Annotated in this window: 53 protein-coding genes and 3 pseudogenes (1 of these 56 running past the window's edge); 36 read left to right on the plus strand and 20 right to left on the minus strand. The window is 58.8% G+C overall.

Annotated features, from left to right (window positions below):
• Positions 1-381: 381 nt before the first annotated feature.
• The 3 genes and pseudogenes from FHS02_RS26390 to FHS02_RS26400 all read right to left on the minus strand — a co-directional run.
• Positions 382-732 carry a DUF1840 domain-containing protein gene (locus FHS02_RS26390; RefSeq protein ID WP_137316026.1) on the minus strand — a complete coding sequence of 117 codons (351 nt, stop codon included), beginning with the start codon at positions 730-732 and terminating at the stop codon, positions 382-384.
• A gap of 78 nt (positions 733-810) precedes the next feature.
• Complete coding sequence (locus FHS02_RS26395; protein WP_137316027.1) at positions 811-1,314, minus strand: hypothetical protein; 504 nt, start codon at positions 1,312-1,314, stop codon at positions 811-813.
• Between the two features lie 59 nt (positions 1,315-1,373).
• A pseudogene (locus FHS02_RS26400) lies at positions 1,374-2,039 on the minus strand (ATP-binding protein); the annotation flags it as partial.
• Positions 2,040-2,141: 102 nt separating this feature from the next.
• Between FHS02_RS26400 and FHS02_RS26405 the strand changes: the two are divergent.
• The 9 genes from FHS02_RS26405 to FHS02_RS26445 all read left to right on the plus strand — a co-directional run bounded on the left by FHS02_RS26405 (position 2,142) and on the right by FHS02_RS26445 (position 11,818).
• On the plus strand, positions 2,142-2,822 hold the full coding sequence (locus FHS02_RS26405) for a TnsA endonuclease N-terminal domain-containing protein (protein WP_217496856.1): 681 nt from the start codon (positions 2,142-2,144) through the stop codon (positions 2,820-2,822).
• Entirely contained in the window at positions 2,819-4,747 is a 1,929-nt protein-coding gene (locus tag FHS02_RS26410) for a TnsB C-terminal domain-containing protein (RefSeq protein WP_137316029.1), read from the plus strand. The genes FHS02_RS26405 and FHS02_RS26410 overlap by 4 nt, the downstream gene beginning before the upstream one ends.
• A complete protein-coding gene (locus FHS02_RS26415; protein WP_137316030.1) occupies positions 4,744-5,634 on the plus strand; it encodes a TniB family NTP-binding protein in 891 nt (296 codons plus the stop codon). The genes FHS02_RS26410 and FHS02_RS26415 overlap by 4 nt, the downstream gene beginning before the upstream one ends.
• Positions 5,635-5,645: 11 nt before the next feature.
• Positions 5,646-6,710 carry a TniQ family protein gene (locus tag FHS02_RS32210; protein ID WP_137316031.1) on the plus strand — a complete coding sequence of 355 codons (1,065 nt, stop codon included), beginning with the start codon at positions 5,646-5,648 and terminating at the stop codon, positions 6,708-6,710.
• Between the two features lie 208 nt (positions 6,711-6,918).
• Positions 6,919-8,199 (plus strand): hypothetical protein, encoded by a 1,281-nt coding sequence (locus FHS02_RS26425; protein ID WP_137316032.1) that lies wholly within the window; start codon positions 6,919-6,921, stop codon positions 8,197-8,199.
• A 239-nt stretch (positions 8,200-8,438) separates the two neighbouring features.
• Positions 8,439-9,848, plus strand: coding sequence for an AAA family ATPase (locus FHS02_RS26430; RefSeq protein ID WP_137316033.1), 1,410 nt, complete (start codon positions 8,439-8,441; stop codon positions 9,846-9,848).
• A gap of 3 nt (positions 9,849-9,851) precedes the next feature.
• Positions 9,852-10,583 (plus strand): HNH endonuclease, encoded by a 732-nt coding sequence (locus FHS02_RS26435; protein WP_137316034.1) that lies wholly within the window; start codon positions 9,852-9,854, stop codon positions 10,581-10,583.
• 66 nt (positions 10,584-10,649) lie between these two features.
• On the plus strand, positions 10,650-11,225 hold the full coding sequence (locus FHS02_RS26440) for a 3'-5' exonuclease (RefSeq protein ID WP_137316035.1): 576 nt from the start codon (positions 10,650-10,652) through the stop codon (positions 11,223-11,225).
• A complete protein-coding gene (locus tag FHS02_RS26445) occupies positions 11,210-11,818 on the plus strand; it encodes an HAD family hydrolase (RefSeq protein ID WP_137316036.1) in 609 nt (202 codons plus the stop codon). The genes FHS02_RS26440 and FHS02_RS26445 overlap by 16 nt, the downstream gene beginning before the upstream one ends.
• 9 nt (positions 11,819-11,827) lie before the next feature.
• On the opposite strand, the gene FHS02_RS26450 is transcribed toward FHS02_RS26445, so the two are convergent.
• The 3 genes from FHS02_RS26450 to FHS02_RS26455 are packed head-to-tail and all read right to left on the minus strand — an operon-like array spanning position 11,828 to position 14,329.
• Positions 11,828-12,670 carry a hypothetical protein gene (locus tag FHS02_RS26450; RefSeq protein WP_175424908.1) on the minus strand — a complete coding sequence of 281 codons (843 nt, stop codon included), beginning with the start codon at positions 12,668-12,670 and terminating at the stop codon, positions 11,828-11,830.
• Complete coding sequence (locus FHS02_RS32215) at positions 12,597-13,082, minus strand: type II CBASS E2 protein (RefSeq protein ID WP_137316038.1); 486 nt, start codon at positions 13,080-13,082, stop codon at positions 12,597-12,599. The genes FHS02_RS26450 and FHS02_RS32215 overlap by 74 nt, the downstream gene beginning before the upstream one ends.
• Positions 13,082-14,329: a nucleotidyltransferase domain-containing protein gene (locus tag FHS02_RS26455; RefSeq protein WP_137316039.1), complete on the minus strand. Its 1,248-nt coding sequence runs from the start codon at positions 14,327-14,329 to the stop codon at positions 13,082-13,084. The genes FHS02_RS32215 and FHS02_RS26455 overlap by 1 nt, the downstream gene beginning before the upstream one ends.
• 407 nt (positions 14,330-14,736) lie before the next feature.
• On the opposite strand from FHS02_RS26455, the gene FHS02_RS26460 reads away from it, so the two are divergent.
• Positions 14,737-15,636: a three-Cys-motif partner protein TcmP gene (locus FHS02_RS26460; protein WP_137316040.1), complete on the plus strand. Its 900-nt coding sequence runs from the start codon at positions 14,737-14,739 to the stop codon at positions 15,634-15,636.
• Between the two features lie 3 nt (positions 15,637-15,639).
• Here the strand turns inward: FHS02_RS26460 and FHS02_RS26465 are convergent, their stop codons facing one another.
• The 5 genes from FHS02_RS26465 to FHS02_RS26480 all read right to left on the minus strand — a co-directional run bounded on the left by FHS02_RS26465 (position 15,640) and on the right by FHS02_RS26480 (position 20,436).
• Positions 15,640-15,864 carry a hypothetical protein gene (locus FHS02_RS26465; protein WP_137316041.1) on the minus strand — a complete coding sequence of 75 codons (225 nt, stop codon included), beginning with the start codon at positions 15,862-15,864 and terminating at the stop codon, positions 15,640-15,642.
• Positions 15,865-15,978: 114 nt separating this feature from the next.
• Positions 15,979-17,241, minus strand: a complete 1,263-nt coding sequence (locus FHS02_RS26470; protein WP_137316042.1) for a three-Cys-motif partner protein TcmP — start codon at positions 17,239-17,241, stop codon at positions 15,979-15,981.
• A gap of 9 nt (positions 17,242-17,250) precedes the next feature.
• Positions 17,251-17,988: a DUF5131 family protein gene (locus tag FHS02_RS26475; RefSeq protein WP_137316043.1), complete on the minus strand. Its 738-nt coding sequence runs from the start codon at positions 17,986-17,988 to the stop codon at positions 17,251-17,253.
• A complete protein-coding gene (locus FHS02_RS32220) occupies positions 17,975-18,238 on the minus strand; it encodes a RepB family protein (protein ID WP_503826465.1) in 264 nt (87 codons plus the stop codon). The genes FHS02_RS26475 and FHS02_RS32220 overlap by 14 nt, the downstream gene beginning before the upstream one ends.
• Positions 18,239-18,537: 299 nt before the next feature.
• Complete coding sequence (locus FHS02_RS26480; protein ID WP_137316044.1) at positions 18,538-20,436, minus strand: hypothetical protein; 1,899 nt, start codon at positions 20,434-20,436, stop codon at positions 18,538-18,540.
• A 601-nt stretch (positions 20,437-21,037) separates the two neighbouring features.
• On the opposite strand from FHS02_RS26480, the gene FHS02_RS26485 reads away from it, so the two are divergent.
• The 3 genes from FHS02_RS26485 (at position 21,038) to FHS02_RS26495 (ending at position 24,817) form a co-directional block, all read left to right on the plus strand.
• Complete coding sequence (locus tag FHS02_RS26485; protein WP_137316045.1) at positions 21,038-22,021, plus strand: hypothetical protein; 984 nt, start codon at positions 21,038-21,040, stop codon at positions 22,019-22,021.
• A 655-nt stretch (positions 22,022-22,676) separates the two neighbouring features.
• Positions 22,677-23,519, plus strand: a complete 843-nt coding sequence (locus tag FHS02_RS26490; RefSeq protein ID WP_137316046.1) for a hypothetical protein — start codon at positions 22,677-22,679, stop codon at positions 23,517-23,519.
• A 2-nt stretch (positions 23,520-23,521) separates the two neighbouring features.
• The gene (locus FHS02_RS26495; protein ID WP_137316047.1) at positions 23,522-24,817 is read left to right on the plus strand and encodes a hypothetical protein; all 1,296 of its coding nucleotides are present in this window, start codon (positions 23,522-23,524) and stop codon (positions 24,815-24,817) included.
• Between the two features lie 340 nt (positions 24,818-25,157).
• Here FHS02_RS26495 and FHS02_RS26500 read toward each other — a convergent pair.
• Positions 25,158-25,938: pseudogene (locus FHS02_RS26500) on the minus strand (transposase).
• A gap of 173 nt (positions 25,939-26,111) precedes the next feature.
• Here FHS02_RS26500 and FHS02_RS26505 point away from each other — a divergent pair.
• Positions 26,112-27,554, plus strand: coding sequence for an RES family NAD+ phosphorylase (locus tag FHS02_RS26505; protein WP_137316048.1), 1,443 nt, complete (start codon positions 26,112-26,114; stop codon positions 27,552-27,554).
• 176 nt (positions 27,555-27,730) lie between these two features.
• On the opposite strand, the pseudogene FHS02_RS26510 reads toward FHS02_RS26505, so the two are convergent.
• A pseudogene (locus FHS02_RS26510) lies at positions 27,731-28,588 on the minus strand (YifB family Mg chelatase-like AAA ATPase); the annotation flags it as partial.
• 83 nt (positions 28,589-28,671) lie between these two features.
• A complete protein-coding gene (locus FHS02_RS26515) occupies positions 28,672-28,926 on the minus strand; it encodes an accessory factor UbiK family protein (protein ID WP_137316050.1) in 255 nt (84 codons plus the stop codon).
• A gap of 205 nt (positions 28,927-29,131) precedes the next feature.
• On the opposite strand from FHS02_RS26515, the gene FHS02_RS26520 reads away from it, so the two are divergent.
• From FHS02_RS26520 to FHS02_RS26575, 12 genes are all read left to right on the plus strand, one after another.
• The gene (locus FHS02_RS26520) at positions 29,132-29,890 is read left to right on the plus strand and encodes a TorF family putative porin (protein ID WP_137316051.1); all 759 of its coding nucleotides are present in this window, start codon (positions 29,132-29,134) and stop codon (positions 29,888-29,890) included.
• 18 nt (positions 29,891-29,908) lie between these two features.
• The gene (locus FHS02_RS26525; protein ID WP_137316052.1) at positions 29,909-30,247 is read left to right on the plus strand and encodes a P-II family nitrogen regulator; all 339 of its coding nucleotides are present in this window, start codon (positions 29,909-29,911) and stop codon (positions 30,245-30,247) included.
• Between the two features lie 17 nt (positions 30,248-30,264).
• Positions 30,265-31,803, plus strand: a complete 1,539-nt coding sequence (amt, locus tag FHS02_RS26530) for an ammonium transporter (RefSeq protein ID WP_137316053.1) — start codon at positions 30,265-30,267, stop codon at positions 31,801-31,803.
• Positions 31,804-31,950: 147 nt separating this feature from the next.
• Complete coding sequence (gene gshA / locus FHS02_RS26535) at positions 31,951-33,249, plus strand: glutamate--cysteine ligase (RefSeq protein WP_137316054.1); 1,299 nt, start codon at positions 31,951-31,953, stop codon at positions 33,247-33,249.
• A gap of 242 nt (positions 33,250-33,491) precedes the next feature.
• Positions 33,492-34,433, plus strand: a complete 942-nt coding sequence (gene gshB / locus FHS02_RS26540; protein WP_137316055.1) for a glutathione synthase — start codon at positions 33,492-33,494, stop codon at positions 34,431-34,433.
• A gap of 11 nt (positions 34,434-34,444) precedes the next feature.
• Positions 34,445-34,846 (plus strand): PTS sugar transporter subunit IIA, encoded by a 402-nt coding sequence (locus FHS02_RS26545; protein WP_137316056.1) that lies wholly within the window; start codon positions 34,445-34,447, stop codon positions 34,844-34,846.
• Positions 34,847-34,930: 84 nt separating this feature from the next.
• A complete protein-coding gene (locus tag FHS02_RS26550) occupies positions 34,931-35,200 on the plus strand; it encodes an HPr family phosphocarrier protein (protein WP_137316057.1) in 270 nt (89 codons plus the stop codon).
• A gap of 24 nt (positions 35,201-35,224) precedes the next feature.
• Positions 35,225-36,970: a phosphoenolpyruvate--protein phosphotransferase gene (gene ptsP, locus FHS02_RS26555; protein ID WP_137316058.1), complete on the plus strand. Its 1,746-nt coding sequence runs from the start codon at positions 35,225-35,227 to the stop codon at positions 36,968-36,970.
• An 86-nt stretch (positions 36,971-37,056) separates the two neighbouring features.
• Positions 37,057-38,235 carry a homoserine O-succinyltransferase MetX gene (gene metX, locus FHS02_RS26560; RefSeq protein WP_137316059.1) on the plus strand — a complete coding sequence of 393 codons (1,179 nt, stop codon included), beginning with the start codon at positions 37,057-37,059 and terminating at the stop codon, positions 38,233-38,235.
• Positions 38,232-38,852, plus strand: a complete 621-nt coding sequence (gene metW, locus FHS02_RS26565) for a methionine biosynthesis protein MetW (RefSeq protein WP_137316060.1) — start codon at positions 38,232-38,234, stop codon at positions 38,850-38,852. Before metX ends, metW begins: the two co-directional genes overlap by 4 nt.
• 72 nt (positions 38,853-38,924) lie before the next feature.
• Complete coding sequence (locus FHS02_RS26570; protein WP_137316061.1) at positions 38,925-39,839, plus strand: M48 family metallopeptidase; 915 nt, start codon at positions 38,925-38,927, stop codon at positions 39,837-39,839.
• 21 nt (positions 39,840-39,860) lie between these two features.
• Entirely contained in the window at positions 39,861-40,769 is a 909-nt protein-coding gene (locus FHS02_RS26575; RefSeq protein ID WP_229422340.1) for a pseudouridine synthase, read from the plus strand.
• Between the two features lie 19 nt (positions 40,770-40,788).
• Here FHS02_RS26575 and FHS02_RS26580 read toward each other — a convergent pair whose 3' ends face one another.
• Positions 40,789-41,559 carry an exodeoxyribonuclease III gene (locus tag FHS02_RS26580; protein WP_137316062.1) on the minus strand — a complete coding sequence of 257 codons (771 nt, stop codon included), beginning with the start codon at positions 41,557-41,559 and terminating at the stop codon, positions 40,789-40,791.
• A gap of 38 nt (positions 41,560-41,597) precedes the next feature.
• Here FHS02_RS26580 and pyrE point away from each other — a divergent pair, with 38 nt between their 5' ends.
• The 4 genes from pyrE to FHS02_RS26600 all read left to right on the plus strand — a co-directional run bounded on the left by pyrE (position 41,598) and on the right by FHS02_RS26600 (position 44,173).
• Complete coding sequence (gene pyrE / locus FHS02_RS26585; RefSeq protein WP_137316063.1) at positions 41,598-42,257, plus strand: orotate phosphoribosyltransferase; 660 nt, start codon at positions 41,598-41,600, stop codon at positions 42,255-42,257.
• Between the two features lie 93 nt (positions 42,258-42,350).
• Entirely contained in the window at positions 42,351-42,716 is a 366-nt protein-coding gene (locus FHS02_RS26590) for a hypothetical protein (RefSeq protein ID WP_137316064.1), read from the plus strand.
• Entirely contained in the window at positions 42,716-43,585 is an 870-nt protein-coding gene (locus FHS02_RS26595) for an alpha/beta fold hydrolase (RefSeq protein WP_137316065.1), read from the plus strand. The genes FHS02_RS26590 and FHS02_RS26595 overlap by 1 nt, the downstream gene beginning before the upstream one ends.
• A 66-nt stretch (positions 43,586-43,651) precedes the next feature.
• Positions 43,652-44,173: a pyridoxamine 5'-phosphate oxidase family protein gene (locus FHS02_RS26600; protein ID WP_137316066.1), complete on the plus strand. Its 522-nt coding sequence runs from the start codon at positions 43,652-43,654 to the stop codon at positions 44,171-44,173.
• A 12-nt stretch (positions 44,174-44,185) separates the two neighbouring features.
• On the opposite strand, the gene FHS02_RS26605 is transcribed toward FHS02_RS26600, so the two are convergent.
• From FHS02_RS26605 to gatC, 4 genes are all read right to left on the minus strand, one after another.
• A complete protein-coding gene (locus FHS02_RS26605) occupies positions 44,186-45,214 on the minus strand; it encodes a DUF1176 domain-containing protein (protein ID WP_137316067.1) in 1,029 nt (342 codons plus the stop codon).
• Positions 45,215-45,393: 179 nt separating this feature from the next.
• Positions 45,394-46,872, minus strand: coding sequence for an Asp-tRNA(Asn)/Glu-tRNA(Gln) amidotransferase subunit GatB (gatB, locus tag FHS02_RS26610; RefSeq protein WP_371870593.1), 1,479 nt, complete (start codon positions 46,870-46,872; stop codon positions 45,394-45,396).
• Between the two features lie 13 nt (positions 46,873-46,885).
• Positions 46,886-48,370: an Asp-tRNA(Asn)/Glu-tRNA(Gln) amidotransferase subunit GatA gene (gatA, locus tag FHS02_RS26615; RefSeq protein WP_137317660.1), complete on the minus strand. Its 1,485-nt coding sequence runs from the start codon at positions 48,368-48,370 to the stop codon at positions 46,886-46,888.
• A gap of 62 nt (positions 48,371-48,432) precedes the next feature.
• On the minus strand, positions 48,433-48,732 hold the full coding sequence (gene gatC / locus FHS02_RS26620) for an Asp-tRNA(Asn)/Glu-tRNA(Gln) amidotransferase subunit GatC (protein ID WP_137316069.1): 300 nt from the start codon (positions 48,730-48,732) through the stop codon (positions 48,433-48,435).
• 334 nt (positions 48,733-49,066) lie between these two features.
• Between gatC and FHS02_RS26625 the strand changes: the two genes are divergently transcribed.
• The 6 genes from FHS02_RS26625 (at position 49,067) to FHS02_RS26650 (ending at position 56,335) form a co-directional block, all read left to right on the plus strand.
• Positions 49,067-50,110 carry a rod shape-determining protein gene (locus FHS02_RS26625; protein WP_050409489.1) on the plus strand — a complete coding sequence of 348 codons (1,044 nt, stop codon included), beginning with the start codon at positions 49,067-49,069 and terminating at the stop codon, positions 50,108-50,110.
• A gap of 113 nt (positions 50,111-50,223) precedes the next feature.
• Entirely contained in the window at positions 50,224-51,393 is a 1,170-nt protein-coding gene (gene mreC / locus FHS02_RS26630; RefSeq protein WP_137316070.1) for a rod shape-determining protein MreC, read from the plus strand.
• Entirely contained in the window at positions 51,390-51,902 is a 513-nt protein-coding gene (gene mreD, locus FHS02_RS26635) for a rod shape-determining protein MreD (RefSeq protein ID WP_137316071.1), read from the plus strand. The genes mreC and mreD overlap by 4 nt, the downstream gene beginning before the upstream one ends.
• 26 nt (positions 51,903-51,928) lie before the next feature.
• A complete protein-coding gene (mrdA, locus tag FHS02_RS26640; protein ID WP_137316072.1) occupies positions 51,929-54,172 on the plus strand; it encodes a penicillin-binding protein 2 in 2,244 nt (747 codons plus the stop codon).
• 1 nt (position 54,173) lies between these two features.
• Positions 54,174-55,289, plus strand: a complete 1,116-nt coding sequence (rodA, locus tag FHS02_RS26645) for a rod shape-determining protein RodA (RefSeq protein ID WP_137316073.1) — start codon at positions 54,174-54,176, stop codon at positions 55,287-55,289.
• Entirely contained in the window at positions 55,289-56,335 is a 1,047-nt protein-coding gene (locus FHS02_RS26650) for a septal ring lytic transglycosylase RlpA family protein (protein WP_229422341.1), read from the plus strand. Before rodA ends, FHS02_RS26650 begins: the two co-directional genes overlap by 1 nt.
• Before the next feature lie 211 nt (positions 56,336-56,546).
• Here the strand turns inward: FHS02_RS26650 and FHS02_RS26655 are convergent, their stop codons facing one another.
• Positions 56,547-56,621, minus strand: partial view of an SPOR domain-containing protein gene (locus FHS02_RS26655; protein WP_137316074.1) — the 3' portion only. It continues 609 nt past the right edge of the window; the window shows 75 of its 684 coding nt (coding positions 610-684); the start codon falls outside the window, past its right edge; the stop codon is at positions 56,547-56,549.

Here is a 56,621-nt window from a genome sequence, read left to right on the forward strand (position 1 = left end):
ATAGTGCTGCAACCAGTGTGAAAGTAGGTTATCGTCAGGCTGTTATATAGAAAAACCCCGCTAGCGTGTGCTGGCGGGGTTTTTTGCTTTGGAACGCATACTTAGCATTACGCCGGACTTGGCTCCAGTTCCCGGGTTTTAGTGCTCCGCCGGGCATTGCCCGACCTCGCTCTGGTTGTAATCGCTGCGGATTCGGACCGCAAAACCGGTGACAGGCACCAGTTTCTTGGAAATGTTTCAAAATAATAGGTGTCTGTCACCGGTTTTGAACTCATGCGTTGCATCCGGATGCACACTCGCTGAACCATTGAAAAAGCCCCTGTCCAGTGGCATGGCAGGGGCTTTTTGCTTGGTGTGCGGGAACGAAAGCGGTATGACGGCTCAGATTCCCCAGACGATGTTGTCGCCGCCATCCCGTGCCGCGCGCAGCATTTCCAGCAGCGGGTAGGCACGCTGCGCGAAGCCGATATGGTTTTTATCCGCCATTTCGGCTGTCTCATCCTCATCCTGGAGGTGATGCGCATGCGAATGGTTGGCATGTGCGGCATCCACTTCCGGATGCAGTTTGCTGAGGGCGACTTCCTGCTCGAGCAATTGCAACGCATGAGCAGCCTCGGCTGCCGTGATGACACCACGCGTGTGGTTCTTGTTCAGCACATCCAGGATCCGTTCGGCATGTTCCTGGTACATCGTGACCTCGGGCGAGGATTTGGATTTGAATGTGATTAACATGGCGCTTCCTGATATGTTGTTTTAGTGCTTCAACGATATCACGGTGTGCCAGGAGCCATCGGCGCGCACGCGATCGTTTCAGTCCAGCTTAAATGAACGGATGAAAGTGTCAATGTTCTCCGCCTCGACAGCATTGTCGGGCCCAACGACCACCACCTGATACGCCCGCTTCTCGCGCGCGACGAATCTGGCGTGCAACTGCATCGGCCGGCCGTTGTTCGCGCCATGCGCCTCGATGTCGACACCATCGTCCCGCGAGGCTTCCTTCGAAACACTACCGCCGATATTGCGCACCATGGACGTTTGCATCGCACGGGCGGCCTGCTCGGCTTGGGACGCATCCGCCAGCATGGCACTGCCGACGGCGAATACGGTACCGTCGACTTCGGCGGCCGTCATCGTCATCGATGTCTCGCGGCCGTCGAGCAAGACCTTGCGCGTATGGGTGGCTGGCTTGGCCGGGAACAGTACCGAATATCGTGCATCTGCCGCACGGTAATCGCGCCAGTTGAACTTCGGGCTGCAGGCGCTGACCGCCGTGGCGAGGGCCACTGCCAGCGGGATCGAAAGATGATGTCTCATGCACCGATGGTAGCAGTGTCGCGCGACCGGCGCCATCGCGGCGGTGCCTGGAACATGCGTCAGGAAGAGCGCAGGACGCGGCGGAACTGAACGGCCTCCAGAATGTGTTTGACCTGCACGGCGTCGGTACCGGCCAGGTCCGCAATCGTCCGCGCTACCCGCAGCACGCGGTGATAAGCACGGGCTGACCAGTGAAATTGCAGCATTGCTTTCTGCAACATCTCCTGTCCGCTGGGCTCCGGTTTGCAATAACGGTCGATCTCGCGTGAGCTCAGGTACCGGTTGCTCTTGCCCTGGCGGGCAAGTTGCCGCTGGAATGCTGCCTCCACCCTTGCCGCGATGACCTGTGAAGACTCGCCATCTTCGGCCGTGTGCAGGCTTTCCGTCGGTACCGGGCCGACATCGATCTGCATGTCGATGCGGTCCAGCAGCGGACCGGAAATACGCCCCTGGTAGCGGTCGATCGCATCTTGCGAGCATTTGCATTTGCCTGACTTTTGGCCGTGGTAGCCGCACGGGCACGGGTTCATCGCCGCCACGAGCTGGAAGCGCGCCGGAAACTCGGCCTGGCGGGCCGCGCGCGAAATCGTCACGCGGCCGGATTCGAGCGGTTCGCGCAGCACTTCGAGCACGCGGCGGTCGAACTCCGGCAATTCGTCGAGGAACAGTACACCGCAATGGGCCAGCGAGATCTCGCCCGGCCGGGGTACGCTGCCGCTGTCGATTCTATCTAAAAATGCGACTGTTACGCCTTGACGCTATAGCGGTTCGGGCGCACGATGAACACCTAACCACGCGACCGGCTCCACCTAATCAGACGACTGGCTATGGAAAAACAGGTAAATGCGAGACTGGATGAACTCAAGCCAGTGCGAAAAATTCGTTCGAACGGACGCTCCCTTACAGGGCGGCTAACTGTAGCTACCGGGCCAGGCGTAGCTTTCGAGTCGTCTCTGGAACGCGATTGGTTGATATGCCTCGACTTCAATCCGCAGGTGAAGCTCATCTTGGAGCAGCCCTTCACCGTCACCTATGAGACAGAGGGATGTACCCAGCGATATACGCCAGACGTCCTTGCGCAGTACGACGATGTCGATGGGCTTACACCAATCATCGTCTATGAAGTCAAGTTGCTCGAAGACTTGCGCAAGAGCTGGTCGAAGTACCGCAAGCGATTTTCAGCGGCCGTGTCATTCTGTCGCGAGCGTGATTGGCGGTTTAAGATCGTCACCGAAAAGCACATCCGTACCCCGTTCCTTGAAAACGCCAAGTTCCTGCGCACGTATAAGCGCAGTCCTGTCCAGCAGCTTTACAGAGACCAGTTGCTCTACAGCCTCAAGGCATTGGGACCGGCGACTCCACAGTCACTTCTGGCATTCTCGTATCTCCAATTCGAAAGCAAAATGGCGGCGTTACCGGAGCTTTGGCGCATGGTAGCTACCGGCGAGCTTGGGGCAGAGCTGTCGAAGCCGCTGACGATGTCGTCCCCGATTTGGATGCCGAAATGAGGAGTGATAATCGCATTCACAAAGCCTTTTATACGGCTGAACCAGGCCAGCTGGTGACTTCCGGAGGACGCCGGTATCGCATTACGCACCTCGTATCGGTCGACAGTGTTTTTGCTGTCGACTTGGAGACCAACGAGAGTACGCGACTGCGCATTGATACACTCGACTTCACGCCAGTCCTGGAAGATGCTGCGGCAAAGGCCGAGGTGCCGCGGAAAGACCTGGCGCAATACAGCGACGAGGAATGGGCGGAGGCTCAACGCCGGATGCAAGCCATCAAGCCGCTGCTCGATCGCCCAATGCGCCCTCGTTCCGAGACTGAGAAGATTGCTCAAGGTGTGGGTGTTCACGTTTCTACGCTGTACAAATGGCTCAAGGCGTACCAGCTGGCAGGCCACGTTTCTGCGCTCGTTCCCAGTAAGCCTGGACGTCGAACAGGGGTGCGATTGCTGACCGACGAGCAGGAAAAACTGATCGAGTCCGTCATCGCGGACGACTTTCTGACCAAACAGCGCAACAAACCCCAGCACATCGTCGACGAAGTCAATCGCCGGGCCCGGCTAGCAAAGATACCTGCTCCGCATGCCAATACGGTGCGTAATCGTCTCAAGTCGCTGCCAGCACGCCAGACGCTTCGCGAGCGAGGACGCCGCGATCTCGCTCGGGGGTTGTATGAACCCATCAAGGGAGAATTCCCAGGAGCAGACTTCCCGCTGGCCATCGTTCAGATCGACCATACCCCTGCAGACATCATCGTTGTCGATGAGGCTCACAGGCGGCCAATCGGGCGGCCCTGGCTGACGCTGGCGATCGACACCTATAGCCGAATGATTGTCGGCTTGTACCTGACGTTTGAAAAGCCCAGTTCCACGTCCGTTGCGATGTGCCTGGCCAATGCTATATGTCCGAAGCGAGAATATCTCGCGACGCTTGGCGTCGCCGGTGAGTGGCCTGTCTGGGGTGTGATGAATGTGCTGCACCTCGACAACGCCAAGGAATTTCATGGCGCTGTCCTAGAGCGCGGCTGTGAAGAGTACAACATTGATTTGCAGTGGCGGCGACCAGGGGTCCCCGAGGATGGTGGGACAATCGAGCGCATGATGGGAACGGTGGCCAATCAGGTACACAAGTGGCCGGGTACAACCTTCTCCAATCCGCAAAAGCGAAAGGGGTACGACTCGGAGGCTGAAGCTGCACTGACCTTGGCTGAGTTCGAGCGCAACCTGGTTGACTTCATCGTGAATGTGTACCACCAGCGTCGTCACGCCCAACTCGGAATGGCACCAATCAAGAAATGGGCTGATGGCGTGGCAGGCGACGCGACGCGACCTGGCAAAGGCATTCCGGCTGTACCAGCCGATCCCATGCGACTGCGGCTGGACTTCATGCCCATCTTCTACCGGTCGGTCCAGCAGTACGGCATCCAGATTGATCTCATCAATTACTATGACAAGGTCCTCAACCCTTATATCAACTCGACTGATCCAAATGACGAGAAGAAGCGCCGGCAGTTTCTAATTCGACGCGATCCGCGGGACATCAGCAAAATCTACTTCTTCGATCCACTGAGCGAAGGCTACGTGCAAATTCCGTATCGCGACATTGGACATCCTCCGATGAGCGCCTGGGAATTGAAGGATATTCAGCGCGAGCTTCGGGAGAAGGGCCGACGTGACATCGACGAAAATGCGATTTTCGAGGCGCTCGGACGCATGCGCGCGATGGTGGAAAGCGCCGTTCACAAGACCAAATCGGCGCGTCGGCAGGCGACCAGAAATCCAGCCAAGATGAAACACAGCCAGGATGGGCAGAAGCCGATCGAAGTTATCCTTGAGACCGAGCAGAAGCACAAGCAACCGGTGCTCGATGACGATCCCTTCGCGCAGCCAGTCGTTCCCTTTGACGATATATCGGTGTATCGATGACGACAGTCCTATCTCACCTTGCGCCTGATGCTATGGCCGCTCTTGAGCTGCCATCCGACGAACGGGATGACTTTTGCAAAAAAGACCGGTGGATCGGCTATGAAAGAGCGACGCAGATCATGCAACAACTCGATGAGGTGCTGCTCTACCCTCGTACACTACGCATGCCAAATGTGCTCATTGTTGGACAAAGTGGCAATGGCAAGAGCGCAATCCTCAAGCAGTTCTGTGACCGGCACCCTGTCCAGATCACCGCGGCAGGCGACCCCGTTGCGCCCGTGCTGCCAATCTCCATGCCTGAAACGCCAGACGAAGCAGAAATTTGGTCCGAGATACTTTGGGCCTTGGGCGTCTCCCACGGGGAGCGCGATTCCACCAAGGTCCCGAAGTCCAACGCAAAGTCCGTCATGAAGTATGCGAACATTCGTGTGCTGGCGATCGATGAGTTCAACAACCTGGTATACGCCGGCCGTCGTGCTGCTGACATCCTGGCATTGATCAAAGGGATCAGTAACGATCTCAAGATTTCCATTGTCGCAGCTGGCACCCAGGCAGCGATCAACGCGCTCAATTCCGAGCCGCAGATGAAGTCCCGCTTCGAGCCGGCAGCACTTGATCGGTGGCGTCTGGACACAACGTATCTTCGCTTCCTGGCCAGCTTCGAGCGCACCTTGCCCCTGGCTGAGCCATCGAACTTGGCCTCACGGGAACTGGCCCCGCTCATTTACGGTATCGGCGGCGAAACGATTGGTGGGACGGTGAAGCTTCTCAAGGCAGCGGCATGCAAGGCCATCGAGCTACAGCGCGAGTGTATCGACGCCGATGTGCTCAAGAAGGCCAACATTGTTCGGCGCGACGGCTGGGACGATGTGATGCGCCGGATATGACGAGATGATCGGTGCGCATTCACGTCGAACCATTTTCTGATGAGCTGCTAAGTGCATATCTGGTTCGGTGCGCGCATGTGCTTGGCATCAGTCCTTACCGCTTCATCAAGGCTAGCGTGCCTGGCTGGCCTGCCTGGACAAGAGATATCGATCGCATTTGCGAAGACGCCAAGTTGAGCGCCCTTGCAACCTGTATCGATGTAAGTCCATCGCGGCTGCGCGAGATGACGCTGTACCACGTGCAAAAGTGCCTTGCTGAGGCCCCTCGTGAGAGCCCTTTCGCTGTGACGACCCTGATCAACGCAATCGGCGCAAGAAGCCGCGAGCGTCGGTACGCTGGTTTGCAGTTCTGCCCGCTTTGCCTTCTTGAGAAGCCTACCTTTGTGCGGTCATGGCGTCTTTCGTTCATGACGATTTGCGATCAGCATATCTGCTGCCTATCGGACAGATGCTCTCGATGCGGATCGCAAGTCATCCCGTTCCAGTGCAGACAATCGCTCACCCGATGCTATCGCTGTGGAGGCATGCTATCGAGGATGGTCGACGTCAGCGTGGGGCGGGCACTGCTGTATGCGTTGCAGGCCCAGATGATGCTGTCCCAGGCGTTTGTTGAAAGTGTCCCGCTTGCTGGACGCCCGGTCTCACCGCCTGATTTTCTACGCGGTTGTGCAGTATTGCTGCATGCGATCAAGGCCTGCTTGCGCACGAAGCAGCTGACGGGGCCATGGGGAGAAGTCTCGGGTGAAGGACCGCGGTTAGAGTACCTTTCTGTGCAGCGCCGGGTGCAGTTGTTTGCGTTGCTGGGATGGCTCCTCGAAAATTGGCCAGAGCGGTGCATGGCGATTGCAAACCAGATCGGGCTACGTCAGATTCATTTCGAGCCTTGCGCGAACCGGCCGGCGTGGATCGTCGAGATTGTCGAACAGCTGACGCCACGCAGCCGGCCGCCTCGCAAGAGATGGACGGCGACACTGACGAAAGGGGTTCGCACGATAGAATCCAATGGCGGTGCATCCTGCCGGAGCGAACGCGCCGCAGTTCTTTTACGCGCTGTACGGGACTACCATGGGAACTGATCCAAAGTTTGGCCGCTTTTGCGACGAGTGCGGTAGCCTGTTCAAGAAAGCGCATCGCATCCACAAGTCGCGTGAATATTGCTCGACGTGTTATCGCAGGGTCTTTATCCGCGTTCCATGTGCCAAGTGCAATGCGACCGTTCGCGCTCACAAGAATGCGCAGGGTGCTCCCCTATGTCATGCGTGCGTAGCAGCAGAACGTGTGTGTATGCGCTGCACCAAGCCGGTCCCGAAAGCGGGTCGGCTCGTTGGAGAGCAGGCGGTCTGCCCATCCTGTGTACCGTACTTCAAGGACAAGGAGCATTGTGCCCAATGTGGCGCCGAGAGCAGCCGCCTGTCGACGATGCCGTCGGCAGGCATTGATGTCAAAATCTGTGAGAGTTGCCGAAACCAATACACCCATAAAACCTGTTCGGTTTGCCGGAAGTACCGAAAGGTCTCAGCGATCATTGACGGCAGGGCATACTGCAACGGGTGCCATGTCGATCCAGGCGTCAGCCATGCATGTCCGACGTGCGCCAGCCTAGTGTTTGGTGCGGGTCAGTCGCGTTGCCGCGCCTGTACAAACGAGGAAGCGATACAGCGTGAAGTCGCGCTGTCCCAGCACGTATTTGAGCATGCCTGGGCGGGCGACGTTTGGAATGCATTCGGGACCTGGTTGTATCAACGCGATCCTGGCAAGCCGCGCCTGCTGCACGTCCTTCGATCACATCAGCCGTTCTTCGAAAGAGTCGATGCAAACTTCCAATCGAGCGCTGAGCTGACTGGCGTTGCCCTGTTGCGCCTGTTCGGGACGGCGCAGTGCCGGAAGCATCTGCTTCCAATTCAGTTTTTACAGCAATCTCACGGCGTAGTCCTTGCAACCCAAGAGAAGACCCAATCAGCAGAGTCCGATCGCATTGCGTCCATCTTGGTGCAGGCACGTCGTGAACCGTGGGTTGGCGTGCTCGATGCTTACAGCGAGCATCTGGCCGCGGCCGGCCTTGCAACACGTACGTCGCGCATGTACCTCGCCGCTGCGGCCTCAGTGCTAAGAGAACTAGGCGTGATCGACCAGCCTTGGCCGCATAGCACGTTGGAAGGGTATCTTGCAAAGCATCCGGGAGCGAAAAACAACGTGAGCCGATTCGTGACCTTTTGCCGCGAGGTCCTCAGGTGGGACGTGCGGCTTGCAGAACCTGCGCCACTGGTTCGTCCGCTTGACGACCCTGCCAGATCGGTGAGCAAGTTAGCCAAGTCGCTGCGCAAAGCCGAAGCGGTTGGCGTCGCGAAGGCAAGCAAGAGACTCGTCGTGACCGTCCTGGTCACGGCGCTTGGGGTATCGGAAAAACGGTTCCAGTCCTTGAATGCATCTAACTTCGAACGACAGGCTGGAGCGATCACACTTCGTCTTGACGCTGAGCAGATCCTCTTGCCGCCTGAACTGGTGCCTTACGCTGAAAGACTCATGGTATTGAACGAGGGCACGCACGACACAGAGCCTGTCTAACTCAGTGATGCGCCGAGGCTACCGTCGTCTGGCCATGCGTGTCGTTCCACGGCAAGTCACTACTCCGTCTAGGCCAATTAGCGGATAATGCCATAGAGATTTCTATATTTTTGTGTGTCTATGTGAGGAACAATCTCAAAATATCGATGTACTGATATTTTTGGCGTGCTCTATCGATGTACTGATATCTAGCGACCTCATCTATTGTTTCAAATTAGCAAGATACTTAGGGTAGCGTAATGAGGCTTGAGTCACTCCGACTGAAAAATTTTCGAAGCTATGAAGATCGTGAATTCCTACTGCATCCACAGTTCAACCTGATCGTTGGCGAGAACGGAGCTGGCAAAACGTCAGTGCTTGAGGCTGCGTCTGTCGCAATCGGGTCATGGTTCCTGGGCATCAGGGGGTACGACTCGCGCAACATCCGTCCACGCGATGTCAGAATCGAGCGCGCCATGATTGAAGGCAGGTATCGAGAGCTAAAGCAGTATCCGGTCAGAGTAAGCGCTACGGCAGTTTTTCATCTTTGGGAAGCACACAGAGATGCGCAAAGCAATCTTGTCGAGGTCGTCCGAGCCGACGACTGCAAGTTGCGTTGGACGCGCTCAGTGGAGGGCGAGAACGGGCGAACTACACAGCAAGAAGCAAAGGAGATTCGGAAGCTCGCGGAGGATATGGCCAAGCGTGTTTATGGTAGGACTCCGCGCATCTTGCCACTGATCCGATACTTTGGCGCAGGACGTCTGTGGGAGTCGGTACGCGATACAGAAAAGAGTAAAGCGCAGCGTGCAGCAAAGTTACCTCAGGAGCTGGAAAATATTGATGACGTTCGAAAGGCCCAGGCCGAGCATGCTGAGCTATCCAAACCGTTTTATGGATACAAGTTTAGTGTCGACAAGCGATGCAGCGCCGATGAGATCATCAAGTGGATCGAGTTCGAGCGTCGTAATGAGTTAGACGATGAGGAGCCGTCCCAAGCCCTTGCATTGGTCTACAAAGCCATACTGTCCATGCTGCCGGATGCAAGGAGCGTGCGGTATCAGCTAAAACAAAAGTCCTTACTGATCGAGCTCAAAGACTGGCGCATGCTTCGCTTCGACGAGTTAAGTGATGGGTACCGAAACGTCCTGGCCTTAGCAGCAGACCTTGCGATCAAGGCCGCTATGCTCAATCCGCAATTGGCAGATCGTGCGCTCGAACTGACACCAGGTGTAGTGTTGATCGATGAGTTGGACTTGCACCTGCACCCCAAGTGGCAGCGACAGATCGTAGAGGCATTTCGCGAAACGTTCCCAATGCTTCAGTTCATCTGCACGACACACTCGCCATTTCTCATCCAGTCTCTTCGGTCTGGAGAGGAGCTGATCGTGCTCGATGGTCAGCCTGTAGCGCAGGTCAACAACATGGATATCGATGAGATTGCTGAGGGGCTGATGAATGTCCCTGAGACTGACGTCAGCCCGCGCTATGCTCAAATGAAGGACACCGCTCGGGACTATCTTGAAGCTCTTGAGCGAGCACCTATAGACGACCGTGCCAAGCTTGAGGCGTTCAAGGACCGCCTGGCCGAGGCGATAAGCCCCTACGCGGACAACCCTGCGTATCAGGCGCTCTTGGAGATGAAGCGCGTTGCCAAGCTTGGAGGGTAACGCATGCGACCGGTAAGACGTAATGTGTCGCCGGCAGGTGACTATAATCCCTATGCCAGTGCTCGGCCTGATCTCATTTCCCGTATAGGCAAGTATTGCAGCTACTGTGAACGGCCCATGCTGGCGAATCTCGCCGTCGAGCATATTCAACCGAAAGGGCTGCCAGCGTACGCTGCGCTGGAGTACACGTGGCACAATTTTCTACTCGGCTGCATCAATTGCAACTCGACAAAGAAGGATAAGGACGTGGTCTTGTCCGCCCACCTACTGCCGGACAGGGACAACACAGCGTACGCTTATGACTACACCCCCGATGGGAAGGTCGCACCGTCTGCTCAAGCTACGGCACTGGGCCTCTATAACAAAGCATTTCGGACGCTTAGGCTGACAGGGCTCCACAAGAGAATTTGCAAAGCGCTCGATGAGAACGGTAAGCAGGTGGCTGTAGACCGCGTCTCTCAGCGGATTGAAATCTGGGGACAAGCTGAGGAAGCCAAGGCTGACCTAGCGAACAATGACACCGACATACTGCGTAAATACATTGCAAAGCTCGCGCGCGAATCAGGCTTTTTCAGTATTTGGATGACGGTTTTTGCCAACGATATCGACATGCGACAGCGTTTGATTGATAGCTTCCCAGGCACGAGGGAGAGCGGCTGCTTTGACCCAGTCACCACGCAGCCGGTGACGCCGTCGCCGAACCACGACAAGCTAGCAGATGGCGGTAAGCTCTAGTCAATGGGCTGACAGGTCGACCAATCACGAGAGGCTGAGCGGTCGTCAATTTCTAAGGAAGAGCAAATGTTCCTTGTAATCGACTTGGAGGCGACGTGCAGCGATGATGGGACAATCGGCCCTGAGACTATGGAAATCATCGAGATCGGCGCATGCTGGGCTGACGAAACAGGAAGGGTTGCGAGCAGCTTCCAGAGCTTCGTCAGGCCCGATCGACATCCGGTACTTACCACGTTTTGCACTGGGCTCACTGGCATCGAGCAGTACCAGGTCGATACTGCACCACTGTTCCCTGACGCGGCCCAGTCATTGCGCGGCTTTGTGGCGCAGTTTGAGGCCACATCTATCTGGATGAGTTGGGGCGCTTTCGATCGAAAACAGCTTGATCGGCAGAGTGCCCATTACGGGCTGACATCTCCCGTTTCCATTCCCCATATCAATGCGAAAAAGCAGTTCGCCAAGCTTCAAAAAATCGGCAAGGAGATCGGCATGGCCCGTGCACTTGCTCTATGCGGGCTGACGTTCCTTGGCACACACCATCGCGCCGAAGATGACGCGCTCAATATCGCCCGTATGCTGCCGTGGGTCTTGGGACATCGACTGCTGCGCGATGAAAGACCGTCGATATGGCAAGCGAGCTGAATCACATCAAGGCCGTCGTATGCGACGTCTACGGTACTCTTGCAGAGATTCCTAACCGCAGCGCACCGTTCAGACAGTTGCTCCGCTATGCCAGGGAGCAAGGTTGTGTGCATGATCAGGCGGCGACAATGATCATGACCCATCCAGGCTCAGTGCGCGAGCACGCAACGAGACTTGGAATATGCCTCCCCGAGTCGGTCCTGACGCGTTTGGAAACAGCGCTTTCTATTGAGCTCGCAAGTGTTGCGGTATATCGCGATGTCAACCCGACTTTTAGCGAATTACGGAAGCATGGATATGCAATTGGCCTTTGCTCGAATCTGGCGGAACCATATGCCAAACCCATCACGGAGCAGATTGATATTCCCCTTCAATGCATTGCATGGAGCTTCGAGGTGGGTGCTATCAAACCTGATCCAGCCATTTATGCCTGGGTCGCGGAGCAGTTAGCCTGCCCTCTTGGAGAGATTATTTTCGTGGGCGACTCACAGGCGGCAGATGTAAGCGGCCCCGTTGAGGCCGGAATGAAAGCCCGTCGCATTCAGCGGCAGCAGGGCCAGTGTCTTGCCGATGTCTTGGCTGGACTACTTTGACTGGCGCGCTTATCTAATCCTAAGGTGAGTTTTTATTTGTTCCCACTCAATGCACAGGGCTTGTCGTTCCTTCAGGAAAATCTTCTCGGACAACGTGATAGCAGCCTGGGCCTTAGTTGCTTCATACTGGGTGATGTGCACAGCGGCAAGTATCCTAAACGATTCGTCGGGTGTTTGGAGGGCAAAAAGTTGTTCGAGCTGTTGATAGATTCGGTCACAGCGCCACTTGAACCAGACGAGGCGCACTCCACGCAAAATTATTTGTTCGGCCAGGACTAGCTGTACGATCATTATGACAAGCGACATAGTAGTCGCGCGGCTTGCCACGATGATAACAAGTACTGTAATGAACAAGACTGCGAATGGTATAAAGCGATTGATCATTTTTCCCAAGACGGCCCTTGTACATAATGAACTTTCGAGTGTTTGAGCGGCAGCGCGCTTAAGGGCATCTATCTCGTTATTATTGTAATAGCCAGCAGTTGATTCCGTGGTAAGTGGGCGATCGTAAGCTTTTCCCCAAAAATCGCTCAATCTGGCATCCAAAGCCCTCGGGTTTAGAATAAATCTCGATAAAACGTCCAGCAGGAACATGAACACAACAAATACGACGAAAGCAATCTGTACCCAATCAGCTACCCTAGGATAGCTAGTAGCATCGATAAAGGCGGTACCGAGCGAACAAGCTGTACTCAACCAGAAAAGCAAGCCACCATATCCTTCAGCCTTTTCGATAATCGAAAAGTAACGATCGCGGATAGGGTCGTGTCTAGCAGGGTTAGTCATCAGAATTCCGATCTCGTTTGCTCTTCGAAACGCCGTACCGTCGGCGGCGATCTTGAGGATGTTCACCCCCACCTTCCCAAACATCAGTGGCAAGCCAAACTTCGAAATACCACAGCCATTCCAGGGTCCACGGTACGAAGGTTTCGCTCAGCCTCATCTCCGGCTGCCACTCGTTAAGCCGTGGCAGATACAAGCAAAGCCGTGTTCCTTGGCGATCGGTAGGATAAATGTGTGGTATAGCCCGACCTTCTGCCAGTTCTTGCAGATCGGGCGATATGACATGCATCTCAGGACGTCGTCGTGGCCACACCAGCAGCTCACACGTATAGATTCGCGAAGCAGGCGATGGTGAAAGCGGCAGCCGATACATCACCGCTCGCCCTGACAAGAAGCGTCGCTCTGCACCGGGCAAGTTGATGTTCTCCACATCTATTGCCCGCATTGCCAGGTTCGCAAATTGTCGAGGTGGCTTTGCCATTACCGGCCAAAGAACGTATGCGACCGTGATGTCATCGGAACAATGATGCCTGACGTCGAGACAGCCTGCACTTGTCCACGTTGTCGCTGAGCCTGCTGCGCCCGTAGTTGGCCATCGATAGCAGCTTTGCTGGCCCTGTCTCCGAACGCACTCTTGACGAGCTTGCTAACCTGGTCAATGCCTTGCCGATCATCGATTGCATCGACAACAGCAGAGATATCGCTAACGAGTCTCGCATGCCACTGTCTGAAAACCGATTGACGAGTGCTGGACTCATTCATGGCACTGGCGAGATTGTCACCGGGGGCGGTTGGGTTATCAATGGTCCAGTATTCGCGATCTCCAACCGTTGTACGACGAATGTAATTTGGCATCGTCTTGACAATGTCCAGGAGCAGATCGAGTTCGTCTAGATGGGGTATCCGGGCCCGGTTCCGATATCCTTCACATGCAAGGGCAGTCAAGAAGATCGATGACGGCTTGTCATCTTTCGGTGAATCGACAGAGGCGAATGCTGCATCCCGGTGAAGCTTGATGAGCTGTATCAGACGGCATAACAGTCGACCGAACACCTCCTTTGCATCGGCCAAAGGTGCTACATCTGCCCGCTTGTAGTCCTCCGCTACCATATCCAAAACTACCCGCCCGCGGGTAAAGACGGCCTCGATCGATGCAACGTCATTGAACAGGCGAGTGAAGCCTTTAGGGTTTGTCGGGTTCAGCGTTTTCAAGTCACGGTCGGGTATGAGCCCATGAGATTCCCCATATATGGCAGTGAGCGAAGGGTGATCAATCACTGGCGCAATGTCAGCACACATCCCATCTGCGTACGTCAATGTTACGCAACGTGGCCAACGTTGTAACTCAAGCTTATGGCGTTCAGCATAGCGTTTTGTCGCGGAATACAATTTGTCGATGAGCACGCCTGGCTGGTTTGCCGCGTACCTACCGTACGAGCTGCTTGCAAAGCGGGCAACCAGATCAATGTCAAAGCCGTCGCCACTACGCATCGGCCGCACCAGCGTTCCGATCTCGCGTGAACCTTGCGGATGCACCTCGATGAGCAGTGACTCAAATTCTTCACATTCGACAAGGAAGTCGCTCGTGCTTGTGTATGAACGCTCCAGAGCTTGCAGCTGCGTAGCGGTCGGTTCCAGAGCCCGGCCGATGTGCTCGACCATCTGGAGAAAGTGGGACGTGGCGTTATTTGAATACTCGCGCGACCGCTCTACAAGGACTGCCGACATAGCTTCACCATGGACGTGGATTATGGAACTGGACTACCTATAACCGATAGTCAATTATACGTCTGGGAAACCTGTTTGGCTTCGCGGCATCACGTTCTGGTTCGGATTTTGTGCATTTGTCGGACCATAGCCGCGCGATTCCATGATGGGGTTGGTCAAGACCGCATTCAGGCTACGTATAGATCATTGCAATCTGTCAACGAGTGCATGTAGGATGAGCCATTTGTAACGGTCGCACAATGTTGTCTACTTGGGCGACGTGTTTTTCGCGTAGTCGGTGGCAGAGAAATGCGGATGAAGGAGGAGCAAAGTCGGAACACTTCTCTATGAATGCGTTATCCTGCCAGCTGTGACTTGAGCGCCGGCATCAGACGGGGAACCTACTTACCTACCCAGGAACGTGCATCATGACAAAACACGCCTTTGGCGGGCCATGGACCTTCGTCAAGCTCGAACTGCTCAAGCGCTACCTCAACTTCTACACCACTGCACTCCAGCGGCAGCCGTTCAAACGGGTGTACATCGATGCATTCGCCGGTACCGGAGAATGTGAGATCAAACTGCCCGACGGCAGCGTCTCGACGATCGAGGGCTCAGCGAAGATTGCTCTCGAAGTGACGCCTGCCTTCGATCACGTTCATCTGATCGACCTGAAGGCCAAACACGCGGCAGCGCTTCAGGTACTTGCTAACGCCGAGGATGCGGGCCGAGTGACTGTGCACAGGCAGGATGCGAACGCTGCGTTGCAATCGATCCTGTCGAGAACGAACTGGCAGTCGACAAGAGGGGTGCTGTTCCTGGACCCGTATGGCATGCATGTCCAGTGGAGCACCCTGGAGTCGATCGCGCGCACCAAAGCGCTGGACGTCTGGTACCTGTTTCCCTTGAGCGCGGTATATCGCCAGGCTGCCAAGGACATGAACAAGGTCGACGAGGCCAAAGCTGCCGCGCTGGACAGCGTTCTGGGAACCACGCAGTGGCGGGAAGAGTTTTACGCCGACACCAAACAAGAAAGTATGCTTGATGATAGTGGTTCGCGTCACAAGCGCACTGCTGGGACGGCCGACATCGCCAGCTTCGTGCACGCACGGCTGGGCAGTATTTTCAAGGGATGGGTGAGCGAGCCTGTCTTGTTGCCGGAAAACGGTCCGCCAATGTTCGCGTTGTTTTTCGCCGTGGCAAACCCTTCAGAAACGGCAGTCAACCTGTCGAACAAAGGGGCTCAGTACCTCTTCGGTATGCACAAGGCAAAGAAAATAGGACGGACAGCCGAGTCTGCGATAGGCCAGGACTCTCTCTTTGGCTGAGCATTAATGCCGCCAGTCAGAGAAAGGCCGTGATCGACAGAAGTCATCATTGTCTGGTCGCTCCCAGGAGTAGCCATCGTTCTCCCAAGAATACCTTGGATCGTATTGCGTTTTGCGCTGCTTGTTCTCGGTTGCGCCGGCAAACAGTGCCAGAAGCTCGATAATGATCCGTACAGCTCCCAGGGCAAGCAGCAGCGCAATCTGGACAAGGCTGGCAATCGAACGCATGGCACCTCTCCCGACAAGTTTCTTAACGATCTCAGGATACGACGATTCGAACGTTTGTAAAGTGTGGCACAACAACGAGACAGGTGTTGCTGCAGCCGCGTCGTGGGCTACTCGTCAGAAGAACAAGCGGCTCTGTGTCGGGGCGATGATCTGATCTGATGCTCTGATCTGCTTGGCGGCGCGTCGTTTCGTACCGTCCTCTCCGACGATCTCGACAATGCCCGAGGCTGCCAGGCGCTCGAGTGCCTCCTGGTAAATCTCGGCTGACGCAGGCGAGTTGTTGCATGTAGTGGCATACAGCACGCCATAGCTGAGGCCTTCTTCGTGGGCATATACCAAGTTGGGGATTTGCTCGCTGAGCGCTCGAATACTGGCCTCGCGTGCCAGCGGATCGAACTCGAACCCCAGCTCGGTTTGCCCGCGGTGCAACGAATCGAATTTGGGATCATAACCGAGCATGTTGAACATGTTCAGGCCTGCGCCGCCATAGTGAATGAAGTAATTCTGGTTTTTCCAATGGACATCGGTCATCACGTCACGGGCGCGATGATGTTGCGAGAGATGGATCAGCCAGTAGTCGCCATGGCCCTGCGTGTTACGGATGAAAAATGGCGTGTAGTGCTTGGCACCGCATTGCTGCACCAGACTGGCATACAGCGTCGATTGGATGAACAGCCGCCAGTCTTTCTCGGACTGCTTGATCTCCCGCAGCGTGCGTCCCGCCAGCAGGTCTGGCAGTTGAAGCTGCTGTAGCCTGGCCGCGAATGTTTCCTCATTGGCGTAATTGAGCAACGAATCGACCGCGAAGGTTAGGATGATTTCGGCACCAGGCAGTGTGTCGAGAATTCGCTTGATCAGTGATGTCGGCACCGCCCGGTAGCCGAACTGATCAAGGGCGAAGATGGAGCGGCCGTTGCGCGGGCTCTTCTTCTTGATGTAGTCGATGATACTGTTGGCCTGAAGCTCGAACTTGCCATGCCGAAGATGGATATCGGTGCCGAGCCTGCTGCCGTAGCCGGCCTCCCGTAGCACTTTTTCCAGATGCTTGTAGGCATCGCGGCCCGCCTCGACGAAGAAGTGGCTGATATCGAGTCGCACCGGTTTGGTCCGACCCTGGTTGATGTAGAAATCGGCTTCCTTAGACGCGCGCAGAAAGATAAACGGCGATCCTTCAACGATCTCGCGGGTGTCTTCGTGGTAGTAGAGACCCCCACCGGCAAAACCATCGACGAGTGTAAGTTTGAATTCGTCCCGCGGCTGACCGCCAACGAGTGTTTGAAAATAGGCTGCAAGGTAAGACTGCAAAATCCGATGCTTCGCAATACTATGTTGCGGTATCAACTCCGGGCCATTTTTCCATGTGAATTGACTTAGCATCCGATAGTCTCAAGCGAGCGCAGGCATCTCATCATAAGTCCTGCCGTTTATTTCCCGCCCATTGTACTTTTTCGCACGCTTTTTGCCATCGGCACCCCAGCCGCCCCACTGCTTGAAGAAAAACGCGGCACCTTGCTCTTCACACTGCGCTTGTATCGACGTCACCCATTCGGGCTTCATCGGGCGCGCTTTGGGACCCGACTCACCTCCGACGATGACCCAATGGATGTCACTCAGATCAACCGTGCCCAAGTCTTCCAGTAGAGGTTCGACAGACAGGAACCGAACCGTGGCGTCGATATTACGCAACAGGTCGATCCTGGGGAGCCCATACTTGACGTCTTCTACCGAGACCCCAATCCACGCGTTGCGTGGTGCACTTTTGTGCGCAAAATACTGAGCCAGTCGGTCAGCACGCTTGGTAAGAATCTGGAACGTATGCCAATGGGCTTTCGCTATGGTGTTGAAAACGCGATCGACATACTCAAACGGTACCGCTTCATGGAAAAGGTCTGACATCGAGTTCACGAAGTAGACCGTCGGCTTCTTGCGCGTGAGCGGATCGCCTACCCGGTTTTCCAGCAGAGTGAGGGTAAAGCCATTTTCATAGCCAGGTGTGCCCATCGCCTGAAGCCTTTCGGCCATCTTCTCTGCATAGCAGTGCTTGCAACCAGGTGAGACCTTCGTACACCCGACAGTCGGGTTCCAGGTCATCTCTGTCCATTCGATCTTGCTACCGGTCGTCATGTTTGCTCCCTACGCTTTTGATTTTTCCCAAGTCTGCCGTGTCGATCAGTCGCACCAGTGCCTCCCGTTTGCTCAAGCCAGTTGCGTCACAGAGGTACTTCAACCGCTCGCTGGTCGCTTCTGGCAGCCACTCCTGGAGCCGCTGGTAGCCGGCGTCTTTTAGACGCTCGCGATAGTGGTTCTGCGCCTGCGAAATCTGATGCGCTCGACCGACACTCCCATTCTGCATTGCTGATGAATTTTTCGGCATAGTGATCAGTCCTGATTACAGTGTAATCATAGCAAATATGTTGAGAAAAACAATGTATTTCAAATCGCATTTCTAAGGAGAATTGCCAGGCTGAGACTGAGGCATGAAACATGCGTGCTGCCAAAAACAGCCTTTAATAAATAGCCGAACTCGGCCAAGGGAAAGAGCGCATGCTAATGCGACGACCAAACCGCTTGATGCGATATGAAATGGCGTCACTGAAGGAGCAAGGAAATGCTAACAATAACGCATGCAGTCCTGTTGCGCTGCCGCTGCTGTGGAAAGATGGAGTGGGGGGCTCACAACGGCTGCAAAAAATTGGCGGAACTAAGTTCTTGCAAGAATCGTTTCACTGATGATGGCGTCATGGCGGTTTTTTCAGCGTTATAGCCGTGTCGTCTGGTTGCAAAACGCACAGTATGTCTATCGAATGCGTTATAAAAGGCGGCTTCTATGTTTGAACCTTTGCGCTGCGCAATAATTTCAACCGCTTTCTCTAAGCAAGTGTAGGCATCTTCAATAATGTTCCACATGACCACCGATTTGAATCCGGTTTCTGTGGGTCGGTGTTCGATCTCGATCCAATAAAACATGATGCCACAATATGAAAAATTGACTATGAGTGCACTGCGGTACGTATTGCTTACTCTGTGCTTACCTTTTTCTAAAATTCGCCAGCTTGGCCTAGTTCTCGCGCGGTATATCGTTTCGGGAGGTTCCACGAACGACCACACTGATAAATCATTCCGCCATTGCCGTAATCTTGATAGGCGCGGCCCAAACGCACTGCAATCAGAAAGTAAGCCGTCTTTGCTAAGCTGTAGAAATACATCATAGACATGCGAGAAATGAAGATTCGGCAGTCGGATTTCTTGGTTGATATCGGACTTCGGATAGTTTCCCTGTTCATACGTCGGATGGCCAGTTGAAGTCATGTTGCTCTCGTTATCGACCGTGACCCTCTTTCCACCATAACGCTTGCTGTACTCTTTCTTCATCTCCAAAGTCGTCGGAGCGTTTTCCCATTGCCAGTCAATACCTTGAAAGTGATTTGTGTGCGACTGTTCCTGCGCATCAAGCGCCGCGCTTATCACGGTATCTTCCAAACCGACCTGATCGGTGGTTTCCTGGGCAAAGGGTTTTGGTTCGTCAGTGAACTCTACAGTATCACCATCCCTGTTATTGTTCGTTCGGCCAAGCACGATGGTTGGATAATGGCTGGGCCAATTCGACTTGGTAATGCTCGTCACTAGGAGTTTTGTGCCCTTATCCAGGTATCCAGCGGCTTTAATACGAAGACAGCGGAAAGTCAGTGATAAGGGCTCCTGTTTGGCCTGATATGGAATCCGTGCATTGGCGAACCATACGGATGACTCGCTTGCTCTGCGCTCTTGCAAGCTCCGCGAATAGATGAGATTGGCCGATTCTCTACCGTAATCATCAAAGTATAAAACGGCTAGTAGAGGTGCACATGGGTCTGGCATGTTCAGCTGTAGAACAATGTCCCATTGTCCTTCATACATACGGGTTTTCTGCCCAGACTTGATGTCGTTGATGCATATGGCCACCTCCAACTGGTCTTTCCAAGGGCCGTCGCAAAAGGCATTCGCCAAGGGCGAATTCAAGGCATAAAACGACTTGAAGATCGTAGTGCGAGGTATCACGAACATCGTGTGCTTGTCTGCGATACGGCGTTCAATGAGCACGCAGCGCGATTGAAAAAATCTTTGGCTTTCCCCTTGAATTTTAGATGTTAAGCCACTGAATTCAGAGCTGTTCAGTATTCTACTTGGAATACCTTTTGTCCAATACCTGGGTAAGGGAAAATCATCTGTTAGACTGTATTCCAAGCTGTCGTCTTCGCCAGGTGGCAAAGTTATACGGAATTCTTCATAACGCAGCTGTGTAACTAAACGCTTGTTCTGGTATATGTCGCCAATTGAAAATTTGGAAATAGTGCCTACGTGCAGAGTGACACGAACCAAGTTGAGTGTATCGCTCTTTTGGCCTAGCATGCCTATGATTTCCTCGGTCGTCATGGCGGAAATTTGCGCCAGTGATGACCGTGGCAGTTCCTGAAGAAGCACGGATATACCGGCTGAGCCTGTTCTGTGAAGTGCTTGCTGGAACCCGTCAATCCACTTGATAAGCCAAAGCTTGTCGTCAGCCGGAAACTCGTCTATTAAGGTCTCACTCATATGGTAGTGCTCACGTACTAGAGGTAACGTAATGTACCCCAGTCGCGCGTTTACTTGTAGGCATAACGCGAATTTGGAGGCTAGGAAATATGAGTTGGAGTAGCGTAGCAGCGAGCCTGGGCTGATGGCTATCTCCCATTGCGCGCTGCCGTGACGACAGATGCCCGTGCAGCTCGGGCCATCCTTCCAATTCTTCGGCGCACATCAAAACACGGGCAGTATCTAATATCCAGATTGCGCCTGATCCGACCCTTTCCCTTGCGAATAGCATTCCATATGGCAGCAGAACTTTCATGGTGGCATTGTGAGCGCTATCAAAATGCCGGTGGCACTTATTCAGTCGGCTCCCCTGATCTAACATGCGCCTGCTATACGTCTTTTCGGTGAGCTCTACAGGCCTACTTGATGCAAATTTCCCAACATAAAGAATTCTCGTGAGCATATCTCGTCGACTTTGGCTTTGTCGCAGAAAACCAACTTTTGGTATTCCTGATGTGGTGCTAAGTGATAAATTTCTAGTCAGTTTGCAGCTTACCAAGTACATTAATTAAAAAGAAGATTTTTATGACCCCAAGCTAACCCCTATTTAGGCGAGCAAGTGATGAATGAGTCATTTTGGTTGCGGTCGTTGCAAAATGCCAATAAGAAAATGGTATTTTCTAAGACGCGCCGCGCATTACTCAAGACCTCCTGCGCTACTTTTATAATCAATTCAATAATTGGGTTTCAGGCGCTTGCTAGCCAAGCTGCGATAAACAAGATTAGCTGGAGGATAAACGCTTCGTCTTTCGCATCTGGCATAAATAGGTTTTTCAAGCTTGTACATAGCTCATCAATATCGGGCGGATCGTTTCCAATCTCATCATTGCTGTGGTACTTCCCCTTGAATATTATTACTCCTGATGGATTCAAGCGCTTGGGTAGTCGGGGGGAAGTTAGATTTACAACCTCAACCGCAACTTCAAAATCGAAATATGACTCTTTAGATTTTGTTGACGCTTCAATTGGCAATATAACCGTCGTTCTACCGGAGATTATTGAGGCAGATTACTTTCGAGATGGCACTAGCGTGAAATTTAACTTTAGAAATTCATTGCCCCAGATTATTATCTGGAAAATCCCGCAAGAACTGAAGGTTCCAAAATCGTTACGGGTGCAATCAATAAAATTCTCAGAGGAAAACACCCTTATTCTGTTATCAAATTCGGTTAACACGCAGCTATTGGAAATAAACCTTTTTGTAGAGCAAAAAGGATCGCAGGGAGTGCAAGTCGCCTCTTCTGGGCCAATGGAAATAACGAATGCATTTACGCTTTTAGCTCGCAGTTCAACAATTTGCTGTAATGGGAATTGCGTCAGGGATGATGGCGCCATTGGCTCCGAGAATGATCTCAACAAGTACTGGTCTATAATCCAACGAATTACTCCTCCTCACTCTGGACAATGTTACCTTCGTTTGGTAGAAAAAGACACCCCACCTTTGGACGTCCACCATAGAGAAATTGCGGCAGGCTTTCGAACCATGGAAGCTGCATCAGATGCACTGAACACCAAATATCGCGACGAATGCACTCCTCGAAATTAAGAAGGCGATATATAGCAGTTACTCCTTTTGCAATCCTACATGTGTGGTTGCAGATTTTTCTAGATGGCAGTCCGCTGCTGAGTGCTGGAGTAACACTTGTTCAGTTAGCAGGAGTTTTCTTCGGAGGAATGCCTGGTTCATTAAATTGGTTAATTTTCTCGCGTGAACCACGGTTAATTCCAAATAGGCGATCTTGGGATAATGCTATGCATTGGTTTATTATAATATCCATGGGCGCTTGGGCACTCTTAGGCAATTCACTATCAGAAGAATTCTTGCCACTATCGAGCTCCTTCCTATTTTTCATTTATGCTACTGCTAAGTTTGGCTGTAGCTACGTCGGTTGTTGTGGTTGGAATGAGAACGTGGGTTCACAGCGTATCTTGAGAGAGCTAACATCACTGCAAATTATAGAGTCTAGTTTAGCATTCGTGGCGGGAATAATTGTCATCTTATGGGTTCTTATTTGCGGCGCCGAAGAAAATCCAATTCGTTTTTATCTCGCAGCTATTTGCGTCCATATGTTCATGCGTGAAATTTTTACGTCGGAACGAATGCGAGACTAAAATACTGGGGCTCATGATAGGGTTGTAGTATTTTCTTGCAAATCCGTATTTGAATTCTTGGTCTAAATATAGTTACGCGAAGAGGTCATATGCAACATATTCGTGAGGAATCCCGGTCTATAACTTTCACTCGAGCCAATCCGGAAGAGGTGTTTTTAATTGGGTCAGAACACTTGAGCTTCTTAAGTGATGTACGTTTGTCGTTTTGGTGTATTTCTACGTTCCCGACACCGCAAGTTCAGACTAGTGCCATTGCAGATCTTAGGGTCTACTTCAATGGAAAGGATATATCGAGAGATTTAGCGGGCGCGATTGCCAAGGCACTTGACTTTTTGGCAGGGTCGCGAGCTCAATATGAAAAAGCGATGAATCGATGGATTAGCATTCTTGAGCATGAGTCCGCAATAATCGGATTGTCGCGGTCTATGATAGATGAGCAAAAGAGATTAGCTAGCGAATTTGTAAAGAAGGATTGGAGGGAATTCTTTTTAACGTTAAGGACTGAAGGCTTTGGATATCGTGGAGCCCTACACCCTCTCCACTTTCTTTTTCGTGAAATATCTATTCCACCGCTCTCATTGCGAGATATTCTTTATCCAGAATCCGCTGACGATGATTATCCACTCAATTCAATCGATGATATACGGCTAGTTTTCGCTAACGGACCATCTCGCATTTATCAAGCGGGTTATATGCCTATAGCTTTGCAATATGAGGGCTATATGTATTGCAAAGTTAAATGCGTATTGGACGACTCTTGGGAAAAGGAGATGAGTCAACGTTTGACAGACCTTTCTTTGCAAGTGGCTAATATTTCTGACCAAATGCTCGAACTCAAGAGTACATATCAGGAATTTGAGCTCCGAGCCGCTGAATTCAAGTCTATAGCGGACGGAATTGAAGCCGCTCTGAATGAATCTTCACCGAGGTAACCATGTCCCGAGATGAAAGGGTTTCTCAAAAAAACAGGAAGAGAATTGCAGGACAATTTAGTCAGTTGTCGGAAAGTTTTCATAAAAATAGTTCTCTTGCGAATGGTTTGATCACTTCCTCAAGAACTATTATTAGCTCTTTACCTTCTGTTGAAAACCATACTCTAACGCAGCATCTTTTTGCGGCACGTAATAGTGTGCGTAAAGCGACCCCTTCGTCCCACACTTTAGAGTTGCTATTTCGGTTAAGTCATAAAGATGTGAAGAAAGCGGTTTCGTACCTAACCCCGAATTTCCGCAATTTAGATTTCGAGATTGAGGTTAGAACATGGGAATTGCACTCAGTCGACAAGTCTTCTAGCGCTTTCTCAGAGCGTATTGATCAGATCATTCTCTCTCAGATTCTTACAATAAAAATCGGAACGAGTGTTGCTGGAGAGGTCGAGTTGATAATGCCACTTTTCCTGCGTTGGCAGGGGGCGACATTGGACGAAATATATGTGCGAGCGGCTTCCACTCCGCTAATCAAAGCGATTGATGATGGAGGGGGGCTCTTTGTTTCTGGCATTCGTTCTCGCGTTGTGGCTTCAGTTTTTGCTAACATACTCTCCAAGAAGATCGATGTTGCGTTACCGATGGGTCTACGCAGCATGAACTTACAAAATCGTTCTATAATCGTCAAAGATGATATAATCCGATTTCATTTTACTTCTCGTGGTGCAAGAACACGTACCGACGAAGGTCAAGCACCTGTCTCAGACGATGGAATAAGTATCAAGCTAACCGACAATTTCGTCGATAGAATGGTCCGTGAAAAAGTGAGAATAGCTCTTGCTGACCAGGATGTTTCGCTTAGTTCATTCTCAATTCATTTCGATAGATCATCTCAGAAATTAATAGTCATTTTGATAGGCAGTACACGTTTCAAGAAGTATTTTGGCAACATCAAAGTCAGTGCTACTGGAAATGCCAAAGTCAGGCAACCAATTGCCCTCTTAATAGGAGATGGGAAAAATTTATTGATTCGGTCGGTGGGCGCCCCGTCTCTTGTTGGTGAGCCATGGCCTTCGGACGTTAAGGCGCATATGGATACTCTAATCGGTGGTGGAGTAGGAGTCAGCGTCCCCGACGAAGCAGTCGAATTCATTTGGAATTTACTAAAGCGTTTAGGGCTGCGAACCAAATTCGCATTAAAGCCGCACACGGTCTCTGAAACAATTTCTGTAAATCCCTTTATAGTGAAGAGTTTGCTGATTCGTGAAAAAGATATTATTTTGGAGTTATTTTCTTCTATATAGGTCTGGTAGTTTTTCTGCATTTATGGCTTGCGATTACATAAGATGTTCCGATTTACGCAGCAGACTAAGCCCCTAAATTTACTTCCTACTTTCCAGATGCCGGTAGCTATATGCTGCGTTTTTTGCTATGCGAATCCGATTGCTCCTTAGAGACTGCTGCCGACAATCCGCATTCCCGCTGAGAGAAGAGACTATGGGGCACCTCGAATTACCGATAATCCGGGCTTAGACGTGAAGAATACGGCGGCGTAAGAGGTCAGAGCATGACCTGGCGAGCCTTGTTGTGGCTCATTTCCCGTCCAGGCTCACCGCTTTCGGTGGTCCAGACGAGCTTTGAGCATTAAGACGCCGAAATCTTTGCTTCCCGCAGGTAGCAAAGACGGCGCAGGTTATAGCTTGCTGCCTTGCAGTGCAGATGCAGCACTGCATGCGCCAGGCCAATTGAGCGCAGCACCTTGCCGCCCAGTTTGGCCGGGTCGGTGAAGACATGTTCGACGTGTGCACGCGGGATGGCGATGCGCCGGTTGCAGCGCGACAGCTTGTAGCCGAAGTAGGGCTTGCCTTGTTTCTGTTTCTTCGTCCAGCGTGCGTCCAGGTCCTTCTGCCGCCGCTTCGGCGGCGACCAGTCAGCTGGCATGGCGTTGTCGCCCACAACCGTCGCTTTTTCTTCCTTGGTCAGCGACTTGTTTCGGCGCCTGCACGATGGAAGCATCAACCATCTGGCCGCCATGGGCAATGTAGCCATGCCCTGCGAGTTGCCGGTTCACGGCGTCAAACACGCTCTCGCTGGTGCCGGCTGTGATCAGGCGCTCCTTGAAAGTCTCGATCGTGGTGCGGTCCGGAATCTGACTCGAATCACGCAGTCCGGCAAAGCGTTGGAAGCTGCGGCGATCCAGCAACTGGAACTCCATGTGCTCGTCGGAGAGATTGAACAGCTGCTGGATCAGCAGAATCCGCACCATGATCTCGGTCGGGAACGGCGGCCTCCCGCCGCGTTCTCGGCTTGACCGTGGTACCGCTTCGTCGACTGCTGCAGCCAGTGCTGCGAAATCGACATGCGGCTCCAGCACTTGCAGCGCATCGCCAAGCTTCGTCAGCTTGGCCTCGCGCCTGAGCGGCAAACAGGTTGGGTTCTATCATGGCAGAGTCGTTAAGTTCGATGCACCGCCATCATGCCACGGACGGAGAGTTTTTGAGGTGCCCTAGGGCAAGCCATCTGGTGGCGATCGAGAACAATTGCCTATATACGAGTGGGACTGCTATGCTGAGCCGCATCTGAAACGAAGGTTTGGCTATGCATCTTCCTGAATCTATGGGCGAGCTGTCCGTGGACTACATCTGCGGTGACTGCGTACACGAATCGCATCTTTCTCATGAGATCAAACAGCGCAGCAAAATCGGTCTGTGCAGCTACTGCGATACCGAAGAACCTGTCATTTCCATTGATGAGCTGGCCGATCGAATTAGTGCTGCGTTTGAAGAGCACTATGTAAGGACACCCGAATACTCGGATGGCTCTCGCCACGAAGAGTGGTATCGAGAGGGCCAGCCGGTAATTGAAGCGATTATGGAAGCGGCGGAGGTTTCGGAGGAGATAGCTCAGAAAGTACAGATCATCCTCGAAAACGCGTTTGCTGACCGAGATTCGGCTGAGATGGGGCAAGAAACAGAGTTTGCTGAGGAGTCCTTCTATAAAGCAAAGAAGGCCAGTGATCGAGCATTGCAAGAGGAATGGAGCCAGTTCGAAGCATCCCTTAAAACCGAAGCGCGTTTTTTTAGTCGGTCTGCCGCTGACCACTTGGCGAAGGTCTTTGGGCATATCGACCTGCTGAAAACGTTCAATGGTAAGCCTGTCGTCGTTAATGCTGGGCCAGGCCAAGAGATTGCTGACCTTTACCGTGCCCGAGTATTTGTTTCCGATCCTCCCTTGGAAGAAGCTCTGTGCCGACCGGATCTCCGACTTGGCCCCCCGCCGGCGAAGTATGCGGCTGCAGGCCGGATGAACGCCAGGGGTATTTCAGTCTTCTATGGTGCGACAGAAGCAAAGGTGGCGATTGCTGAAGTTCGCCCTCCGGTAGGGAGCAGGGTTGCCGTCGCGCGGTTCGATATCATTCGCCCGATTAGTCTACTTGATCTCTCAGCACTGCCAAGCATTCACCAGCCAGGCAGCATCTTCGATCCAGAGTATGGTCGTCGTTTGGGACGAGCATTTTTCCTGCGTTCCCTCACGCGCCGATTGGTCAAACCCGTGATGCCCGGTGATGAAGAATTTGAGTATCTTTCAACCCAAGCGATTGCGGATTTCCTCGGCAACGAGAACGACCCCCTACTCGACGGAATCATTTTTCCATCTGTGCAGGCCTCAAGCGGGATTAACGTTGTATTGTTCCACAAAGCCGCTGTTGTCGAAACAATAGAGCTCCCGAAAGGGGCTAAGTTGACAGCCTACTTGGAGACTTTGTCAGATGAGGAAACTGAGCCTGATTATTTAGTCACCGAACGAGTACCGACACCAAAACACACTGGTGAACCTGATAAGTGGTTGAATCCGTTTCAGAATGCATCTGTAGATCGTGCTGGCTATAAGCAATACGAAGCCACCTTGCGCGTCGATCTCGACTCGGTTGCGGTCCATCACATAGATTCAGCCCAGTTCGGCGGTCCTCCGCCTTTCCCCGTATCGCGCCGTCGTCATCAACTGCCGGCGTTCGGCGCTGACGACACTGCCGATTTCTAGGCGCAGTGCCCTAGCGCCCTCACATGAGTCTGCTAATGGCGATAGTGCGCCTTCGCCGCGGCTCAACCTACCCAGCTGTTGCTGTCGGAGCATTAAAGGATTTTCTCAGATGCTTAATGCTGCTGAGTACAGTCGCTAGATTACGTGTGTAGTCGCGTTAATAGTTGGAATTGACAGCCGCCGCCAACCAGCGCCACGCCGGACGATGTGTGATGCGGTGCGCGATATGGCCGCTTCTTCCAGGCAGCTGCCGTGAACGTGCCCGTCAGCGACTGCACGGCGGCGGCTTCCAGCGCTTCGTCGTTCGTCATCGACGGCAGCAGGCCGGGGAAGCGCGAGGCCAGCATCGTCTTGCCGGCACCGGGAGGCCCCACCATGATGATGCTGTGGCCGCCCGCTGCAGCCACCTCCAGCGCCCGCTTGGCATGCCATTGCCCTTTGACTTCGGCGAAATCGGGATACTCGACGAGCACCGGCTGGGCAACCGGACGGTACCGCGCCAGGCGCACGGTGTCATCGGCTGCGCAGAAGTGATTGCACACCTCCAGCAGCGTGGCCGCCGGATAGACGGCGGCACCCTCGACGAGGGCCGCCTCGTCGGCATTGGCCAGCGGCAGGATGAAGGCGCTGCGCGAGTGCGCCCGCTGCATTGCGAACGTCATCGCCAGCGCGCCGCGGATCGGCCGCAGCTCGCCCGTCAGCGACAGCTCGCCGGCAAATTCATAGCGGATCAGTGACTTCGCGGGGATCTGGCCCGAAGCGGCCAGGATGCCGAGCGCGATCGGCAGGTCGAAGCGGCCGGATTCCTTGGGCAGGTCGGCCGGCGCCAGGCTGACGGTGATACGGTGTGCCGGCATCTCGAATCCGGCGTTGACGATGGCGGCGCGTACCCGGTCGCGTGCTTCCTTGACTTCCGTTTCGGCCAGGCCGACGACGTGAAACGCCGGCAAGCCGTTGGCGAGGTGGACTTCGACGCTGACTTCAGGCGCTTCGATGCCGTTCAGCGCACGGCTTTTCAGGACGGCCAGGCTCATGATTCCCCACAGCGACAGGACGATCCGGCATCGTAGAACGTCGCGTCAAGCCCGGCCTTGCGTCCCGACAGGGGGAACGGCCGTTACAGCGGGGCCTTTTCAGCCGCCATTTTTGCTTCCAGCTCGGCCAGGCGGGTTTCCAGCAATTCCAGTCGGGCGCGGGTCTTGGCCAGCACTTGCGCCTGGATGTCGAATTCCTCGCGCGTCACCAGGTCCAGCTTGGAAAAGCCCTGCGTCATCATCGCCTTCACATTGCGTTCGATGTCCTTGGCGGGTGAGTTCTCGATGACGTTGTTGATCTTGGATTGCAGGTCGGTAAAAAAGGCGTTCATGTCCACGATGGGCTCCAGGTGAGGTTTTTCGGACGGATGCACCACAATGGTGCCAGTACGAAGATTATTTGGTGCGAAAGCGGCGTCACGCTCCGCGGCTCGGCTTTAAGCTCAGCAACTATTTGCTGGCATGCATTCTGCTTTAGCTAAAAGGACAACGCGTCAAACGAATTTTAAACCGCAATAAAAGTTCACTCAAAAGGAAATCGCCATGTCATACCCGAGCAAGCGCTCCGCCCTGTCCATCGCCGTCCTGTTCGCATGCATCGCGGCAGGCCAGGCCCAGGCACAGGAAGCCGCCGCGGCACCCGAGGCGAAACCGGACAACGAGATCAGCTTTAACGCGGCCGTCACCAGCGATTACCGTTACCGCGGCATTTCGCAAACCCGCCTGAAACCCGCGCTGCAGGGCGGCGCCGACTGGGTCAACAACCCGACAGGTTTCTACGCCGGCACCTGGCTGTCCACCATCAAGTGGGTCAAGGACGGCGGCGGCGACGGCAGTGTCGAATGGGACGTGTATGCCGGCAAGCGCGGCGACATCGGCTCCGGCTTCACGTACGACGTGGGCGGCCTGGGCTATATCTACGCATCGAACTCCCTGCCGACCAGCGCGAACACGTTTGAATTGTACGGCCAGGTCGGCTACGGCCCCGCCACGCTGAAGTACTCGCACTCGCTGACCAACCTGTTCGGCTTTGCCGACAGCAAGAACAGCCAGTACCTCGATGCTTCCGTCAACCAGGAACTGGGTGAAGGTTTCATCCTGAACCTGCACGTGGGCCACCAGAAAGTCAAGAATAACGATGGCGCCAACTACACCGACTGGAAAGTAGGCGTTACCAAGGACTTCGGCATTGCCACGGTATCGCTGGCCTATGTCGATACCAATACCGAAGCCTATATCGCCCCGAACGGCAAGAACCTGGGTAAATCGGGCGCCGTGCTGACCCTGTCCAAAACCTTCTGAAACAAAACGAGGCCTGCCATGAAAATGATTACCGCCATCATCAAGCCGTTCAAGCTGGACGAGGTGCGTGAAGCCCTGTCCGCGATCAACGTGCAAGGGATAACCGTGACCGAAGTCAAAGGCTTCGGTCGCCAGAAAGGCCACACGGAGCTGTACCGCGGCGCTGAATACGTGGTCGACTTCCTGCCCAAGACCAAGATCGAAGCGGCGGTCGACGATGACATCGTCGAGCAGGCCATCGAAGCCATCGAAACGGCCGCGCGCACCGGCAAGATCGGCGACGGCAAGATTTTCGTGTACAACCTGGAACAGGTGATCCGTATCCGGACCGGCGAAACCGGCAACGATGCGCTCTAAATAAAAAGGGGAATCCGATGAAGAAAATCATAACGAAGTGGCTGGCCGGGGCAGCCATGCTGATGGCGTTCAGTGCCGCGCCGGCCTGGTCGCAGGACACGGCGGCCGCCGACGCACCGGCGGCCACCGCCGCGGCGCCCGCCGCCGAAGCCGCACCAGCGGTGGCACCGGCCGCGGCCGCACCTGCCGCAGCCGAAGCAGCAGCACCCGCCGCACCAGCCGCCGCGCCCACGCCGCACAAGGGCGATACCAGCTGGATGTTCGTCTCCACGCTGCTGGTCATCATGATGTCGATTCCCGGCCTGGCCCTGTTCTACGGCGGCCTGGTGCGTTCGAAGAACATGCTGTCCATCCTGATGCAGATCTTCACGATCTTCTCGCTGATCATCGTGCTGTGGTGCCTGTATGGCTACTCGATCGCGTTCACCGAAGGCAATGCGTTCTTCGGCGGATTCGGCCGTGCGCTGCTGAACGGCATCTATGACCCCGTCGCCGGTACGTTCGCCTATGCGGCAACGTTCAGCAAGGGCGTCGTCATTCCCGAATTTATCTTCGTCGCCTTCCAGGGCACGTTTGCCGCCATCACCTGCGGCCTGATCGTCGGTGCCTTCGCCGAGCGCGCGAAATTCGCCGCCGTACTGGCCTTCATCGTGATCTGGTTCACGTTCGCCTACCTGCCGATGGCGCACATGGTCTGGTTCTGGGCCGGCCCCGACGCGATCACCGATGCCGCCTCGCTGGCCACCGTGACCGCCAAGGGCGGCTACCTGTGGAGCCACGGCGCGCTGGACTTCGCCGGCGGCACCGTGGTGCACATCAATGCAGCCGTTGCCGGCCTGGTCGGCGCGTACATGATGGGCAAGCGCGTTGGCTACGGCCGTGAATCGATGGCCCCGCACTCGCTGGTGATGACGATGATCGGCGCTTCGCTGCTGTGGGTGGGCTGGTTCGGCTTCAACGCCGGCTCGGCGCTGGAAGCGGGCGACATCGCCGCGCTGGCCTTCGTGAACACGCTGCTGGCGACTGCCGCCGCCACCGTGTCCTGGCTGTTCGCCGAATGGATCTTCAAGGGCAAGCCGTCGATGCTGGGTGCCGTGTCGGGTGCCGTCGCCGGTCTCGTGGCGATCACCCCGGCAGCGGGCTTCGTCGGCCCGATGGGCGGCCTGGTCATCGGCCTGCTGGCCGGCGTGGTCTGCCTGTGGGGTGTGAACGGCCTGAAGCGCATGCTGGGCGCCGACGACTCGCTGGACGTGTTCGGCGTGCACGGCGTGGGCGGTATCCTGGGCGCGGTACTGACCGGCGTATTCGCGGCACCGTCGCTGGGTGGCCAGGGCATCTGGGATTACGTGGCCAACAAGGCATCGGCGGACTACTCGATCGGCGGCCAGGTGGTCACGCAGCTGATCGGCGTGGGCGTCACGATCCTGTGGTCCGGCATCGTCGCCTTCATCGCCTACAAGCTGGTGGACGTGGTGATCGGCCTGCGCGTGCCGGAAGAACAGGAACGCGAAGGCCTGGACATCAACAGCCACGGCGAAAGCGCGTACCACATCTAAACAGTACGTTTTGCCGTCCAAAGCGCCCTGCGGGGCGCTTTTTTGCTTTGCAGACCTTTAAAATGGCATTTTTGCCCTGATTTGGTGAGTCCGCCTTCACTTCGCAAGGCGGGCACGCAGTTCGCCTCTCACTACAAGGAAGTAAGCATGGTTCCCCACCTCGTCACGGCCCTGACCGGACCGCTGCTCGATCTCGAAGAAAAAATCCTGGCCGCCACCCCCGCCATCGAGCGCTGGTTCCGCCTGGAATGGCAGGAACATACGCCGCCGTTCTACTGCTCGGTCGATCTGCGTAATGCGGGCTACAAGCTGGCGCCGGTGGACACCAACCTGTTTCCCGGTGGTTTCCATTACCTGGCCAGCGAGATGCTGCCGCTGTCGGTGCAGGCCGCGATGGCCGCGATCGACAAGTATTGCCCGGACGCGCGCAACCTGCTGGTGATCCCGGAAAGCTACAACCGGCACCCCACGTACCTGGAAAACATCGCCCGCCTGGCGCAGATCTTCCGCCAGACCGGCCTGCACGTGCGGCTGGGCACGCTCGATCCGGCCATCACGCAGCCGACGCCGCTGGCGCTGCCGGACGGGAACATGCTGGTCGTCGAGCCGCTCGAGCGCTCCGCCAATGGCCGCCGCGTGGGACTGAAGGATTTCGACCCGTGCACGATCCTGCTGAACAACGACCTGTCGATCGGCACGCCGGACATCCTGCAGAACATCCACGAGCAGAGCCTGCTGCCGCCGCTGCACGCGGGCTGGGGCCTGCGCCGCAAGCACAACCATTTCACCGCCTACGATGAAGTGGCCAAGAAATTTGGCAAGCTGATCGGTGTGGACCCATGGATGGTGAACCCGTTCCACGCCCGGTGCGGCGAGGTCGATCTGCAGACCGGGGAGGGCCAGGATTGCCTGGCCGGCAATGTCGATGCGGTGCTGGCGAAGATCCGCAAGAAGTACAAGGAATATGGCATCAAGGAAAAGCCGTTCGTCATCATCAAGCCCGATGCGGGTACATACGGCAAGGGCATCATCAGCATCCGCGACGCGGCCGAGCTGAAGGACCTGTCGGCGGCGCAGCGCGAGAAGATGTCGGTGGTCAAGGATGGCAAGGTCGTCAGCGACCTGAACATTCAGGAAGGCGTGCCCACGTTCGAAAGCATCAAGGACGCGGTGGCCGAGCCGGTCGTCTACATGATCGACCGCTACGTGGTCGGCGGCTTCTATCGGGTGCACGCGGAGCGCGGCGTGGACCAGAACCTGAACGCGCCCGGCTCGGAATTCGTGCCGCTGGCCTTCGCGCAGCAGCACGCCATTCCCGACCTGAAGGCAAAGCCCGGCACCGCCGCACCGAACCGCTTCTATGTGTATGGCGTGGTGGCTCGGCTGGCCCTGCTGGCCGCCTCGCTGGAAATGGAACGCACCGATCCGAACCCCGAGGTGTATTAAGGCCACTGGTACCGCTGACCAGCGCCGGGCCATGTTGCCGCAAAACCGGTGACAGGCTCCAGTTACCAGGAAATGTTTGTGCATAACCGGAGCCTGTCACCGGTTTTGCAGAAATGTTTCAAAATAACTGGAGCCTGTCACCGGTTTTGATGGCTCATGCAGGTGGTGCCGGCGACCGGGCAGTACCGATGGCCCTTTGTAATCTCGGCTAGAATCAGCCATTACCTTGAATGGATGTGTCCATGAAAATAGCTTTCCTTGCCGACCCGTTGGCGAACTTCAAGATCTACAAGGACTCCACGTACGCCATGATGGCCGAGGCCGCGAAGCGCGGCCATGAGGTGTATGCGTTCCAGCAGCGCCACATGGCGCTGGAGAACGGCATCGTCCGCGCCTGGGTCTCGCGCATTACGATGACGGGTGGCGGGCAGGAAGACTGGTACGAAGCGGCGCCGTCCAAAGACGTGGCACTGTCCGAATTCGACATCATCCTGGAGCGCAAGGATCCGCCGTTCGACATGGAGTACGTGTACGGCACCTACCTGCTGCAATTGGCCGAAAAGCAGGGTGTCAAGGTGTTCAACAGTCCGCAGGCGATCCGCGACCACAATGAAAAACTGTCGATCGCGCAATTTTCGCAGTTCACGTCGCCGACCATCGTCACCTCCGATGAAACGCGGCTGCGCGCCTTCCACGCCGAGCATGGCGACGTGATCTTCAAGCCGCTGGACGGCATGGGCGGCACCGGCATATTCCGCGTCAAGGCCGACGCCATGAACCTCGGCGCGATCATCGAAACCCTGTCGCAGAACGGCCGCCAGACCATCATGGCGCAGCGCTACATTCCCGAGATCGTCAAGGGCGACAAGCGCATCCTCGTCATCGGCGGCAAGCCGGTGCCGTTCTCGCTGGCGCGCATTCCCCAAGGCACCGAGGTGCGCGGCAACCTGGCGGCCGGCGGCGTCGGCGTGGCCCAGCCGCTCACCGAGCGCGACCGTGAAATTGCCGAGGCGATCGGTCCGGTATTGGCAGAGCGCGGCTTATTGCTGGTAGGATTGGACGTGATCGGCGATTACCTGACCGAGGTAAACGTCACCAGCCCGACCTGCTTCCAGGAGATCACGCAGCAGACGGGCTTCCAGGTAGCCGCCATGTTCGTCGACGCGCTCGAACAGGCGGCCTGACAAGGACCAATATGGTTGGTATTTTGCTAATGACCCATGCGCCGTTGGGGGAGGCTTTCCTGGCGGCGGTGGCCCACGTGTTTCGCAACAAGGTCGACCACCTCGAGGCAATCGACGTGGTGGCGGACCAGGACCTGTGCGACGTACAGGATCTGGCAGCGGCGGCGATCAAGCGGCTGGACGACGGTTCCGGCGTGCTGGTGATCACCGACGTGAAGGGCGGTACTCCGGCCAACTGCTGCAACAAGCTGGCCGACGCGGGCCACGTCGAGGTCATCGCCGGCATCAGCCTGCCGATGCTGCTGCGGGCGATCACCTACCGCATGGATACGCTGGACGTGGTGGTGGAAATGGCGCTGGCCGGTGCGCAGAGCGGGGCGGTACGGGTGGACAACCGCATTCGGGTCAATTAAACAATCCGGTCAATTAAACAATCCGGGCCAATCAAACAATCCGGTCAATTGAACAATTCGGGTCAATTAAACAAACAAGAAAACATGATTCAGCAAGAACTCGAAATCATCAACAAGCTCGGTCTGCATGCGCGTGCTTCCGCCAAGTTCACCCAGCTGGCAGCGAAGTTCAAGAGCGACGTCTGGCTATCCCGCAATGGCCGGCGCATCAATGCGAAATCGATCATGGGCGTTATGATGCTGGCCGCCGGCAAAGGGGCCAAGGTCACGCTGGAAGCGGATGGGGCCGACGAACAGGAGTGCATCGCCGCGCTTGCCGGGCTGGTCAACGACAAGTTCGGCGAAGGCGAGTAAATGCCGTTTGACCGGGGAGCACCGATGGCATCGTTCACACTGCACGGCATTCCGGTCTCGCGCGGCATTGCCATCGGCCGCGCCCAGATGCTCGCGCCGGCCGCGCTGGACGTCAAGCACTACCTGATCGCCGAAGAACACGTGGAAGCGGAAGTGGTGCGCCTGCAGACGGCGCTGGCCACCGTGCACCGCGAACTGCAAACGCTGTGGAACGAACTGCCGAAGGATGCGCCGACCGAACTGGGTGCCTTCATCGACGTCCACGCGCTGATCCTTTCCGATCCGATGATCTCCGAGGCGCCGCTGGACATCATCCGCAGCCGCCACTACAACGCCGAGTGGGCCCTCGTCACGCAGATCGAGGAACTGTCGGCGCAGTTCGACGAGATCGAAGACCCGTACCTGCGCGAGCGCAAGGTCGACATCCAGCAGGTCGCCGAGCGCGTGCTGAAGGTCCTGCTGGGCAGCGAGCCGCTGCCCATGCCGGTGGAACCGGACGACGACGAATTCCAGGCGCAGATGGTGGTGGTGGCGCACGACATCTCGCCGGCGGACATGCTGAAGTTCCGCGACCGCTCGTTCATCGGCTTCGTCACCGACGTGGGCGGCCAGAACTCGCACACCGCGATCGTGGCCCGCAGCCTCGATATCCCGGCCGCCGTCGGCGTGTCGCAGGCGTCCAACCTGATCGAGCAGGATGACTGGGTGATCATCGACGGCGATGCCGGCGTGGTCATCGTCAGCCCCAGCGCGCTGGTGCTGCAGCAGTACCGCGATCGCCAGCTGGCCGCGCAGCGGGCCCGCAAGAAGCTCTCGAAGCTGAAGAAGACGCCCGCCGTCACCAGGGACGGCACGCCCATCACGCTGCTGGCCAACATCGAGCTGCCGGACGATTGCGGCCCGGCGCTGGAAGCAGGCGCCAACGGCGTGGGCCTGTTCCGCTCCGAATTCCTGTTCATGGGGCGCGCCAGCGACATGCCGTCCGAGGACGAGCAGTTCGAGCAGTACCGCCGCGCGGTCGTGGCGATGAAGGGCCGGCCGGTCACGATCCGCACGCTCGACATCGGCGCCGACAAGCCGCTCGACACCACGGAACACACGGCGCTCAACCCCGCACTGGGCTTGCGCGCCATTCGCTATTGCCTGTCCGAGCCGCAGATCTTCCTTACGCAGCTGCGCGCGATCCTGCGTGCTTCCGCGTTCGGCAAATTGCGCATCCTGATTCCGATGCTGGCCCATGCGCACGAGATCGACCAGTCGCTGGCGATGATCGAGCTGGCCAAGGCCGAACTGCGCGAAGCGAACATCAAGCATGACGCGAACGTGGACGTCGGCGCGATGATCGAAATCCCCGCCGCGGCGCTGGCGCTGCCGATGTTCGTGCGGAAGATGAAGTTCCTGTCGATCGGCACCAACGACCTGATTCAGTACACGCTGGCGATCGACCGGGTTGATTATGAGGTGGCGCACCTTTACAATCCCCTGCATCCCGCCGTACTGCAACTGATTTCGATGACCATAGCCGCCGGCCACAAGGCCGGTATCGACGTTGCCGTGTGCGGCGAGATGGCGGGCGATGTGAAGCTCACGCGCCTGCTGCTCGGCATGGGCCTGCGCGATTTCTCGATGCACCCGGCGCAGCTGCTGTCGGTGAAGCAGGAAATCCTGAACAGCGACATGGCCCGGATCGTGCCGCAAACGCGCAAAATACTTCGTTCCATGGAACCGGACGTCATCGCGGATGCCGTCCTGTCGCTGCAGACGATGTAGAAACTACAGCGGGTGCCCTCATTCGGGCCCCGCCACCATCACTGGCCCGCGGGGCCGCGCAGTACATAATCCAACAATTCGATAACATGTCCTCAATAGGAATCGTTTCTCCGCAAACCATGGCGTTCGCGGAACCGTTGCCCCTGCAAAGCGGAGCGTCGCTGCGCGATTACACGCTGATGTATGAAACCTATGGCACCCTGAATGCCGACCGGTCGAACGCGGTGCTGATCTGCCATGCGCTGAATGCATCGCACCACGTGGCCGGCTGGTATGCCGACGACCCGAAAAACGTCGGCTGGTGGGACAACATGGTCGGTCCCGGCAAGCCGGTCGACACGAACAGATTCTTCGTCATCGGCATCAACAACCTGGGTTCGTGCTTCGGCTCCACCGGCCCGATGCACGCCAATCCCGCCACCGGCAAGCCTTACGGCGCCACGTTTCCCGTGGTGACGGTGGAAGACTGGGTGGCCGCCCAGGCGCGCCTGGCGGACCGCCTCGGCATCGTGCAATTCGCCGCCGTGATGGGCGGCTCGCTGGGCGGCATGCAGGCGCTGGCATGGAGCATCATGTACCCGGACCGCCTGCGCCACTGCGTGGTCATCGCTTCCACGCCGAAGCTGTCGGCGCAGAACATCGCCTTCAACGACGTGGCGCGGCAGGCGATCCTGTCCGACCCGGATTACCACGGCGGCGATTTCTACGAACACGGCGTGGTGCCGAAGAACGGCCTGAAGGTGGCGCGGATGGTCGGCCACATCACGTACCTGTCGGATGACGACATGGCCGAGAAATTCGGCCGCAAGCTGCGCAACATGGCGGAGAAGGGCGGGGCCGAGACCGTCGGCTACAAGTTCGGCTTCGGCATCGACTTCGAGATCGAGTCGTACCTGCGCTACCAGGGCGACAAGTTCGCCACCTACTTCGACGCCAACACCTACCTGCTGATCACCAAGGCCCTCGATTACTTCGATCCGGCGCGCGTGCACGACGGCGACCTGACGCGCACCCTGGCGAAGACAAAGGCGAAATTCTTCCTGGCGTCGTTCACCACGGACTGGCGCTTTTCTCCGGAGCGCTCGCGCGAAATCGTGCAGGCGCTGCTGGCCAACCGCCGCGAAGTCACCTATGCGGAAATCGATGCGCCGCACGGCCACGATGCTTTCCTGCTGGAGGACCCGCGCTACATGGGCATGGTGAGGGCATATTTCGGGCAAATTCACGGCCAGATTGCCGCCGGATCGAAAGGAGGTGCGGCATGACGTTCGACGACCTGAAACGCACGCGCCCCGACCTGGTGTTCATCGCCCACTGGATCCAGCCCGGCGCGCACGTACTCGACGTGGGCTGCGGCGACGGCTTCATGATGGAGTACCTGCAGACCGACAAGCGCTGCACCGGCTACGGCCTGGAACTGGCGGACGACAAGGTGCTGGAAAGTACCCAGCGCGGCGTGCGCGTGATCCAGCAGGACTTCGAAAAGGGCGGACTGGCGCTGTTCGGCGACAATTCGTTCGACACGGTGCTGTGCCTGTCCGCGCTGCAGATGATGCAGCACGTCGAGGCGCTGCTGCGCGACATCGTTCGTGTCGGCAACGAGGCGATCGTGTCGTTCCCGAACTTTGCCTACTGGCCGCACCGCGTGGCACTGCTGAAGGGCCGCATGCCGGTGTCGAAGACCCTGCCGTACCAGTGGTACGACACGCCGAACGTGCGCTGCGCCACGATCGAGGATTTCCGCGCGCTGGCCGCCGAAGTCGGGGTGGAAGTGATGGAATACGTGGCGCTGGCCGAAGGGCAGATCGTCAACGTGCTGCCGAACCTGCGTGGCGAACTGGCCGTGTTCAGGCTGCGCAAGCGGAATGGAGCCCGATCCTGATCCGCCGTATGGTATCGTGTGGCGAACGACCGTGAACTTTGTCAGAATGTCACGATCGTATGGATATAGATCATGAAATCACTCAAACATAGCCTGGCCTTCATCGCCCTCGCCGCCAGCATGCACACGGCGGGAGCCCACCAATCCGCGCCGGCGCATCAGGCCACTCAGGCGGCCCCTGCGTCGGACGGCATTCCCGTCACGCGCCTGTCGCGCCTGCGCGTGTTTTCCGATGAGCAAACGGTCAACCAGCAGTCGAAGCTGCAGTACGACGCCCTGCTGAAGGAAGCCGACCAGAAGAACGCGCTGGTCGACGACAATCATCCGCAGGTGCAGCGGCTGCGCGCCATCGCGAAACGCATCATCCCGCACGTGGCCCGCTGGAATCCCGAGGCGGCGGAGTGGAACTGGGAAGTCAACCTGCTGAACTCGGACCAGGTGAATGCGTTCTGCATGCCCGGCGGCCGCATCGCCTTCTTCACCGGCATCCTCACCAAGCTGAACATGACGGACGACGAAGTGGCCATGGTAATGGGCCATGAAATCGCCCATGCGCTGCGCGAGCATGCGCGCAAGCGGCAGGGCGAATCGCAGGTGGCGGCAATTGCCGGCAAGCTGGGCGGTATCGCCGCTTCGGCGCTGTTCGGCATCGACCCGAACCTGACGGACTTCGGCGGACGCATGGCGGCCCAGGCGGCCGTGCTGAAATTCTCCCGCGGCGAGGAAACCGAGGCCGACCTGGTCGGTATCGACCTGGCGGCCCGCGCCGGCTTCGACCCGCGCGCCGGCATCGCGCTGTGGCGGAAGATGGGCGCCGTCAACGCCCGTGCGCCGATCGAATTCCTGTCCACGCACCCGAGCGGCGAAACCCGCATCGCGGAAATGAACAAGAGCATGCCGCTAGTGCTGCCGGTGTATGCGCGCACGCGCGGCACCACGGTGGCCAAGCTGCCGGCTTACCGCACCACGCCGCTGCCGAAGGCATAAGCCGCTCCTCTTCTTTTCTGCATGTCTTCGACCGTCAAGTTTCACGGCAAGGCGCCGTTGCCGATGCGCGACGGCGTCACGCCCAGCTATCTGTGGCTGCCCGAGGGCGACTGGCCCGACCTGATCAGCTTCATGGTGGCCAACTATCCGGCCGTGACCGAAGCCCAGTGGCGCGAGCGGATGGCGCGCGGCGACGTCGTCGACGCGCAGGGCAGGGCGCTGCAACCCGCTTCGCCATACAAGCGCAACCTGCGCATCTTCTACTACCGCGAGCTGGAGTACGAGGCACCGATTCCGTTCGAAGAAGAAGTGCTGTACCAGGACGAGCACATCGTCGTGGCCGACAAGCCGCATTTCCTGCCCACGATTCCCACCGGGCGCTTCCTGAAGGAGACGCTGCTGGTGCGGCTGCGGGCGAAACTGGGCATCGAGGAACTGGTACCGATCCATCGCCTCGACCGTGAAACGGCCGGCATCGTGATTTTTTCCCGCAATCTCGACAGCCGTGGCGCCTACCAGTCGCTGTTCCAGCAGCGCGCCGTGCAAAAGGAATACGAAGCGCTGGCGGGGCCGCTGCCGGGCCGCGAGTTCCCGTTCAGCTACCGCAGCCGCATGGTGCAGGGCGACAAGTTCTTCACGATGAAGGAGGAGCCGGGCGAGCCGAACTCGGAAACGATGATCGACGTCGTCGAGCAGCGCGGCGAGCATGTGCTGTATCGCCTGTGGCCGCATACCGGGCGGCAGCACCAGTTGCGCGTGCACCTGGCCGCGCTTGGCATCCCGATCGTCAACGACGCGTTCTATCCGGTGGCACTGCCGTGCAAGGGGGAGGATGTGTCGGCGCCGCTGAAACTGCTGGCGCGGGCGATCGGCTTCCCCGATCCGCTGACCGGGGAATGGCGCTACTTCGAAAGCCGGCGCAGCCTGTAGCGACCCGACAGGCGCGCAGTCAACGCAGGTAGTCGATGATCAGCGGCGCGTGGTCGGAAAACTTCACGTCCTTGTAGACGGAGACGGCTTGCGCGCATTGCGCGATGCCCGGCGTGGCGACGTGGTAGTCGATGCGCCAGCCGACGTTCTTCGCATAGGCCTGGCCGCGGTTGCTCCACCACGTGTACTGTTCCGGGCGCGGGTCGAGGCCGCGGTGCACGTCCACGTAGCCGCATTCGTCGAAGACGCGGCTCAGCCACGCGCGCTCTTCCGGCAGAAAGCCGGAATTCTTGAGGTTGCCCTTCCAGTTCTTCAGGTCGATTTCCTTGTGCGCGATGTTCCAGTCGCCGCAGATGACGACTTCACGGCCTTCGGCGCGCAGCCCCATCAGGTGGGGCAGGAACAGCTCCATGAAGCGGAATTTGGCTTCCTGCCGTTCCGGCGACGACGAGCCGGACGGGCAGTACACGGAAATGACCGTCAGGTCGCCGAAGTCGCAGCGCACGTAGCGGCCCTCGGCATCGAATTCAGGGCTGCCGAAGCCGATCTTCACGGCGTCCGGTTCGATCTTGCTGTAGACCCCGGTGCCCGAATAGCCTTTCTTCTCGGCGTAGTGGAAATGGCCGTGGTAGCCATGCGGATTGCGGAACTGGTCCGTCATGTCGCTGGCCTGGCACTTGAGTTCCTGTACGCAGATGAAATCGGCGGACTGGGTGCCCATCCAGTCGAAAAAGCCCTTCTTGGCGGCGGAGCGGATGCCATTCAGGTTGGCGGAGATGATCTTTGGCATGGATTAAAATACGGGCACTTTTTGAACAGGACCAGCATATGAATAATGATTTGAGGCAGCAGTTTATCGCGTTTTCCGTCTCGGCGGGGGTGCTGAAATTCGGCGAATTCACCACCAAGGCGGGGCGCCAGTCGCCCTATTTCTTCAATGCGGGGCTGTTCCATGACGGCGCCACGCTGGCGAAAGTGGCCGATTTCTACGCACAGACCCTGCTCGATTCCGGCGTGGAATTCGACATGCTGTTCGGTCCCGCCTACAAGGGCATCACGCTGGCTTCGGCCACGGCGGTCGCGCTGGCCGGCAAGGGCCGCAACACGTCGTTTGCCTACAACCGCAAGGAAGCCAAGGACCATGGCGAAGGCGGCACGCTGGTCGGCGCGAAGCTCACCGGCAAGGTCGTCATCATCGACGACGTGATCTCGGCCGGTACCTCGGTGCGCGAGTCGGTGGAAATGATCCGCAATGCCGGCGCCGAGCCGTGCGCCGTGCTGATCGCGCTGGACCGGATGGAACGGGGCGGCAAGGATGGCGTGGTGTCGGAACTGTCGGCCGTGCAGGAAGTGAGCCGCAACTATGGCATTCCGGTCATCTCGATCGGCAACCTGGCCGACCTGCTGGGCTACCTGCAGGCCGATCCGGCACTGGCGACGCACAAGGATGCCGTGGCCGCCTACCGCGACCGCTACGGAGTGGCCTGAGCGGGAGCCCTGCGCGACGTTGCCGCACGACAATTAACAGTTCGCGGCGGCCGCCGATTGTGCTTAAATATGGGAAACAATCTGGAGACCGCAATGAACACCGCATCCCTGAAGGTCTATGGCGACGAAGCTGCCGTCGCCGACGCGCGCGACGGCCTGCCCAGCGAGCCCGAGATCAGCTGGAAGAAGGGCGACGTGCGGCCCGATGGCCGCGTGCGCATCGATCACGGCTTCTACGTGAGCCTGGGCGAGGACGCCAATCCGGCCGCGCTGGTCCGCCACCTGCGCGCCTGGCTGCATGAATGCGAGGCGCGCGGCATTACGTTCGACGTGCCGCCGCTGGCTGCCGAACTGCGCATCGCGATGACGAACGCGGGCCCGGACGACGCGCTCGACTTCTCGATCGCCGACCTGACCCTGTTTGTCGAGATGGGCATCACGCTGAGCATCACGGGCTGATGCGTTTCGCGGAAGACCGGCTCGAGACCTTTCCCGGCCGGGCCGGCGCCCCGCGCAGCGTGCACATCTGGGAGCCGCCGGAGCCGGTCGACCCACCCATGTTGCGCTGCGTCCTGCTGGCGCTGCACGGGGGCATGGCGCATGCCGGCGACTGGGGCACGCCGGCGCTGTACTTCCGTGCGCGCGGCATTGCCACGGCCGCCTTCGACCTGTGCGGCCATGGCGCCGGCAAGCGCGCCGACATTCCCGATTTCGATATCTTCATCGAAGAAACCGGGCTGTTCCTCGACTGGGTGCGGTCGCGCTGGCCCGGCGTACCCGTGTTCGTCATCGGCCACTCCATGGGCGCCCTGGTCGCGACGCGATTCGGCCTGGCCGGCGGCGCCGATGTTGCCGGCTTCATCCTCTCGTCGCCGTATTACGTGAACGCGGTGCCGGTGCCGGCCGCGCTGCAAAGACTGTCCGGCGTGCTGGCCAAACTGGTGCCGACCATGAAAGTGCCGCTGGCATCGCTGACCGATGTGCTGACGCACGATGCCGCCATCACCGCCCGCCATCACCGCGACGAAGCCGACGGCATACGCGCCACTGAAGTCACCATGCGGTTCGGGCACGCGCTGCAGGGAGCGCAGCGGGGCCTGTCGCTGGAAGGCTGGCGCCATCAGCTTTATGTCGTGCTGGCCGGGCAGGATGCGCTGGCGGACACGCAGGCCGCGCAGCGCCTGCTGGGCGCCGTGCCGCCGCATTTGCTGGCCTGCCGTGTCGAGGCGGGCAACCGCCACGAGAATTTCAACGAGCTGAACCGCAACGAGCTTTTTGCGGACATTGCCGCGTGGATCGAGCGCACGCTGGAACAGCGCGACGGTTAAAAAGTCCACATACCGCCGGTCGAAATGGCGTTAGCATCGAAGACTCCCACAGGACAGGAGGATGCCATGGATTCGATCAATCGCAACCAGCAGGAAAACAACCACAAGGACCTGGCCGGGCACGAGGCGGTCAAGCGCATCAGGCACATCGTGGACGATGCGGAAAGCTGCTTCTTCGTCAGCAGCGGCACCGATGCGCGGCCGATGTCCGTGCTCGACATCGACGACGCCGGCAGCCTGTGGTTCATGAGCGCCGCCGACAGCCACAAGAATGCCGAAGTGGCGGCCGACCCGAAGGTGCGCCTGTATTTCCAGGCCTCCAAACATGCCGGCTTCCTGTACCTGGACGGTATCGCCACGATCTCGACCGACCCCAACCGCATCCGGGAACTGTGGAGCCCGGAACTGGGCACCTGGTTCACGGGCGGGCTGGGCGACCCGCGCATCACGCTGATCCGCGTGGTGCCGACGGATGGCTACTACTGGGACAACAAGCACGGCAACCTGGTGGCCGGCCTGAAGATCATGGTGGGTGCCGCGATCGGCAAGACGATGGACGATTCGATCGAGGGGCGCGTGGCCCCCTGAACGCCGGGGTGCTCAGCGCAGGCCGCGCGTGACTTTCGCCACGTAGGTCGGCAGGTCCCACGCGCCGCCGGCCTCCACGAGCTTGCACATGCCCGAGGTGGCCTCTTTCGTGCGTGCGAAGCGGCGGCCATCCCATACCCATTCCTCGCTGGCCCAGCAGTCACCCAGGCCGCGTCCTTTTTGCGCCGACGTGATCGTGCCGGCCGTGTAATCGCTGCCGCTCGTCGTCACCAGCTCCGGCTTGAACGGTGCAGCCTTGTTGGCGACCCAGTAGCCGGTGCCTTCGTTGTAGGCGCCGAGCCAGCAGCGCGCATGGACCAGCAGCCGGTCGGTGGTCAGGCGCACCGCCTCCAGCTGGTCGGGCGCCAGTGCTTCGCAGTCGCCTTCGCCCAGCGTGCCGCGCAATTCGCGCAGCAGGGCGGTACGGGCAGCCGGCGGCAGCGCCACCTCGGTGGAGCCGGCCGATGCCGGCGACACCTCGGGCATCGGCAGCGGCGCCGCCACGCCGTCCTCGCCCTTGCCGCCTTTGCGCAGCAGGGCGCCGGTGGTGCCGAGGCGGCCCTGGAACTCATCCATCTTCAGCAGCACGGCCGTGGCACCGCTGCCCGACAGCGCCCAGGTGCGCTGGCCATCGCTCCATTGCACGGTACCGGTGCCCGACACCGCGGCAACCAGCGCCTGCGCCTGGGCGGCGCTCAGCGTGCCGGTCCGCGTATCGCCGTCGATCTTCACCGTTCCCAGCGCGCGGCCATCGACCGCCATCGCCACCTTGCCGCCCTTCGGCGGCGACGCCTCCGCATCGTAGTGGCCGATTTTCAGCCTTGCCGCGACCGGCTGGCGCGGTCCGGCCGGCCGCTCCAGCAGCACGGAAACGGTGAGCGTATTGTCATCGCCGTCGGCATGGTAGCCGGCGGCACGGCAGGTGCGCGTGTTGTCGCACGCAACTTCCCAGTCGCCGTGCATGAAGTGGATGCCGGCCGGTTCGCCGGCAACGGAGGGGAGGGCGTATGCTGCCAGCAGCGCGGTGAGCAGGATTTTCATGCCACCACGATAACAAAAAAGGCGCCACAGCGCCTTTTTTGAAAACCGGTGACAGACACCAGTTTTCCAGAAACATTTCAAAAAAACCGGTGTCTGTCACCAGGTTTCGAGAAACATTTCAAAAAAAGCGGTGTCTGTCACCGGTCTTGTCACCAGTCTTGACTGTCGCCAGTTTTGGGTCAGCCCGCCAGCTTCTGCTTCAGCAGCTCGGTCAGCTGGGCCGGGTTGGCCTTGCCTTTCGATGCCTTCATCGCCTGGCCGATCAGCGCATTGATCGCCGCTTCCTTGCCGGCGCGGTACTGCTCGACCGACTTGGCGTTGTTGGCGATGACTTCGTCGACGATGGCGACCAGCGCGCCCGCGTCGGACACCTGGCCCAGGTCTTTTTCCTTGATGATGGCATCGACCAGCGCGGCGTCATCCGAATTGGCTTCCCACAGCGCCTGGAACACTTCCTTGGCCGCCTTGTTCGAGATGGTGCCGTCGGCGATACGCTTGAGCATGAGCGCCAGTTGCGCCGGTTTCACGGGCGCGTCGGCGATGTCGACATCGTTGCGGTTCAGCGTCGAGGACACGTCGCCCATCAGCCAGTTGGCCGCCGCCTTGGCGTTTTCCTGGCCGGCCGCGGCCACTACCGCTTCGAAGTAGGTGGCCATCGCCTTCGACGACGTCAGCACCAGCGAATCGTATTCCGGCAGCTTGTATTCGCCGACGAAGCGCTCGCGCATCACGGCCGGCAATTCCGGCATCGACGCCTTCACGCGCTCGATCCATTCCTCGGAAATGGCCAGCGGCGGCAGGTCCGGGTCGGGGAAGTAGCGGTAATCCTGCGCATCTTCCTTGCTGCGCATCTCGCGCGTTTCCTTGCGGTCCGGGTCATACAGGCGCGTGGCCTGCACCACCTTGCCGCCATCTTCGATCAGTTCGATCTGGCGGCGCACTTCCACGTTCACGGCTTCCTCGATGAAGCGGAACGAATTCAGGTTCTTGATTTCGCAGCGGGTGCCGAACTCGGTCTGGCCCTTCGGCCGTACGGACACGTTGACGTCGCAGCGGAACGAGCCTTCCTGCATGTTGCCGTCGCAAACGCCCAGCCACATCACCAGGCCGTGCAGTGCCTTCGCATACGCGACCGCTTCCTGCGCCGAACGGATTTCCGGCTCGGAGACGATTTCCAGCAGCGGCGTGCCGGCGCGGTTCAGGTCGATGCCGGACATGCCGTGGTAATCCTCGTGCAGCGACTTGCCGGCGTCTTCTTCCAGGTGGGCACGCGTCAGGTTCACCGTCTTGGTGACGAACTTGCCATCCTTCTCGAAGCCGAACGTCAGCGAACCGCCCTGCACGACCGGGTCGTCCATCTGGCTGATCTGGTAGCCCTTCGGCAGGTCGGGGTAAAAGTAATTCTTGCGGGCGAAGATCGATTGCGGCGCGATCTTCGCGCCCACGGCCAGGCCGAAGCGGATCGCGCGGTCGACGGCCTGCTTGTTCATCACCGGCAGCACGCCCGGCAATGCCAGGTCGACCGGGCTGGCCTGTGTGTTCGGCTCGGCGCCGAACGCCGTCGGCGAGCCGCTGAAGATTTTCGAATCGGTCGTGAGCTGCACGTGGTTCTCGAGACCGATGACGACTTCCCATTCCATATTGTTATTCCTTGTGATCTCTTGGATGCGATCAGGCAGCGGCCGGAGCGCGCGCGTGCCAGTCGGTCGCCTGCTGGAACTGGTGGGCGATGTTCAGCAGCTTCGCCTCGGCGAAGTAGTTGCCGATGATCTGCAGGCCCACCGGGCGGTTTGCGTTCTTCTCGCCCTGGCCGAAACCGCAGGGAATCGACATGCCGGGCAGGCCCGCCAGGCTGGTCGACAGCGTGAAGATGTCGGCCAGGTAGTTCGCCACCGGATCGTCCGCCTTCGAGCCGAGGTCCCAGGCCACGGTCGGGGCCACCGGGCCCATGATCACGTCGCACACGGCATCCGGGCCGGAAAGCACCCTGGCGAAATCGTCGGCGATCAGGCGGCGGATCTTCTGCGCCTTGACATAGTAAGCATCGTAATAGCCATGGCACAGCACGTAGGTGCCGACCATGATGCGGCGCTGCACCTCGGGGCCGAAGCCCTGGGCGCGCGTCTTTTTATACATGTCCTGCAGGTCCTTGTAGCCCTCGGCGCGGAAGCCGTAGCGCACGCCGTCGAAGCGCGACAGGTTCGACGACGCCTCGGCCGGCGCGATCATGTAGTAGGCCGGGATCGACAGCGCGGTGTTGGGCAGCGAGATGTCGACCAGCGTGGCGCCCAGCTTCACGAACTGGTCGAGCGCCGCGCGCACGGCCGCTTCCACGTCGGCAGCCAGGCCTTCGCCGAAGTACTCCTTCGGCACGCCGATGCGCAGGCCGGCCAGCGGTTCGTTCAGGTTGCGGGCGAAATCCTCGTGCACGCCACCCTGTTCGGGCGACAGGCTGGTCGAGTCGCGCTCGTCGTAGCCGGCCATCGCGGAGAGCAGCAGGGCGCAATCCTCGGCGGTGCGGGCCATCGGGCCGCCCTGGTCCAGCGACGACGCGAACGCGATCATGCCGAAGCGCGACACGCGGCCGTAGGTGGGCTTGATGCCGGTGATGCCGCAGAACGAGGCGGGCTGGCGGATCGAGCCGCCCGTATCGGTGCCGGTCACGGCCGGCGCCAGGCGCGCCGCCACGGCTGCGGCCGAGCCGCCGGACGAGCCGCCGGGCACGGCGTTCGTGTCCCATGGATTCTTCACCGCGCCGAAGGCCGAGTTCTCGTTCGACGATCCCATCGCGAATTCGTCGCAATTGAGCTTGCCCAGGTGGACCATGCCCACGCCGTGCAGTTTCTCGACCACGGTGGCATCGAACGGGCTCACGTAATTGGCCAGCATCTTCGAACCGGCGGTGGAGCGCCAGCCGCGGGTGACGAAGATATCCTTGTGGGCGATCGGCACGCCGGTCAGCGCATGCGCATTGCCGGCTGCAAGGCGGGCGTCGGCATCGGCGGCCTGGGCCAGCGTCAGCGCGCGATCCACGTGCAGGAAGGCGTTCAGGTCGCTCGCTTCGATACGGTCGAGGTAATGCGTCGCCAGCTCGGTGGCGGAAATCTCTTTCGACTGCAGCAGCGTGGACAGTTCTTTGAGGGTCTTGGTATGGATCATAATTTTCTAGTGAGGCCAGCGGCGCGAAGTTTGTCGATCGGCTGTCGGTCGATCGCCTGTCAGTCGATCACCTTCGGCACCAGGTACAGGCCATCCTCGGTCTTCGGTGCGACCTGCTGGTAATCGTCGCGGCGGTTCGGTTCGGTCGGCACGTCCTCACGCAGGCGCAGCGCGACCTGCATGTGCGCGGCCAGCGGGTGCGCCAGCGGCGGCACGCCTTCGGTATCCACGGCCTGCATCTGCTCGGCCAGCGAGAAGATGCCATTCAGCTTGTCCAGCATCGCCGCGGAGTGCTGCTCGTCCATTTCCAGTTGTGCCAGCTTGGCAATACGGTTTACGTCGGTCGGTGTCAGGGCCATGTCGGGGGCGCGCAAAGCGCAGGAAATAAAAACTGAGGGTTTCGATAAGACTTTTGTAACATCGGCTATTTTCACCCTAAAACCCCGGCAAACCTGCATAAACACTGGCTTCGGGGTCCGCACATTTGAGTGGATTCAGGGCAAATAGCCCGTGAATTATAAGGTAGAATGCCGGGTTGATGCGTTGCCGGCATCCCGGTGGCCGCCGCGTCCGGCAGGACCCCGCTCCCAAGGCACCGCATGACAGCTCCGTATCCCGGGATACGCAGCACAGGACACGCAGCAAAGGACAATTCGACAATCGCCCACGCGCGGGCAGCGCTACAGGATACTCATGTTTGGTTTTTTACGCAGGTACATCTCGTCCGATCTGGCTATCGATCTCGGCACGGCAAATACCCTCATCTACGTTCGTGGTTCGGGCATCGTGCTCGATGAGCCCTCGGTAGTGGCGATCCGCCAGGAAGGCGGCCCGAATGGCAAGAAAACGATACAGGCGGTAGGCAAGGAAGCCAAGCAGATGCTGGGCAAGGTACCGGGTAACATCGAAGCGATCCGCCCGATGAAGGATGGCGTGATCGCCGACTTCACCGTGACCGAGCAGATGCTCAAGCAGTTCATCCGCATGGTGCACGACTCGAAATTCTTCCGCCCGTCGCCGCGCATCATCATCTGCGTGCCGTGCGGTTCGACCCAGGTGGAACGCCGCGCGATCCGCGAATCGGCGCTCGGTGCCGGCGCTTCGCAGGTCTACCTGATCGAAGAACCGATGGCCGCGGCGATCGGCGCCGGCCTGCCGGTGTCCGATGCAACGGGCTCGATGGTGGTCGACATCGGCGGCGGCACCACGGAAGTGGGCATCATTTCGCTGGGTGGCATGGTCTACAAGGGCTCGGTGCGCGTGGGTGGCGACAAGTTCGACGAAGCGATCGTGAACTACATCCGCCGCAACTACGGCATGCTGATCGGCGAACAGACGGCCGAGGCGATCAAGAAGGCGATCGGCTCCGCGTTCCCCGGCTCCGAAGTGAAGGAAATGGAAGTCAAGGGCCGCAACCTGTCCGAAGGCATTCCCCGTTCGTTCACGATCTCGTCGAACGAGATCCTGGAAGCGCTGACCGACCCGCTGAACAATATCGTGTCGGCCGTGAAGAACGCGCTGGAGCAGACGCCGCCGGAACTGGGCGCCGACATCGCCGAAAAAGGCATGATGCTGACGGGCGGCGGCGCGCTGCTGCGCGACCTGGATCGCCTGCTGATGGAAGAAACCGGCCTGCCGGTGCTGGTGGCCGAGGACCCGCTGACTTGCGTGGTGCGTGGTTCGGGCATGGCGCTGGAACGCATGGACCAGCTGGGCTCGATCTTCTCTTACGAGTAATCGCTGCCCTGATCGCGGTTGCGGTCTGCAGGTGCAGGTGAACGCAACCAGGCGTTAGCAATACCCAGGCGGCCCGTGCCATGTGCGTGGCCGCCCATGTCCTTTCAGGATCTATGGAATACAGTCCGCCGCCACTCTTCAAGCAAGGGGCGTCCGCGCGCGCCAAGATGATGATCTGCGCGTGCATTTCGATCGCATTGCTGTTGTTCGATTCGCGCGTGGGCGCGCTGACCGTGGTGCGCCAGGTGGTCGGTACCGTGCTGTACCCGCTGCAGGTGGTGGCCATGCTGCCGCGCGATGCGCTGGTGGGCGTCGGCACGTATTTCTCCACGCTGTCCGGCCTGGAAAAGCGGGTGCGCGAACTGCAGACGCAGCAGATCTCCATGGCGCAGGCGCTGCAGCAGGCGCAGCTCACGCAGGCCGAGAACGCGCAACTGCGCAAGCTGCTCGAGGCCCGCGAAAAAGTGCCGGGCAAGACGATGCTGGCCGAAATCCTGTACGACGCGCGCGACGTGTTCACCCGCAAGGTGATCCTGAACCGCGGCACGCAGCAGGGCGTGACGGCCGGACTGCCGGTGATCGACAACCAGGGCGTGGTCGGGCAGGTGACGCGGGTGTTTCCGTTCACCTCCGAAGTCACGCTGCTGACCGACAAGGAACAGGCCATTCCCGTGCAGGTGCTGCGCAACGGCCTGCGCAGCGTGGCCTATGGCCGTGGCCAGTCCGGCAACCTGGACCTGCGCTTCATGGCGCCGAATGCCGACGTGGTGGTGGGCGACATCCTGATCACGTCCGGCATCGATGGCGTGTATCCGGCCGGCCTGGCGGTGGCGCGCGTCACGCAGGTGGAAAACAGTGCGAACGGCATGTTCGGCCGCGTGGTGTGCCAGCCGCTGGCCGGCATCGAACGCAATACCCAGCTGCTGATCCTGACGTCGGTGCCGGAGTTGCCGCCGCGGCCGCCGGAAGAAGATACGAGCAAGCCGGCCAGGAAGAAAAAGCCGGCCGATGCCGCGGCAGGTGCGCAGGAAGCTGCGCCGGCCGCCGCCGCGGGGACTGCGCCGGTGAATACACCAGCCAATACGCCCGCCAACGCGCCGGCGGCAGTGGGCGCCGCGGCGGCGCCGGCGACTCCCGGCCTGCGGCCGGCGGCACCACCGCAACCGCTGGCGGCCACGCCGTCCGCCGCGCCAGCCGCCGTGCCGGTGGCGCCAACCCCCGCACCGCGTGCAACCGCGCCGGCAGCAACGCCCGCGCCCGCGGCACCCAGGGAGACCCGATGAACCGTCCGCAGTACATCCTGCTGCCCGTCAGCCCCATCTTCATCGCGATCAGCCTGGTCGCGGCCTTCCTGCTGAACCTGATGCCATGGGGCCAGTTCATCGCCGCGCCCGATTTCGTCGCGCTGGTGCTGGTGTTCTGGGGCGTGCACCAGCCGCGCCGGGTGGGCATCGGCACCGCGTTCTTCCTCGGCCTGCTGATGGACGTGCACGACGCCACGCTGCTCGGCGAGAACGCGCTGGCGTATACGCTGCTGTCCTACTGTGCCATCATGATGCACCGCCGGGTGCTGTGGTTCCGCATCAGTACCCAGGCGATGCACGTGCTGCCCCTGCTGCTGCTGGCGCAGGCCGTGCAATTGCTGGTGCGCTTCCTGGTTTCCGGCAAGTTCCCCGGCTGGTTCTACTTCGTCGAAAGCTTCGTGTCGGCACTGCTGTGGCCCCTGATCACGGTGCTGCTGCTGGCGCCGCAGCGGCGCGCGGTCGACAAGGACCACACCCGTCCGATCTGATGCGCTGCGCCGCCGAGTAACCATCCATGACCGAGCTGAAGAACAACGAGCGCGAACTGCACCTGTTCCGGGTGCGGCTGACGCTGCTCGGCACCCTCGTCTTCATCTGCTTCGCGCTGCTGCTGGCGCGCCTGGTCTGGCTGCAGGTGATCCGGCACAGCGACTACATGGCGCAGGCCGAGGACAACCGCATCGCCGTGGTGCCGATCCAGCCGAACCGCGGCCTGATCCTGGACCGCAACGGCGTTATCCTGGCGCGCAACTATTCGGCCTATACGCTCGAGATCACGCCATCCAAGCTGCGTATCCCGCTCGAGGAGATGATCGATTCGCTGGCCGCCATCGTGGAGGTGACGCCGAAGGACCGGCGCCGCTTCAAGAAGCTGATGGACGAGTCGAAGAACTTCGCCAGCATTCCGCTGCGCACCCGGCTGTCCGACGAGGAAGTGGCGCGCTTCACCGCGAACCGTTTCCGCTACCCCGGCGTGGAGGTGCAGGCACGCCTGTTCCGCAACTACCCGCTGGGCGAGACGGCTTCGCACGTGATCGGCTACATCGGCCGCATCAACCAGAAGGAAGCCAAGGCGCTCGAGGAGCGCGAGGACGCGGCGAACTACAACGGCACCGACTACATCGGCAAGGAAGGCCTGGAAAAAAGCTATGAGAAGCAATTGCATGGCATTACCGGCTACGAGGAAGTGGAAGTCTCGGCCGGCGGCCGCGCGATCCGCACGCTGTCGCGCACCCCGCCCACGTCCGGCAGTAACCTGATCCTGTCGATCGACATCGAACTGCAGAAGGTCGCCGAGGAAGCGTTCGGCGAATGGCGCGGCGCGCTGGTGGCGATCGAACCGTCCACCGGCGACGTGCTGGCCTACGTGTCGCGGCCGGGCTATGACCCGAACCTGTTCGTCGACGGTATCGACACGCAGAGCTGGAACGAACTGAATACATCGCTGGACCGGCCGATGGTGAACCGGCCGCTGTCCGGCACCTACGCGCCCGGTTCCACGTTCAAGCCGTTCATGGCGCTGGCCGCGCTGGAGACGGGCAAGCGCACGCCGTCGCAGGCGATCTTCGATCCGGGCTACATGTACCTTGGCACCCACAAGTTCCGCGACGACGTTGTGCACGGCCACGGCACCGTGGACCTGCGCAAGTCGATCGTCGTGTCGTGCAACACGTATTACTACCACCTGGGCCGCGACATGGGGATCGACATGATCCACGACTTCATGAAGCCGTTCGGCTTCGGCCAGAAGACCGGTATCGACCTGGATAACGAAAAGACCGGCGTGCTGCCGTCGCGCGAATGGAAGCAGTCGCGCTACAAGAAGAATCCGCGGGCCGGCAAGTGGGTCGGCGGCGACACGATTTCGGTGTCGAACGGTTCCGGCTACAACTCCTATACGCCGCTGCAGATCGCCCACGCGGTGGCGAACCTGGCCAACAACGGCATCGTGATGAAGCCGCACCTGGTCAAGATCATCGAGGATGGCGGCACACGCGCCCGCACGCTGACCGTGCCGAAGGAAAGCTACCGCATTCCGCTGAAGCAGCAGAACATCGACCTGATCAAGGATGCGATGGTCGGCGTGGTGAGCGAGCAGGGCGGCACCGCGACCCGGGCCTTCGCGGGGGTGCAGTACACGGTGGGCGGCAAGACCGGTACCGCGCAGGTCGTCGGGATTCGCAAGAACGAGAAGTACAACGCCAATACGCTGGCCGAGCGCCTGCGCGACAATGCGCTGTTCACCGCCTTCGCACCGGCCGACAAGCCGCGCATCGTGATCGCGATGGTGGTCGAGAACGCCGGTTTCGGTGGCGCCGTGGCCGCGCCGATCGCGCGCAAGGTGCTCGACTACTACCTGCTCGGCAAGCGGCCGACCGAAAAGAACACCGACAAGGTGCCGAAGGAAGATGCCGAAGTGTTCGAGCCCATCGAGGGCCCGCTCGCCGAGGAAGAGGCGGCACTGGCGCGCGAACAGCTGGCGGCGCAGCAGGGACAGGGCGCTCAGCCGATTCCCGGACAGGCACCGCAGGCGCCCGCGGCGGCGCAACCGAACACGACACCGAGCGCGACACCGGGCGCGACACCGAACGTGGCCGGCAAGCCGGCGGCCGTGCCGCCGGGGCCGGGACTGATGCCGGTGCGGCCCGCGACGACCGCGCCTCCGGCCGCGACGCCGCGCCCTGCGACACAGGCACCGGCTCCCGCGCCGACCCGGCCGCAGCAACCGGCGGCCATCCCGCCGGGTAACAGGAATTAACATGCGCATCAACGAACGACGCTCGCTATGGCGGCGCCTGAAACCCTACGTGGCGGTATTCGATCCGCCGCTGCTGCTGCTGCTGGTGCTGCTGCTGACGACCAGCCTGATCACGCTGTATTCGGCCAGCCTGGGCATCGAAGGCAAGATCGAGGACCAGTTGCGCAATATCGCGATGTGCGTTCTGGTCATGTGGATCACGTCGAACATCTCGCCGCAGAACCTGATGCGCATCGCGGTGCCCGCCTATACGGTGACCGTGCTGCTGCTGGTGGCGGTCGCGCTGTTCGGCACCATCAAGCTGGGCGCGCGGCGCTGGCTGCATATCGGCATCATCGACATCCAGCCCTCCGAGCTGGCCAAGATCGCCGTGCCGCTGATGCTGGCCTGGTACTTCCAGCACCAGCAGGGCCACCTGCGCTGGCATTCCTACCTGGTGGGCGCGCTGCTGCTGCTGGTGCCGGTGGCGCTGGTGATGCGGCAGCCCGACCTGGGCACGTCGCTGCTGGTGGTGGCTTCCGGCTTCGCCGTGATTTACCTCGCCGGGTTGCCGTGGCGCGCGATGCTGGCGCTGACAGTGGCCGGCGCGTGCTTCATGCCGGTGGCCTGGTCGATGATGCACGACTACCAGCGCGAACGCGTGATGACGCTGATCGATCCCACCGCCGACCCGCTGGGCAAGGGCTTCCACATCATCCAGTCCACCATCGCGATCGGCTCGGGCGGCGTGATGGGCAAGGGCTGGACCAAGGGGACGCAGACGCACCTGGAATTCATCCCCGAACGCACCACGGACTTCATCTTCTCCGTGTACTCCGAGGAGTTCGGGCTGGCGGGCAACCTGTTCCTGATGCTGCTGTACCTGTTGCTGATCGGCCGGGGCATGATGATCGCCGCCAATGCCCCCAATTTCTTCACTCGCCTGCTGGCAGGAGCGATGACGATGATTTTCTTTACCTATGCATTCGTGAACATGGGCATGGTGAGCGGTATCCTGCCCGTGGTGGGCGTGCCGCTGCCATTCATGAGTTATGGCGGCACCGCCTTGCTGACACTGGGGATCGTGTCCGGCATCCTGATGAGCGTGCAGCGCCACCGCAAGCTGGTGCAGACCTGATGGCGGGCCGCACCACCTTGCACTGTTCCCGCGCCGGCGCGTGTGCGCTGCTGGCAGCCATGCTGGCGCTGGCCGGCTGCGGCGGCCCGGAAGTCGTCGGCAAGCTGCCGGGGGCGCCGAAGGTCAAGCCGAAACACCGCGAACCGGGCGTGCCCGACCTGCCGCCGGCCGGCTCGGGCCGCGGCGGCTACTACAAGGACGACGGCCCCGGCGACGACCCGCCGCCGAACCTGCTGCAAACGCCCGATGCGGAGGTGCGCAACGATCCGCTGCTGCCGCGCGCCAATCGTCCCTACACGGTGTTCGGCACCACGTACGAGCCGATCCCGAACGACAAGCCCTATACCGCGCGCGGGCTCGGCACCTGGTACGGCAAGAAGTTCCACGGGCAGCGTACGTCGTCCGGCGAGCTGTATGACATGTACAAGATGTCGGCGGCGCATCCGACCCTGCCGATTCCTTCGTATGCGCGGGTGACCAACCTGACGAACGGCAAGTCCGTCGTCGTGCGCATCAATGACCGCGGCCCGTTCAAGTCGTCGCGCGTGATCGATGTTTCCTATACCGCGGCACTGAAGCTGGGCCTGCTGCTCAACGGCAGCAGCGAGCTCGAAGTGACGCGCCTGATGCCGGACGAGATCGACAAGATGGTGGCGGCACGCAAGGCCGGCGTCGTCATCGCCGCGGTGGAAGGCGTGCCCGTGAGCGCGCTGCAGCCCGGCGCGCCCCTGCTGGCGAGCGCCGGACCGGACGAGCTGGAAGACTTCATCCTGTCGCGCGGCACGGCGCCGGATACCGCGGCGCCATCGTCGAACGGCTATTACCTGCAGCTGGGTGCCTACGCCAAGGAAGCCAGCGCCGCCATGATGCGCGAACGCGTCGCCGGCGCCACGCGCGGCAGCGACTTTTCCGTCGTGCAGGTCGGGCCGCTGTACCGGCTGTACGGCGGCCCGTTCGTGTCCCGCGAAGAAGCCGCCGCCGCCGCCGCCCGGCTACCCACCGGCCTGCGGCTGAAACCCCTGATCGTGCAGCGCGAAATCAATTAGTGATGTCGGAAATTTCCAGAAACCGGGGTCAGACCCCGAATTTTGGAAATATTGCCGTACGGGCCGCCATAGCGCGTGACGCGATCGATCGACCGCGCAACGCGAGATCAATCGAGTGCCCAGGCTGCGGAAGACGTTGATTCAAGCAACAATTTTCCAAAAACCGGGGTCAGACCCCGGTTTTGAGAAACATTTTCACTGGCTTACTGGCTTACTGGCACTTGCGGACTTGCTGTCCCTTGAATCCTGCGGCGATTCTTTCGAGCCGGGCGCGGGTGGTGGCGCC

The sequence above is a fragment of the Pseudoduganella umbonata genome (genome assembly GCF_014192225.1).
GTDB lineage: Bacteria > Pseudomonadota > Gammaproteobacteria > Burkholderiales > Burkholderiaceae_D > Rugamonas > Rugamonas umbonata.

What these genes read in the sequence shown, in the direction of transcription:
- FHS02_RS26470 (WP_137316042.1), bottom strand. Translation starts at nt 17,241, where the DNA reads ATGCTAAGTCAATTCACATGGAAAAATGGCCCGGAGTTGATACCGCAA.
- FHS02_RS26465 (WP_137316041.1), bottom strand. Translation starts at nt 15,864, where the DNA reads ATGCGTTCGATTGCCAGCCTTGTCCAGATTGCGCTGCTGCTTGCCCTG.
- ptsP (WP_137316058.1), top strand. Translation starts at nt 35,225, where the DNA reads ATGGCATCGTTCACACTGCACGGCATTCCGGTCTCGCGCGGCATTGCC.
- FHS02_RS26495 (WP_137316047.1), top strand. Translation starts at nt 23,522, where the DNA reads ATGTCCCGAGATGAAAGGGTTTCTCAAAAAAACAGGAAGAGAATTGCA.
- mrdA (WP_137316072.1), top strand. Translation starts at nt 51,929, where the DNA reads ATGACCGAGCTGAAGAACAACGAGCGCGAACTGCACCTGTTCCGGGTG.
- metX (WP_137316059.1), top strand. Translation starts at nt 37,057, where the DNA reads ATGTCCTCAATAGGAATCGTTTCTCCGCAAACCATGGCGTTCGCGGAA.
- gshA (WP_137316054.1), top strand. Translation starts at nt 31,951, where the DNA reads ATGGTTCCCCACCTCGTCACGGCCCTGACCGGACCGCTGCTCGATCTC.
- FHS02_RS26550 (WP_137316057.1), top strand. Translation starts at nt 34,931, where the DNA reads ATGATTCAGCAAGAACTCGAAATCATCAACAAGCTCGGTCTGCATGCG.
- FHS02_RS26590 (WP_137316064.1), top strand. Translation starts at nt 42,351, where the DNA reads ATGAACACCGCATCCCTGAAGGTCTATGGCGACGAAGCTGCCGTCGCC.
- FHS02_RS26415 (WP_137316030.1), top strand. Translation starts at nt 4,744, where the DNA reads ATGACGACAGTCCTATCTCACCTTGCGCCTGATGCTATGGCCGCTCTT.
- FHS02_RS26390 (WP_137316026.1), bottom strand. Translation starts at nt 732, where the DNA reads ATGTTAATCACATTCAAATCCAAATCCTCGCCCGAGGTCACGATGTAC.
- FHS02_RS26545 (WP_137316056.1), top strand. Translation starts at nt 34,445, where the DNA reads ATGGTTGGTATTTTGCTAATGACCCATGCGCCGTTGGGGGAGGCTTTC.
- FHS02_RS26605 (WP_137316067.1), bottom strand. Translation starts at nt 45,214, where the DNA reads ATGAAAATCCTGCTCACCGCGCTGCTGGCAGCATACGCCCTCCCCTCC.
- FHS02_RS26445 (WP_137316036.1), top strand. Translation starts at nt 11,210, where the DNA reads ATGGCAAGCGAGCTGAATCACATCAAGGCCGTCGTATGCGACGTCTAC.
- FHS02_RS26455 (WP_137316039.1), bottom strand. Translation starts at nt 14,329, where the DNA reads ATGTCGGCAGTCCTTGTAGAGCGGTCGCGCGAGTATTCAAATAACGCC.
- FHS02_RS26480 (WP_137316044.1), bottom strand. Translation starts at nt 20,436, where the DNA reads ATGAGTGAGACCTTAATAGACGAGTTTCCGGCTGACGACAAGCTTTGG.
- FHS02_RS26525 (WP_137316052.1), top strand. Translation starts at nt 29,909, where the DNA reads ATGAAAATGATTACCGCCATCATCAAGCCGTTCAAGCTGGACGAGGTG.
- mreC (WP_137316070.1), top strand. Translation starts at nt 50,224, where the DNA reads ATGGAATACAGTCCGCCGCCACTCTTCAAGCAAGGGGCGTCCGCGCGC.
- FHS02_RS32215 (WP_137316038.1), bottom strand. Translation starts at nt 13,082, where the DNA reads ATGGCAAAGCCACCTCGACAATTTGCGAACCTGGCAATGCGGGCAATA.
- FHS02_RS26435 (WP_137316034.1), top strand. Translation starts at nt 9,852, where the DNA reads ATGCGACCGGTAAGACGTAATGTGTCGCCGGCAGGTGACTATAATCCC.
- FHS02_RS26600 (WP_137316066.1), top strand. Translation starts at nt 43,652, where the DNA reads ATGGATTCGATCAATCGCAACCAGCAGGAAAACAACCACAAGGACCTG.
- FHS02_RS26580 (WP_137316062.1), bottom strand. Translation starts at nt 41,559, where the DNA reads ATGCCAAAGATCATCTCCGCCAACCTGAATGGCATCCGCTCCGCCGCC.
- FHS02_RS26520 (WP_137316051.1), top strand. Translation starts at nt 29,132, where the DNA reads ATGTCATACCCGAGCAAGCGCTCCGCCCTGTCCATCGCCGTCCTGTTC.
- FHS02_RS26475 (WP_137316043.1), bottom strand. Translation starts at nt 17,988, where the DNA reads ATGACGACCGGTAGCAAGATCGAATGGACAGAGATGACCTGGAACCCG.
- FHS02_RS26460 (WP_137316040.1), top strand. Translation starts at nt 14,737, where the DNA reads ATGACAAAACACGCCTTTGGCGGGCCATGGACCTTCGTCAAGCTCGAA.
- FHS02_RS26410 (WP_137316029.1), top strand. Translation starts at nt 2,819, where the DNA reads ATGAGGAGTGATAATCGCATTCACAAAGCCTTTTATACGGCTGAACCA.
- FHS02_RS26595 (WP_137316065.1), top strand. Translation starts at nt 42,716, where the DNA reads ATGCGTTTCGCGGAAGACCGGCTCGAGACCTTTCCCGGCCGGGCCGGC.
- FHS02_RS26395 (WP_137316027.1), bottom strand. Translation starts at nt 1,314, where the DNA reads ATGAGACATCATCTTTCGATCCCGCTGGCAGTGGCCCTCGCCACGGCG.
- FHS02_RS32220 (WP_503826465.1), bottom strand. Translation starts at nt 18,238, where the DNA reads ATGCCGAAAAATTCATCAGCAATGCAGAATGGGAGTGTCGGTCGAGCG.
- FHS02_RS26575 (WP_229422340.1), top strand. Translation starts at nt 39,861, where the DNA reads ATGTCTTCGACCGTCAAGTTTCACGGCAAGGCGCCGTTGCCGATGCGC.
- FHS02_RS26570 (WP_137316061.1), top strand. Translation starts at nt 38,925, where the DNA reads ATGAAATCACTCAAACATAGCCTGGCCTTCATCGCCCTCGCCGCCAGC.
- metW (WP_137316060.1), top strand. Translation starts at nt 38,232, where the DNA reads ATGACGTTCGACGACCTGAAACGCACGCGCCCCGACCTGGTGTTCATC.
- gshB (WP_137316055.1), top strand. Translation starts at nt 33,492, where the DNA reads ATGAAAATAGCTTTCCTTGCCGACCCGTTGGCGAACTTCAAGATCTAC.
- FHS02_RS26405 (WP_217496856.1), top strand. Translation starts at nt 2,142, where the DNA reads ATGGAAAAACAGGTAAATGCGAGACTGGATGAACTCAAGCCAGTGCGA.
- gatC (WP_137316069.1), bottom strand. Translation starts at nt 48,732, where the DNA reads ATGGCCCTGACACCGACCGACGTAAACCGTATTGCCAAGCTGGCACAA.
- FHS02_RS26485 (WP_137316045.1), top strand. Translation starts at nt 21,038, where the DNA reads ATGAATGAGTCATTTTGGTTGCGGTCGTTGCAAAATGCCAATAAGAAA.
- mreD (WP_137316071.1), top strand. Translation starts at nt 51,390, where the DNA reads ATGAACCGTCCGCAGTACATCCTGCTGCCCGTCAGCCCCATCTTCATC.
- FHS02_RS26440 (WP_137316035.1), top strand. Translation starts at nt 10,650, where the DNA reads ATGTTCCTTGTAATCGACTTGGAGGCGACGTGCAGCGATGATGGGACA.
- FHS02_RS26650 (WP_229422341.1), top strand. Translation starts at nt 55,289, where the DNA reads ATGGCGGGCCGCACCACCTTGCACTGTTCCCGCGCCGGCGCGTGTGCG.
- FHS02_RS26430 (WP_137316033.1), top strand. Translation starts at nt 8,439, where the DNA reads ATGAGGCTTGAGTCACTCCGACTGAAAAATTTTCGAAGCTATGAAGAT.
- FHS02_RS26505 (WP_137316048.1), top strand. Translation starts at nt 26,112, where the DNA reads ATGCATCTTCCTGAATCTATGGGCGAGCTGTCCGTGGACTACATCTGC.
- pyrE (WP_137316063.1), top strand. Translation starts at nt 41,598, where the DNA reads ATGAATAATGATTTGAGGCAGCAGTTTATCGCGTTTTCCGTCTCGGCG.
- FHS02_RS26625 (WP_050409489.1), top strand. Translation starts at nt 49,067, where the DNA reads ATGTTTGGTTTTTTACGCAGGTACATCTCGTCCGATCTGGCTATCGAT.
- FHS02_RS26425 (WP_137316032.1), top strand. Translation starts at nt 6,919, where the DNA reads ATGCGCTGCACCAAGCCGGTCCCGAAAGCGGGTCGGCTCGTTGGAGAG.
- amt (WP_137316053.1), top strand. Translation starts at nt 30,265, where the DNA reads ATGAAGAAAATCATAACGAAGTGGCTGGCCGGGGCAGCCATGCTGATG.
- FHS02_RS26490 (WP_137316046.1), top strand. Translation starts at nt 22,677, where the DNA reads ATGCAACATATTCGTGAGGAATCCCGGTCTATAACTTTCACTCGAGCC.
- rodA (WP_137316073.1), top strand. Translation starts at nt 54,174, where the DNA reads ATGCGCATCAACGAACGACGCTCGCTATGGCGGCGCCTGAAACCCTAC.